This is a genomic window from Amphritea atlantica, from assembly GCF_900111095.1.
Taxonomy (GTDB): Bacteria; Pseudomonadota; Gammaproteobacteria; order Pseudomonadales; family Balneatricaceae; genus Amphritea; species Amphritea atlantica.
In genome coordinates this window covers 145,006-202,676 of sequence record NZ_FOGB01000007.1, presented here as the reverse complement: position 1 = coordinate 202,676, position 57,671 = coordinate 145,006, and the positions used below count along the sequence as shown (strand labels likewise).

At 50.1% G+C, this 57,671-nt stretch carries 46 protein-coding genes (1 of these 46 running past the window's edge); 26 read left to right on the top strand and 20 right to left on the bottom strand.

The window, feature by feature from the left end; translation table 11 throughout:
- Nucleotides 1-356: 356 nt before the first annotated feature.
- The 6 genes from panD (at nt 357) to BMY09_RS13315 (ending at nt 7,126) form a co-directional block, all read left to right on the top strand.
- Nucleotides 357-791: an aspartate 1-decarboxylase gene (gene panD, locus BMY09_RS13340; protein WP_091359212.1), complete on the top strand. Its 435-nt coding sequence runs from the start codon at nt 357-359 to the stop codon at nt 789-791.
- A gap of 337 nt (nt 792-1,128) precedes the next feature.
- The gene (locus BMY09_RS13335) at nt 1,129-3,018 is read left to right on the top strand and encodes a propionyl-CoA synthetase (protein WP_091359074.1); all 1,890 of its coding nucleotides are present in this window, start codon (nt 1,129-1,131) and stop codon (nt 3,016-3,018) included.
- A 158-nt stretch (nt 3,019-3,176) separates the two neighbouring features.
- On the top strand, nt 3,177-3,557 hold the full coding sequence (locus BMY09_RS13330) for a VOC family protein (RefSeq protein ID WP_091359211.1): 381 nt from the start codon (nt 3,177-3,179) through the stop codon (nt 3,555-3,557).
- Between the two features lie 175 nt (nt 3,558-3,732).
- Nucleotides 3,733-4,299, top strand: coding sequence for a hypothetical protein (locus BMY09_RS13325; protein ID WP_091359071.1), 567 nt, complete (start codon nt 3,733-3,735; stop codon nt 4,297-4,299).
- A 239-nt stretch (nt 4,300-4,538) separates the two neighbouring features.
- Nucleotides 4,539-4,772: a hypothetical protein gene (locus tag BMY09_RS13320; RefSeq protein ID WP_091359068.1), complete on the top strand. Its 234-nt coding sequence runs from the start codon at nt 4,539-4,541 to the stop codon at nt 4,770-4,772.
- 176 nt (nt 4,773-4,948) lie between these two features.
- Complete coding sequence (locus tag BMY09_RS13315; RefSeq protein WP_091359066.1) at nt 4,949-7,126, top strand: alkaline phosphatase family protein; 2,178 nt, start codon at nt 4,949-4,951, stop codon at nt 7,124-7,126.
- Between the two features lie 50 nt (nt 7,127-7,176).
- Here BMY09_RS13315 and BMY09_RS13310 read toward each other — a convergent pair whose 3' ends face one another.
- Nucleotides 7,177-8,211, bottom strand: a complete 1,035-nt coding sequence (locus tag BMY09_RS13310) for a deoxyribonuclease II family protein (protein ID WP_091359063.1) — start codon at nt 8,209-8,211, stop codon at nt 7,177-7,179.
- 287 nt (nt 8,212-8,498) lie between these two features.
- On the opposite strand from BMY09_RS13310, the gene BMY09_RS13305 reads away from it, so the two are divergent.
- Nucleotides 8,499-10,253: a hypothetical protein gene (locus BMY09_RS13305; protein ID WP_091359060.1), complete on the top strand. Its 1,755-nt coding sequence runs from the start codon at nt 8,499-8,501 to the stop codon at nt 10,251-10,253.
- Between the two features lie 890 nt (nt 10,254-11,143).
- On the opposite strand, the gene BMY09_RS13300 is transcribed toward BMY09_RS13305, so the two are convergent.
- Together BMY09_RS13300 and BMY09_RS13295 are read right to left on the bottom strand one after the other, a co-directional pair.
- Nucleotides 11,144-11,986 (bottom strand): SDR family oxidoreductase, encoded by an 843-nt coding sequence (locus tag BMY09_RS13300; protein ID WP_091359056.1) that lies wholly within the window; start codon nt 11,984-11,986, stop codon nt 11,144-11,146.
- A 74-nt stretch (nt 11,987-12,060) separates the two neighbouring features.
- Nucleotides 12,061-15,315, bottom strand: a complete 3,255-nt coding sequence (locus BMY09_RS13295) for an EAL domain-containing protein (protein WP_091359055.1) — start codon at nt 15,313-15,315, stop codon at nt 12,061-12,063.
- Between the two features lie 374 nt (nt 15,316-15,689).
- Between BMY09_RS13295 and fahA the strand changes: the two genes are divergently transcribed.
- A complete protein-coding gene (fahA, locus tag BMY09_RS13290) occupies nt 15,690-17,000 on the top strand; it encodes a fumarylacetoacetase (protein ID WP_091359052.1) in 1,311 nt (436 codons plus the stop codon).
- Nucleotides 17,001-17,058: 58 nt separating this feature from the next.
- Here fahA and BMY09_RS22200 read toward each other — a convergent pair whose 3' ends face one another.
- Together BMY09_RS22200 and BMY09_RS13285 are read right to left on the bottom strand one after the other, a co-directional pair.
- Nucleotides 17,059-17,229, bottom strand: coding sequence for a hypothetical protein (locus tag BMY09_RS22200; protein WP_175483538.1), 171 nt, complete (start codon nt 17,227-17,229; stop codon nt 17,059-17,061).
- Nucleotides 17,230-17,300: 71 nt separating this feature from the next.
- Nucleotides 17,301-18,395 carry a site-2 protease family protein gene (locus BMY09_RS13285; RefSeq protein ID WP_245756584.1) on the bottom strand — a complete coding sequence of 365 codons (1,095 nt, stop codon included), beginning with the start codon at nt 18,393-18,395 and terminating at the stop codon, nt 17,301-17,303.
- Nucleotides 18,396-18,510: 115 nt separating this feature from the next.
- On the opposite strand from BMY09_RS13285, the gene BMY09_RS13280 reads away from it, so the two are divergent.
- Nucleotides 18,511-19,194, top strand: coding sequence for a glutathione S-transferase (locus BMY09_RS13280; RefSeq protein WP_091359049.1), 684 nt, complete (start codon nt 18,511-18,513; stop codon nt 19,192-19,194).
- Here the strand turns inward: BMY09_RS13280 and BMY09_RS13275 are convergent, their stop codons facing one another.
- The 3 genes from BMY09_RS13275 to BMY09_RS13265 all read right to left on the bottom strand — a co-directional run bounded on the left by BMY09_RS13275 (nt 19,195) and on the right by BMY09_RS13265 (nt 20,828).
- Nucleotides 19,195-19,611 carry an EVE domain-containing protein gene (locus BMY09_RS13275; protein WP_091359047.1) on the bottom strand — a complete coding sequence of 139 codons (417 nt, stop codon included), beginning with the start codon at nt 19,609-19,611 and terminating at the stop codon, nt 19,195-19,197.
- Nucleotides 19,608-19,979 (bottom strand): VOC family protein, encoded by a 372-nt coding sequence (locus tag BMY09_RS13270; RefSeq protein WP_091359044.1) that lies wholly within the window; start codon nt 19,977-19,979, stop codon nt 19,608-19,610. The genes BMY09_RS13275 and BMY09_RS13270 overlap by 4 nt, the downstream gene beginning before the upstream one ends.
- 162 nt (nt 19,980-20,141) lie before the next feature.
- Nucleotides 20,142-20,828, bottom strand: a complete 687-nt coding sequence (locus tag BMY09_RS13265; protein ID WP_091359042.1) for a helix-turn-helix transcriptional regulator — start codon at nt 20,826-20,828, stop codon at nt 20,142-20,144.
- A gap of 601 nt (nt 20,829-21,429) precedes the next feature.
- Here BMY09_RS13265 and BMY09_RS13260 point away from each other — a divergent pair.
- Together BMY09_RS13260 and BMY09_RS13255 are read left to right on the top strand one after the other, a co-directional pair.
- Complete coding sequence (locus tag BMY09_RS13260; protein ID WP_091359039.1) at nt 21,430-21,843, top strand: universal stress protein; 414 nt, start codon at nt 21,430-21,432, stop codon at nt 21,841-21,843.
- Nucleotides 21,844-21,910: 67 nt separating this feature from the next.
- On the top strand, nt 21,911-23,536 hold the full coding sequence (locus BMY09_RS13255) for a BCCT family transporter (RefSeq protein WP_091359037.1): 1,626 nt from the start codon (nt 21,911-21,913) through the stop codon (nt 23,534-23,536).
- Between the two features lie 184 nt (nt 23,537-23,720).
- On the opposite strand, the gene umuC is transcribed toward BMY09_RS13255, so the two are convergent.
- The 6 genes from umuC to BMY09_RS13225 form a co-directional block, all read right to left on the bottom strand.
- Nucleotides 23,721-24,983, bottom strand: a complete 1,263-nt coding sequence (gene umuC, locus BMY09_RS13250) for a translesion error-prone DNA polymerase V subunit UmuC (protein ID WP_091359034.1) — start codon at nt 24,981-24,983, stop codon at nt 23,721-23,723.
- A gap of 7 nt (nt 24,984-24,990) precedes the next feature.
- On the bottom strand, nt 24,991-25,428 hold the full coding sequence (gene umuD / locus BMY09_RS13245) for a translesion error-prone DNA polymerase V autoproteolytic subunit (protein WP_091359032.1): 438 nt from the start codon (nt 25,426-25,428) through the stop codon (nt 24,991-24,993).
- A gap of 647 nt (nt 25,429-26,075) precedes the next feature.
- Nucleotides 26,076-26,300 (bottom strand): hypothetical protein, encoded by a 225-nt coding sequence (locus BMY09_RS13240; RefSeq protein ID WP_091359030.1) that lies wholly within the window; start codon nt 26,298-26,300, stop codon nt 26,076-26,078.
- Between the two features lie 93 nt (nt 26,301-26,393).
- A complete protein-coding gene (locus BMY09_RS13235) occupies nt 26,394-27,110 on the bottom strand; it encodes a response regulator (RefSeq protein WP_376787864.1) in 717 nt (238 codons plus the stop codon).
- Nucleotides 27,085-28,587 carry a sensor histidine kinase gene (locus BMY09_RS13230; RefSeq protein WP_091359025.1) on the bottom strand — a complete coding sequence of 501 codons (1,503 nt, stop codon included), beginning with the start codon at nt 28,585-28,587 and terminating at the stop codon, nt 27,085-27,087. Before BMY09_RS13230 ends, BMY09_RS13235 begins: the two co-directional genes overlap by 26 nt.
- 7 nt (nt 28,588-28,594) lie before the next feature.
- Complete coding sequence (locus BMY09_RS13225; protein ID WP_245756583.1) at nt 28,595-29,980, bottom strand: TrkH family potassium uptake protein; 1,386 nt, start codon at nt 29,978-29,980, stop codon at nt 28,595-28,597.
- A 366-nt stretch (nt 29,981-30,346) separates the two neighbouring features.
- Here BMY09_RS13225 and BMY09_RS13220 point away from each other — a divergent pair, with 366 nt between their 5' ends.
- The 3 genes from BMY09_RS13220 (at nt 30,347) to BMY09_RS13210 (ending at nt 33,759) form a co-directional block, all read left to right on the top strand.
- Entirely contained in the window at nt 30,347-31,261 is a 915-nt protein-coding gene (locus BMY09_RS13220) for a DMT family transporter (protein ID WP_091359021.1), read from the top strand.
- 157 nt (nt 31,262-31,418) lie between these two features.
- Complete coding sequence (locus tag BMY09_RS13215; protein ID WP_091359018.1) at nt 31,419-32,330, top strand: dienelactone hydrolase family protein; 912 nt, start codon at nt 31,419-31,421, stop codon at nt 32,328-32,330.
- A 187-nt stretch (nt 32,331-32,517) separates the two neighbouring features.
- Entirely contained in the window at nt 32,518-33,759 is a 1,242-nt protein-coding gene (locus tag BMY09_RS13210; protein ID WP_091359016.1) for an MFS transporter, read from the top strand.
- 93 nt (nt 33,760-33,852) lie between these two features.
- Here BMY09_RS13210 and BMY09_RS13205 read toward each other — a convergent pair whose 3' ends face one another.
- The 3 genes from BMY09_RS13205 to BMY09_RS13195 form a co-directional block, all read right to left on the bottom strand.
- On the bottom strand, nt 33,853-34,515 hold the full coding sequence (locus tag BMY09_RS13205) for a carbonic anhydrase (RefSeq protein WP_091359013.1): 663 nt from the start codon (nt 34,513-34,515) through the stop codon (nt 33,853-33,855).
- A 102-nt stretch (nt 34,516-34,617) separates the two neighbouring features.
- Entirely contained in the window at nt 34,618-36,423 is a 1,806-nt protein-coding gene (gene oadA / locus BMY09_RS13200) for a sodium-extruding oxaloacetate decarboxylase subunit alpha (protein WP_091359010.1), read from the bottom strand.
- A 100-nt stretch (nt 36,424-36,523) separates the two neighbouring features.
- Entirely contained in the window at nt 36,524-37,939 is a 1,416-nt protein-coding gene (locus tag BMY09_RS13195; protein ID WP_091359006.1) for an acetyl-CoA carboxylase biotin carboxylase subunit, read from the bottom strand.
- Nucleotides 37,940-38,076: 137 nt separating this feature from the next.
- Here BMY09_RS13195 and BMY09_RS13190 point away from each other — a divergent pair, with 137 nt between their 5' ends.
- The 3 genes from BMY09_RS13190 (at nt 38,077) to BMY09_RS13180 (ending at nt 41,261) form a co-directional block, all read left to right on the top strand.
- On the top strand, nt 38,077-39,018 hold the full coding sequence (locus BMY09_RS13190) for a LysR family transcriptional regulator (protein ID WP_091359003.1): 942 nt from the start codon (nt 38,077-38,079) through the stop codon (nt 39,016-39,018).
- Nucleotides 39,019-39,230: 212 nt separating this feature from the next.
- Nucleotides 39,231-40,688 (top strand): two-component system sensor histidine kinase NtrB, encoded by a 1,458-nt coding sequence (locus tag BMY09_RS13185; protein WP_091359000.1) that lies wholly within the window; start codon nt 39,231-39,233, stop codon nt 40,686-40,688.
- Between the two features lie 18 nt (nt 40,689-40,706).
- Nucleotides 40,707-41,261, top strand: coding sequence for a DUF3465 domain-containing protein (locus BMY09_RS13180; RefSeq protein ID WP_245756582.1), 555 nt, complete (start codon nt 40,707-40,709; stop codon nt 41,259-41,261).
- A 266-nt stretch (nt 41,262-41,527) separates the two neighbouring features.
- Here the strand turns inward: BMY09_RS13180 and BMY09_RS13175 are convergent, their stop codons facing one another.
- The gene (locus tag BMY09_RS13175; protein WP_091358998.1) at nt 41,528-42,568 is read right to left on the bottom strand and encodes a hypothetical protein; all 1,041 of its coding nucleotides are present in this window, start codon (nt 42,566-42,568) and stop codon (nt 41,528-41,530) included.
- Between the two features lie 387 nt (nt 42,569-42,955).
- Here BMY09_RS13175 and BMY09_RS13170 point away from each other — a divergent pair, with 387 nt between their 5' ends.
- From BMY09_RS13170 to BMY09_RS13160, 3 genes are all read left to right on the top strand, one after another.
- Entirely contained in the window at nt 42,956-44,599 is a 1,644-nt protein-coding gene (locus BMY09_RS13170; RefSeq protein ID WP_091358996.1) for a fatty acid--CoA ligase, read from the top strand.
- 165 nt (nt 44,600-44,764) lie between these two features.
- Nucleotides 44,765-46,075, top strand: a complete 1,311-nt coding sequence (locus BMY09_RS13165; protein WP_217647439.1) for a sulfite oxidase — start codon at nt 44,765-44,767, stop codon at nt 46,073-46,075.
- Nucleotides 46,076-46,086: 11 nt separating this feature from the next.
- Nucleotides 46,087-46,725, top strand: coding sequence for a c-type cytochrome (locus BMY09_RS13160; RefSeq protein ID WP_091358991.1), 639 nt, complete (start codon nt 46,087-46,089; stop codon nt 46,723-46,725).
- A gap of 16 nt (nt 46,726-46,741) precedes the next feature.
- On the opposite strand, the gene BMY09_RS13155 is transcribed toward BMY09_RS13160, so the two are convergent.
- Nucleotides 46,742-47,224 (bottom strand): DUF1294 domain-containing protein, encoded by a 483-nt coding sequence (locus BMY09_RS13155; RefSeq protein WP_091358988.1) that lies wholly within the window; start codon nt 47,222-47,224, stop codon nt 46,742-46,744.
- A 159-nt stretch (nt 47,225-47,383) separates the two neighbouring features.
- Here BMY09_RS13155 and BMY09_RS13150 point away from each other — a divergent pair, with 159 nt between their 5' ends.
- Both BMY09_RS13150 and BMY09_RS13145 read left to right on the top strand, forming a co-directional pair.
- On the top strand, nt 47,384-47,809 hold the full coding sequence (locus BMY09_RS13150; protein ID WP_091358985.1) for a TA system antitoxin ParD family protein: 426 nt from the start codon (nt 47,384-47,386) through the stop codon (nt 47,807-47,809).
- A complete protein-coding gene (locus tag BMY09_RS13145) occupies nt 47,799-48,380 on the top strand; it encodes an ATPase (protein ID WP_245756581.1) in 582 nt (193 codons plus the stop codon). The genes BMY09_RS13150 and BMY09_RS13145 overlap by 11 nt, the downstream gene beginning before the upstream one ends.
- A gap of 36 nt (nt 48,381-48,416) precedes the next feature.
- On the opposite strand, the gene BMY09_RS13140 is transcribed toward BMY09_RS13145, so the two are convergent.
- On the bottom strand, nt 48,417-49,223 hold the full coding sequence (locus BMY09_RS13140; RefSeq protein WP_175483537.1) for an ion transporter: 807 nt from the start codon (nt 49,221-49,223) through the stop codon (nt 48,417-48,419).
- Nucleotides 49,224-49,697: 474 nt separating this feature from the next.
- On the opposite strand from BMY09_RS13140, the gene BMY09_RS13135 reads away from it, so the two are divergent.
- The 4 genes from BMY09_RS13135 to BMY09_RS13120 all read left to right on the top strand — a co-directional run.
- The gene (locus BMY09_RS13135; RefSeq protein WP_091358982.1) at nt 49,698-52,013 is read left to right on the top strand and encodes a diguanylate cyclase; all 2,316 of its coding nucleotides are present in this window, start codon (nt 49,698-49,700) and stop codon (nt 52,011-52,013) included.
- Nucleotides 52,014-52,388: 375 nt separating this feature from the next.
- Entirely contained in the window at nt 52,389-54,488 is a 2,100-nt protein-coding gene (locus tag BMY09_RS13130; protein ID WP_175483536.1) for a bifunctional diguanylate cyclase/phosphodiesterase, read from the top strand.
- A gap of 320 nt (nt 54,489-54,808) precedes the next feature.
- A complete protein-coding gene (locus BMY09_RS13125) occupies nt 54,809-57,220 on the top strand; it encodes a type I restriction-modification system subunit M (RefSeq protein WP_091358976.1) in 2,412 nt (803 codons plus the stop codon).
- Nucleotides 57,217-57,671, top strand: the start of a protein-coding gene (locus BMY09_RS13120) for a restriction endonuclease subunit S (RefSeq protein ID WP_091358973.1). It continues 943 nt past the right edge of the window; the window shows 455 of its 1,398 coding nt (coding positions 1-455); its start codon is at nt 57,217-57,219; its stop codon lies off the right edge, out of view. Before BMY09_RS13125 ends, BMY09_RS13120 begins: the two co-directional genes overlap by 4 nt.

Here is a 57,671-nt window from a genome sequence, read left to right as displayed (position 1 = left end):
TGCTTTTTATGGGTAAACAACATTGGACCTCTGTGTCGCTGTGATCTGATAGATGTAAAGCGTGTATCCCTGCTGATAAATTGCTTAAAATTTTAAAATTAGCTGGTACAATTGCCCCGCGAAAAAGGTAAGCAAACTTATAACATCACTTATAGTTTGCTTTACCTTATATCGTTCGCTTTGTTTCAGGGCTGTAAACAGATCTGAAAAAGTGTCCATGGCTGCGGCTGTGATGGGGCCGATGAATCGGCCTGGTGCTGGTGATTGCAATATAACGCGACACTGGCAGAGGTATGCTGAATATTTCAGCAAGGTTTAAGTCGGTTACCCGGCTGTTTGAGACTCAGGTCATTAATATGCTGCAAACATTCTTAAAAGCAAAACTTCATCGGGTTACGGTAACCCATGCTGAGCTTCACTATGAAGGCTCCTGTGCAATTGACGGTGTGTTACTCGAACGCTCCGGCATTAAGGAGTACGAACAGATACATATCTACAACATTAATAACGGTGAGCGCTTCACTACCTACGCAATTCGTGGTGAAGACAACAGCGGTATTATCTCTGTTAACGGGGCTGCGGCACACCGCGCTTCAAAAGGTGATCTGCTCATCATCTGTTCCTATGTGCAACTGGATGAGCAGGAGGCTGAGAGTTTTCAGCCAACCCTATGCTATTTTGAAAACGCTAAAAATGAGAACGATGCTCACCGGGTCAGTGATGAGGAGCTGCATCAGCGTAATATCATGACTGGCATTAAAAACAGCATCGCAGTTCAGGAAAATAACTGACAACCCCCTGGCAAATCTGTTTCCTCAAGCTGCCTTCTGGCAGCTTTTTTTATGCCTTTTTGAACGGCATGTCCAAAATTACAAAGTCAGGATTGTCGACAATTGATCTATGTCACTATTTTGTAGTCGCATATTTAGTCATAAAAAAGCAATTTATCTGAAAATTATCGGCATATCGTAGACAATTTAGCCTTTTGTATTAGTTTATTTTGCCTGCTTCTCGGTTAGAGTGTGACACATGAGGCGGCACCTGCAGACAACAATGATAAGCCTATAACAAAAGTAGGTGATGCCGGTCTGAAACATATAATAATGGTTACAGCGAAGGGCCAGTGCTATGTCATATAAAGAAGAATACAGAAGATCGATCGAAACTCCTGAGGCTTTCTGGGCGGAGAAAGCTGAAGCGATCAAGTGGTTTAAAGCCCCTGAGACGATCCTGAGCAAAGATGAAAATGGTATTGATCGCTGGTTTGCTGATGGCGAGATGAATACCGCTTATCTGGCACTGGACTACCATGTTGAAAGTGGCCGTGGTGATCAGGATGCACTGATCTATGATTCGCCTGTCACAGAGACTAAACAGCGCTACACCTATTCTGAATTGCGCGATGCTGTGGCAACCTTTGCTGGCGTTCTGAAGTCTCAGGGCGTTGAGAAGGGCGATCGGGTTGTTATCTATATGCCGATGATCGCTGAAGCGGTTATCGCCATGCTTGCCGTAGCCCGGCTTGGAGCGATCCACTCCGTTGTTTTTGGCGGTTTCGCGGCACATGAACTGGCCGTCAGGATCGACGATGCAGAGCCAAAGGTAGTAGTGACTGCCTCATGCGGCATTGAGATTGCTAAAGTGATTGAATATAAGCCGCTGCTGGATGAAGCGATTGAGAAGTCTGCTCATAAGCCTGATAGCTGTATCATTTTCCAGCGTCCACAAGTGGCCGCATCGATGATCGAAGGTCGCGATATTGATTGGGCGCAGGCGGTTGCCACTGCAGAACCAGCGGATTGCACCCCCGTAAATGCGACAGACCCTCTGTATATTCTTTACACCTCCGGCACAACGGGTAAGCCAAAAGGTGTGGTACGCGATAACGGTGGTCACGCGGTGGCGCTTAAATACAGTATGAAAGCGATCTACAACATGGAACCGGGTGAAGTGTTCTGGGCGGCCTCCGATGTCGGCTGGGTAGTAGGGCACTCCTATATTGTGTACGGTCCACTGTTGGCAGGTTGTACCACCATCGTTTACGAAGGCAAGCCGATCAAAACTCCGGATGCCGGTGCATTCTGGCGTGTGTGTGCCGAGTATGGCGCTAAAGCGCTGTTTGCTGCCCCGACAGCATTCCGGGCGATCAAGAAAGAGGATCCCAACTCTGAATTTCTGAAGCAGTATGATCTGAGCAAGCTGGAAACGGTCTTTATGGCGGGCGAGCGGCTTGATCCGCCCACCTACCACTGGACCAAAGAGACTCTGGGTAAGCCGGTTATCGATCACTGGTGGCAGACGGAAACTGGCTGGGCGATCTGCGGTAACCTGACCGGTGTAGAGATGCTTGAACCCAAGCCGGGTTCAGCGACGGTGCCAGTCAGTGGCTTTAATATCCAGATTCTGGACCATGAGGGTAACGAGCTGCCTAATGGGGAGCAGGGCAATATTGCCATTAAACTCCCTTTGCCGCCAAGCTGCCTGCCAACCGTATGGGGTGATTTTGAGCGTTTCCGTACCGGTTATCTGTCAGAGTTTCCAGGTTATTACTGCTCAGGAGATGGCGGTTATAAAGATGAAGATGGCTATGTGTTCATCATGGGGCGCACCGATGATGTGATCAATGTCGCGGGCCATCGACTCTCGACCGGCGAGATGGAAGAGATCGTAGCTGACCATCCGGCCGTTGCCGAGTGTGCCGTTATCGGCATCAATGATCCGCTGAAAGGACAGCAACCCATCGGTCTGGTGCTGCTTAAGAACGGTGTTGAGATCGATGCAGCGCAGCTCGAATCAGAGCTGGTTGCGATGGTGCGTAAAGAGATCGGTGCGGTGGCCTGCTTCCGTCGTGCGATTGTGGTTCAGCGTCTGCCGAAGACCCGTTCCGGTAAGATCCTGCGTAAACTGCTGCGTCAGATTGCCGATGGTCAGGATTACACTGTCCCGTCTACCATCGATGATCCGGCATCACTGCCAGAAATTCAGGAGATCATGGGGCGAAATGGCCTGGTAAGCTGATCTTGACGGATTAAAGTGTTTTACTACCTTTCAGGCAGCCATATGGCTGCCTTTTTTATTTTGAACTACAGTGTATGTCAGCACCGCTGACATACACTTTCCTACCCATAGAGGGGCTACTAATCGTCAGGCGGGAAGATAACATTGAGGTACTGGCTATGTCTGATAACCCTGTTGTGTGGTTTGAAATTTATGTAGACCAGATGGCCAGAGCACGAAAGTTTTATGAAGCTGTGCTCGGCGTTCATCTGGAATTATTGAGTGATCCTAATGATTCCGGTGTAGAGATGCTGTCTTTTCCAGCAGATATGGACAAATATGGCGCGACCGGTGCTTTGGTCAGAATGGAAGGGTTTCCCGCAGGAGGAAACAGTACGCTGATCTACTTCTCCTGCGAAGATTGTGCTGTTCAGGAGTCAAGAGTTAATGCTGCTGGTGGCAGAGTTCAGAGAGCAAAAATGTCAATTGGTGAGCATGGATTCATCTCGTTAGCGATGGACACCGAAGGGAATATGTTTGGTCTGCATTCGATGAATTAAATAGTGCATTAACACCTGGCGCACATATTCATAAATTCTGTTTAATCGACGAACACTGGCTCCTTGTATCAACTATTCGGCGATTACTTTTATCCGTCATTCTGTCGGGTTGCCACACAACACTATGATATTTATTGCCTCATATAAACGTCTTCTGAGAGGTGACGCTGCACTAATGAGTATTAAGCTGCCAGCAAGCTTCGCTCTATACAGTATGGTGATCCATATAACCTTCCTGGCGGTAACCGAGTATATGCAACGAAGTAAAGTGATAGCACTGTTTGCATGCGTTATATCTATCTCAACTGCGGTTGGAGGCAATGACTCCAGGCCGTTCGATGCACAACAACTGGTTGGAACCTGGAACTGTACCCATACCATGGAAGAGGCCGATACAGGGATGAAAGTAGACTATGTTATCAACTACAAATCTGATGGTCAGGCCAGCGGATCAGGAACATTAAAGCTGAAATTAGCCAATTTTCCCGAGATCCAGTACGGCGTATCAAATCGCTCCAACTGGGAAGTTAAAGGTAACTCGCTTATTCTTTCGGCAACTCTGTTAAATGTAGTCAACCAGAGCCATCCTGAATTGGATAGTTTTCTCAATATAAAAAGTTTGATCCCGCACCGTCTGCGGGAGTCATCCACAATACTTGAGTTAACCGCATCAAACCTGGTAGCCAGATCTGACTCCTACGGCGGTGTTTATTCCTGCTCAAAACGCGTATCAGATATCTGATACTCAGGCTCTCGATAACCGGGAGCCTATAAATCGCTTCACTCTCTTCATGCCGTTGTATCATTGACACAGCAACTTCCGGTTTTATCCTGAAATACCATGACGCCAGTTTGTGGCGGCTGCTATTCATCCTGCTTTATAGACAAATCCTGTATAACCTATTGAAGCATAAAGATCTTATACCTAAGATTGGGGAAATCTGACTTTTTAGACGGCTATAACAATAACCGGAAAGCCCTATGTTAAATACTATAACCAACAGTCCTTACCTGATCCTGCTAAGCGCGCTCATCCTTTTTATCACGTCTGGATATGAAACGATTCACACGCTGAATGACTTCACACTGAGCACCCACCACGGTATTTTAGTTTTTAGCATTATCCAGATTATCAAAGTGATTCCTGAAATTATGCATGGCCTGCAAGAGATAGAAGACGCAGATGAGATTATGGAGAAAAGACTATCCAACTAGCCGCAAAGCTTGTTCAGTCGCACAAATTATGCGAATACTCACTTAAATGTGCTTCGAAAACCATCATCGGCAGCTGATGCGATAGGGTGAATTGCTCCAATAAAAATTGAGCACTCAGCGTAAGCAGATCGCTTTTCAATAGCCCGTTATATAACACTATAAAAAAGAGTAACACTATGAGCCAGCCCTCTCAAAGACGACCCTCTTTCGACTTTTTAATTTGTCGAAATCAGAAAAGCGATGCCTATACACTGTACCGGGTTGATCCCCATGCAGAGGCGTTTTTCACCCCGGTTACACTCGCCGCAGATACTTCTTTTGACTGTAACTGGCGTATGGCTCAGATAGGGGGGTATCTTTTGCAGTGGAGCCCTCTGTGTAAACAGCACGGGGATGAGGGCTATCAGTTCAACCTGATCGAGTTCAACCCCGAAGCTGCCGACCCGCTAAATGGCACCTCAATCGAGAGCGGTTTCTGGAGCAAGACTAAATTCTGGGGCAAATACCGTCACACCTATAGCAGCAACCCGGATGAGGGCCAGAATCTGGACCTTATTCCCATGACCAGTTTTGTCCTGAATTTGATTCCCGCCAGGGGGCGTGGAACATTTGAACTATGGAATTTCGATCCCCAGGGCGTGTCAGGCTTCAAATCCGATCCACTGCCAGTATCATACAGCCCGCAGAACGGTTTTCCATTAATAAAGTCGGGCCACACACTGATTCCGATTGGCAATTATGTACTGGACCGCCTGCCTGATCGTAAAGCGTTTCGTTTATGGAGTTTTGACCCGCAACTGGCAACTCCGCTTTCATTACCTGCGGTGCAACAGGGTCAATGGGATAAAGTGGATGAGAGCAGTGAGCTCACTGCGATCGGCTATCATGTACTGGAATGGAATCCTGCCAAAGGTAACTATCGTCTGTGGCAGTTTGACCCTGAACAGCCGGACGTGCTCACGGGGCCGGTACATGAGGGTAAACTGCCATCAGCTATTGATGGCAACAGCCTGCTGACCAGTTTTCAGCCCCGTATCCCGGTGCAAACAGAGCGGGCCGCTACACCAGGCACTCTCGATTTCATGCGCTCCAAAATTAAACATGTGGTCTATTACATGCTGGAGAGCCGCTCCTTCGATAACGTTTGCGGCTGGCTTTATGAGAAGGGCGACCAGGGTTGCCATTACATCGGTTCACAGGAACCATTTGATGGCACCAGTCGCGAATATTTTAATAACGATGGAGACAATCGGGTTTTCGTCAGCAAGTTTCAGGCCGGGGAGCTGAGCACCCAGTATAACCTCGTCGCACTTGATCAGGATCCATTTCACGACACCACCGATAATCTGCAACAGATGTTTGCTGAAGAACCGGGGTACTGGGGGCGCGCCACCCCCGATATGGGGGGATTTATCCTCAATAACGCCAACCCACAGGTAATGGAGACCTTCAGTCCGCAGCAGTTGCCGGTACTCAATGGCCTGGCTCGTCATTTCGCCATTTCTGATCGTTGGTTCTGTTCAATGCCTGGAGGAACGGACGTCAATCGCGCTTTCTCCATTACCGGTTCTGCCTTTAACAGACTAGGCACCTGGGAGGGGGGGAGTATTTACGCTAACTGGCCGGAATCTTCCCACCGCCAATCCATCTGGAAAACGCTCTGGAGTCAGGGGATTAGCGATTGGAAAATATATAACTCAGTACTGTGGGAAAACGTGGTCTTTACCTACCAGTTGTATCTCCAGGGGCAGGTTCCTTCAGTTGATGCAAATCCAACACAGTTTCTTTCCAGTATTCAACAGTTCAAGCAGGATGCCCGACATGGAAATCTGCCGGCATTCAGTTATCTTGAGCCAGGTTGGATCGCCCCTAAGGGGGCGACCTCTTACCACCCGGGAGGGGATCTGGTCCCCGGAGAGAGGGAACTCAACGAGATCTACGAAGCGATCAAAAGTGGACCTGGCTGGAAAAACACCCTGCTGGTTGTTACGTTCGATAAGAACGGCGGCATCTATGACCATGTTGCTCCACCTTACGCAAAGAAACCCTGGCCAAACGACCTTAACAATGGCTTTGCCTACGACCTGATGGGACCACGGGTCCCTACCATTATGGTTTCTCCCTGGATCAGGGAGCAATCTGTGATCAGAGCAGAGGGAGAGACTCCCTTCGATTCAACCTCTTTTGCCGCGACTCTGCTGGACTGGTTTGGTGTTCCCAAACCATTGTGGGGACTGGGTGATCGAATTAATGTTGCGCCCACCTTTGAGGCAGTCTTTGAGGCGGATCAGGCGAGAACCGATGCACCGACATTAACACCGCCTTATGATAAATCCTTCCCGCCTGAACGTTAGATGAGAGCGGATGGTGCTAAAGCAGCATCATCCGCGTTCAGGGGGTGGCATTAGGTCTGAGCCGAATCCGGTTGAGCTGGCTGGTGTAACTTTTCTTCGGCGTTTTTCAAGGCTTGCCACAACTGACTGTCCTGGAAGCATAAACTTCCACCACCGCGTTTCTCCTGGGATACCATGCGATTGAGGTCGGCAATACAGACCCAGGGTAACGAAGAGGTGTTGTTTTTCAGGGCCACCGCCCATTTGGCGTGGTCCTTGGTATAGTGCCACTCATAGTTCAGTGACGGGGGGATTTTGAAGTCCAGGGTAAGAGTATCGTCATCATACTCGGTAGACAAACTGTCCTGCATGGGTGTCACCGCGCCCCTTCGCCAGGTCTCAACCACCAGATCGCATTTCAGTTGCGGTGAAACCAGATCGAGCCAGAAGTCTTTACCCCATTTTCTACTTTTGGCTGTCAGCAGAAACGGTTTACCTCCCCGCGAACTGAAGGACAGCGTCGAGGGAATCTCCGATTCGTTGATCCCGCGTCCATGAAACAGCTGCGAAAGAGGTTCATCATCCTGCAGAGAGGAGGGAATACGTGAACATTCTGTCAGCACCTGCGGGTTTTGCTGACTCAGCATCTGTTGCGCGATACGATTGGCCGTCTGGTAGTCGGGTAGTGTGATACAGATAAAGGTCTGCCCATAGATCATCTCGTCGTCCGGCAGTGTCGCCTCTTTGTTGACGGGAAATCTGGGGGTTGAATGCAGGAGATAGAGCGCTGAATCACTCGCCTTGTCAAAGGCGAGCACCCCTTTACAATGGCCTTTTTCCGACTTGTTTTTTTCCGCGTCAATGTGCTCGTCGTTATAGGCAATATAACCGGTGCTCTGCGGGGCGCTAAAAATTTCGGCCAGGGTGTATCCCAGGGCCTGATTATCCTGGTTCAGCCCGGTGGGTGACAAATCCAGGGCTGCGCTTTGTGAATCAAAATAGAAGAACTCGTACCCCTGATTCTCGGAGGTTCCTGTATGCTCAGGAGTTTTATAGATAAACCACCAGTCCACCGGCGTTCCCTGTTGATTCTTTGCCCCCAGCATCGGCGACTATCTCCACGTAATTTCAATTGAAAAAACAATTGTATACCATGAAAACCAGATAGCACTATGGCTATTCATTGCAGTCAGGTTTCGGTACTGTTGTTGCTGTCTTCGGTATTCCGATGCTGGTTGATTAAGAGTATGCAGCGACAACGGGCACCGTGGGACTTCAGGCTGCAATGGCCAGCCCGTGAGTACAAACAGAACTTCACTATCGATAATAACGGGAATACCCAATGATTTTATGGCCCGAATGGGTGTCCCTCCTAATAACAACGGAGTAATCAATGTCTCAATCTGAATGGAATCCTCAACCCGCGTCGGGAGAATGGAACTCCGCCGCCAACTGGAGTCCAGCGGAACTGCCAGTCAGTAAAGCCGTTTTTAACAGTTCATCTCAAACTGCAATCACTTTCTCAGCAGACCACAGCGCAAGTGTTGAGAGTATCGAATTCAGTGAAAGCGCCACAGCCTATACCTTCAACTTCGGTCCCGGCAAAGTACCTGGCCTTATTATTACCGGCCAGGGGGTCAGTAACTCTTCGCGTTGCCAGCAGAGCTTTATTGTGGCCGCGACCAGCAGCGGGCATGATAATCCGCAACTTCTGTTTACCAATAATGCGACAGCAGGTACTGATGATATCTATTACTGCGCAGGCCCGATCAGGGAACAGGGCTACGGTGGTGGCGTAATCAGCTTTTGCGATCATGCCAGAGCCGGTTCCGCCCGGTTTAAAGTGTGGACCGGCGCCGAACCACCGCCTCAGTACAGAAAAGAAAACATCCCCAGTACCGTCGGTGGCGAGATAAGCTTCAGCGACGCCTCTTCGGCTGATCGTGCCACATTTACTATTTACGGTAGCCTGGGTATTGATGGTGATACCTTCGCTAATGTGGTCTTTCACGATACCGCCACCGCAGGTAAGGCCACTTTCACCAATGTGGGCGGCACGGTCGCCGGTGGTGATGGCGGTAATACGCAGTTCTACGGCAGTTCCAGTGCCGATCACGGTGTATACAACAATTGGGGAGCAACTCACGAAAAAGCAAATGGTGGCGATGTAGCCTTTGACAGCACCTCCACGGGTGGTGAGGGATATTTCTACAACTATGCGGCAGAGATGGCTGGAGCCTACGGTGGGGTAACCAGTTTTAATAACAACCCTCCATACATGGATGCCTCACAGGGCGCCTCTGCGGGTTACGGCTGCTATTTTAACTACGGTGCACGTCAGGGTGAGCAGGGCGGTGGTGGCCATCTTGAGTTCAGTGCGAAGTACGGCTCTCCGACCGGTGCGGAGGCGACAATCGTCAACTACGGCAGCGCCATTGCAAACAAATCCAGCGCAGGTCACACCATTTTCTCCATCAACCTGCCAAGCAAATATTCTCCTACGGCGGGTAACGCAACGATCTGGAATCACCCGGGTTCAGGCGAGCAGGGCGCTGCCGGTTATACTGAGTTTTCGGTTTACAGCAATCAGAATGACAGTGACAGTACCTGCGAAAATTTTCCGACCGCAGGAAGCGCTACAATATTCAATCTGGGTGGTTGCACATCCGGTGCTGCCGGTGGCTACACCGTCTTTTCCGGACAGTCCACTGCAGGCAGTGCCTCCCTGATCGCCTATGGTGGCACGAACGGTGGTTATGGTGGCCGGATCGTATTCTATGATCAATCGGTGGGGGGGAGTGCTAAGGTTTGTCTGTTCGATGATGCTGAGCTGAATATCGCCTACCATACCGGCGACCTCACTATAGGAAGCCTGGAAATGACTGGTGGCGTGATTGTCACTCAACTGGGCTCGCAGATGCCCGCGCTCTCAATAGCAGGGGCGCTGTATGTTAACTCGACACAGGTGAGTTTTCATCTCGACAAGCTGAAAAATGGAGGCTTTGCCTTCAATACACCCTATACACTGCTGACATGCTCTGAACTTTGTCATATGACTGCGGAACGGTTTCGCGCGAATAGCATAGACGGGGTTGAACCCAGCTTTGCTATTGTCGGAAATACGCTGCAGGTGACCTTTGTGCAGTAATGAGGAAAGTGACTAAGTCAAAAAGCACGGGGACAAACCCTTTAGCGGAGTTTGTCCCTGTTGCCTCAGGCAGGTCTGACAGGTCTCAGGGAGAGCGAAATCCACACTCTTTGAAGCCACCGGTGCAGCTTGACCATTGATAGTTGCCAGTACCATGGCAAGCATAAAACCCGGTATTTGTTCTGCCCGGTTTTAGTATTGAGTCAGAGCCACAGTTCCATTGCCCATCTTTTCGCTCCAGACACATTTTTACATAAACGTTTTCACTACATTTGTTGGTGACTTTAATCTGCAGTGAATCTCTGGACGCACAGTTATTCCCTTGTTCCCGTGTGAGCACTACACAGTCAGTCGTATCTGCAGCGAAGGCACTGGCTGTCATGAAAAGAGAGATGCAAGGGATTAATCCAGCGAACTTGAACATAAGAGATCCTCTTACCGCCCGATTGACGTGTATATGACTGGTGCCGGGCGCGTGAAGCACCTGATAGTCTGATGACGTATAAAATTAGCAAGGCCAGCTTGAAGCAGTGAAAAACACTCACGGAATATTCAGAAACTGGCGTGAGTTGTGAGAATACTCCTGGCCGTACTCTCAACAGAGCCGACTGAAGCATATAAGCATAAGGGTGTTAAACGATACCGGAGAGAATAACCACATACTGATAAAGAGATAGAATTGCTCCTGTTGCTTCTTCAATGAAACTATAGGCAATAAAACGCTCAATTTCTACACCTGACCGGCGGGATTAAGCACTGAGGGTTTCCGCAGTTAAAAAGTCCTCTAGGAATCAGACAGAGCCTGTAGAGTTTGGAGGGAGGGGATAGGACCGAGCCGTGTTCGGCCGCTTGGCCGTATTTCAGGCAGTACAGCGTTGATATGCCCGGCCCTATTTATTCTCCGATGCCGATGCCCGTAATAAAATCCAGTCGAGCATCCGGGTCGACAAAATACGGCGTAGAATACCAAACAGATGGGTTGGCAGGGTGACATAATAGCGGGGCCTTGGGCGTTTACTCTCCAACGCGTGAATCACTTTATCCAATACCGCATCAGGCCCCAGTGTAAACGGATCGTCCCCGCCATCGTGACTGCTTAAACGTTTCAGAACTTTTTGATAAATAGTGCGAAACGGGCTGCTTTCTATATCAATATTGTCACGAAAGGCTTTGAATGCGTTTTCTCTGAATTTGCTTCTGACCGGGCCGGGTTCGATCAGTGAAACATGAATACGGGTATCTGCAAGTTCCTGTCGCAAGGTATCGCTGTAGCCTTCCAGCGCAAACTTACTGGTGTTGTAAGCCCCGCGAAAGCGCATCGTGATCAGCCCCAGAACCGAACTGTTCTGAATGATGCGGCCAAAACCCTGTTTACGCATCAGCGGCAGAACCCGACAGGTAAGCTCATGCCAGCCCAGCAGGTTGATCTCCAGCTGCTTACGCAGCAGGTCCCGGCTGAGATCCTCAATCGCACCGGGCTGGCCATAGGCGCCATTATTGAACAGGGCATACAGCGCTCCGCCAGTTTCTGCCTCAACCCAGTCCATAGCCTGTTGAATCGATTCAGAATACTCCAGGTCCAGTTGAATGGACTCTAATCCCAGCTGTTGGAGCCGTTCAACATCCTTTTGTTGTCGCGCGGTGGCGATAACCCGGTAGCCCCGTTGTTGCAGGCCGATTGCTACGTGGTAGCCAATGCCGCTGGAGCAGCCGGTAATCAGTACTGTTTTCATGGATCTCCCTGATCTGTGTACTCGAAGATGCTGATGTATAAGGTGCAGAGCTTAAGGGGTTAGGACTGGGCTGGCTAGACCTTTTTCAGCAACGCCAGAAAGCTGTGCTCCGGAACAGCCTTACTAAACAAAAATCCCTGAGCATGGAAGCAGCCCTCCTCAATCAGGAACTGGCGCTGCTGCTCTGTTTCCATACCTTCAGCAATCACCTCCAGGCCAAGACTGTTCGCCAATGCAATAATGGCCCTGGAGATCGCCTGATCATTTTTATCTCCGGGAATATCACTGATAAAGGACTGATCGATTTTTAATCGATCCAGCGGCAGGGTTTTCAGATAGCTCAGAGAGGAGTAGCCGGTGCCAAAATCGTCGATTGCCAGACGGATCCCCATATCCCGCAGCTGCTTAAGCTCTTTACCCGCACGGCTCGGGTTGTTCATGATTACACCTTCGGTGATCTCAAGCTCAATCAGCTCACTGCTACAGTGATGATGATCAAGTATTGCCGCCACCTCATCCGCAAGAATGTTAGAACCAAAATGGCGGGCTGAAATGTTGATCGATACTCGTGGCACCCGATATCCCTGTTGTTGCCATTGGTGAATATTGTGGCATACGGTATTAAGTACCCAGCGATCTATGTTCTGGATCATTCCGGTTTTCTCCGCCACCGGGATAAATCGGGAGGGGGGAATTGTGCCCATTTGCGGGTCGTTCCAGCGAATCAGGGCCTCTGCACCTATTATGCTGTTATCCCGCAGGTCTATCTGTGGCTGATAGTGCAGCACGAACTGCTGATTCTCGATTGCATTACGCAGTGCCCCGACCATCAGAAACCGTTCAAAGGCCTGATCGGTCATCTCCTGAGTATAAAACTCATAGCGGTTTTTACCGGCAGTTTTGGCCCGGTACATCGCGGTATCGGCGTTACGGATCAGTGCTTCTGGCTGTTCGGCGTCATCTGGGTAGAGGCTGATACCGATACTGAGGCTGATATGTAGCTGCTCATCCAGGTCGATAGGTTCATTAAATGCGGCCAGCAGGTTCTGAGCGATGGTAGCCGCATCATCAGCGTTCATCAGATCTTCGATAATGATCGTAAACTCATCACCGCCGAGACGAGAGATCGTGTCATTTTCTCGAGCATGGTGTTTGAGTCGTTCTGACACTTTTTTGAGTAACTGATCGCCCAGATTATGGCCAAAGCTGTCGTTGATCTCTTTAAACTCATCCAGATCGATAAACAGCAGGGCGACGCCGGTTTTATTACGCTTCGCATGGCGTACAGCCTGTTTAAGCCGGTCGCCGAACAGTAATCGGTTGGGTAACTTGGTCAGGGGGTCGTGATGTGCCAGAAAATCAAGGCTCTTCTCTTTATCAAGCAGGGCTTTGCGGATAGTCTCATGGTCAGAAATATCCCGGCTTGATTCTACCAGCCCGGCCAGCTTGCCATCGGCATCGTAAAGTGGGCTGGCCATCAGCTCAAATGTCCGGACTTCGCCGGTCTTACTGGTATGCTCATGAATGCGGGTGGTGGGCTTCCTGCTGCTCATCACATCTGTCAGCGGACAGTGCTCGCAGGGAACCCCCTGTTTATGAACCATGTGATAGCATGAGCTATCGCTACTGGAGAGGCAGTTAAAGTAGTAATCGTTTGCCGCCCGGTTTGACTTGATTACTTTGTAATCCGTATCGATAACCATCACCGGATCGCCGATACAATCAATCACCGCCTGCAGGAAGTTGCTCTCATTGCGCGCTCGCAGCTCAGCCTGTTTACGTTCGGTAATATCACGTACGGTAGACAGGACCACCTGATTACCATTGATCATCTGTAAGGTGGTGCTGATCTCAACAGGGACTTTGCTCCCGTCAGAGGTGGTATGAATTGCCTCAAACAGTCCTCCCCGGGCATCAATACTAGCCAGACGTTTCCGCCAACGGGAAAGATCAGACGATAGATCACTGATATCCGTGATTGACATTTTAAGCAGCTGTTCACGCTTATAACCCAGATAATCACAAGTGGCCTGATTAATATCGAGAATGCGGGAACTTTCTGCATCGATCACAAACAGGGCATCATGGCTTTGATCAATCAGTTGGCGAAACAGATGAAGCTGCGAGTCCATCTTATGTTTCTCAGTCAGATTGGTCAGCAGGCAATGAGTCTGGATAAAATTACCACTTTCATCCCGCATTATCTGACCATCTAACTGAATATCCAGTATCTCTCCAGCCCGGGTTCGTAGCTGATAATGGACATTTTCAACGAATCCATGATTTGAGAATGAGGCAAAGCAGTGCCTGAATTTCTCCTCCTGACCGGCGACCAGCAGCTGTTTGAATGCTGTACCAATGATCTCTCGCTTTTCATACCCCATCAGTTTACGCCAGCAAGCGTTGACCTCAAGAATAAAGCCTTCGGCGTCGAGTGACTGGTAGGCGAGGGGAGAGTTCTCAAAAAAGCCCTGGTAGTGATTGACCTTATTGCGGCTGCTTTCGAGTTTTTGATTCAGGTGGCTGATCGCATCCCTCATCATTTTGATAAAGTGGGTTTGTAACCGATCAATCAGGTGTTGCCGGGTCAGGAGTCCTATTACCTGCCCATCCGTATCGCAGACCAGTAGACGGCGTATCTGTTTTGTCTGCATCGTTTGCCGGGCTTGCAGCAAAGAGGTGCCCACGCCAATAAACTCAACCGGTCTGCTCATATAATCGCAGACTCTGGCGGTATTCAGATCTATCTGGTCATCCAGCAAGCGGACAACGTCCCGCTCAGTGAGAATACCTGCGGCATTATTGCTGTCGCCTACCACAACACTGCTGATCTTCTTATCACTCATTACTGAGAATGCGTAGCGCAGGGTACTATCCTGGGGGACAAACATAATCACCCGTTCCATGACGGCTTCGACATGCTTGATTTCGGCCAGATATTCAAATCCGAGATGTTGAACAAAATCGGTTTCAGTCGCTATTCCTCTGAGACTGCCATCCCGATTGATGACAACAATATGGCGCAGGTTTTCCCGCTGCATCTGCTCATAGGCATGCTGAAAATCACAATCCCCGTAAAGGGTTTTCACCGGCGATGTCATGATATCGCTGGCTTTCAGTTCACTCAGCTCAGTTTCAGCAGAGCTGACCAGGCGGAGGATATCTTTCTCGGTGATAATACCTATCGGTTCACGCTGATCAATAATGACGATCGAGCTTACATGAGATTTGCGCATGCGATGCAGGACCGTTAAAGCGGCATCGGTCGGGTGGGCGTGCAAGACGTCCAGGCTGCAAATGGTATTCAGAGTAACTACTGATTCCGACATCAATCTTATGTCCTTACGTCCCTAACCTTCGAAAAACGTTTCCAACCCTGTTGGATTTAAAAACTATACCTGCAGATACCTTTGATATCTCCCCTTGATAAGCAGAACTACCGGGTAAAACTAGTGCCAAAGCTATCACAGGAGCAGAGATGATGTATTGATCAGGCTCGTTAATGTAACCATTTCGCGCTATTGATAGTTATTCTTTACTCTTTGGAATTAGTCAATTTATATCCGGGCATTGAAGCCTGCCTGTCTTCTGGTAACGTACAAGCAGATAATAAAAATTAACATCAGACCTTCGTGGTGAAGCCCTTGATGCTAAAAAAATCTAAAAGGGCGCGCTGCTTAACAATGACACCAGAGAGTGAGTGATGCCTGTACTGAATGAAACCCATAATCCTGATTTGCGCAGCTGGGTGAGCTGTGCAAATTTGCCTGATACCGATTTCCCGATTCAGAACCTGCCTTTTGCGGAATTTCGTCGTAAAGGTTCTGATGAGTCATTCCGTGGCGGAGTAGCGATTGGCGATCAGGTGCTTGATCTTGCCGCCGCCCAGCATCTGTTCACTGGTGCTGCGGCGGAGGGCGCAGCAGCATGTGCCGAGCCAACACTGAACCATTTTATGTCACTGGGCAGATCAGTTTGGTCTGCTTTGCGTATGGCGCTATCGAGGGGCCTGCGTGAAGGCGCCGAAGAGCAGGGGGCCCTGGAAAACTGTCTGATTCCGCAGAGTGAGGTAGAGTACAGTCTGCCCTGTACTATTGGTGATTACACAGATTTCTATACATCAGTGTTCCATGCCACCCGTGTTGGCAGCCTGTTTCGCCCCGATAACCCGTTGCTGCCAAACTATAAGTGGATACCTATAGGTTACCATGGTCGCAGCTCTTCTATTGATGTTTCGGGACAAACATTCAAACGGCCACAGGGGCAGATCAAAGCCCCGGATGCTGCTGAACCCTCCCTGGGCCCCTGTAAGCGGTTGGATTATGAGCTGGAGGTCGGCATCTATATCGGCCAGGGCAATGCCCTGGGTGAACCGGTCGTTCTGGATGACAGTGATCAGCATGTGTTTGGTTACTGCCTCTTTAATGACTGGTCGGCCCGGGATATTCAGGCTTGGGAATATCAGCCTCTGGGGCCGTTTCTGGCGAAAAACTTTGCCTCGACCGTGTCGCCCTGGATTGTCACCAATGAAGCCCTGTTACCTTACCGGACAGCGTTTAAGCGCGATGCTGCTGACCCTCAGCCGTTGCCCTATCTGTCATCCAGAATGAATAGCGAGGAGGGGGCACTTGATATCAGGCTGGAGGTGCTGCTGCAGACTCAGCAGATGCGCCACCATAATCAGGAGCCTGCTAAACTCTCTGAATCTAATTTTGTTTACTCCTACTGGACTGTTGCCCAGATGGTGGCTCACCACACGGTGAATGGCTGCAATCTGCGGCCCGGCGATTTTTTTGGTTCTGGCACGCAATCCGGGCCGGAGCATGAGCAGGGCGGTTCATTACTGGAACTGAGCCGTGGTGGTAAAGAGTCTGTTACGCTGCCCAATGGCGAGCAACGAACTTTCCTGGAGGATGGCGATACCGTGGTGATGCGTGGATACTGTGAAAAAGAGGGCGCGGCACGCATCGGTTTTGGCGAGGTTGCCAGTACCGTGCTGCCGGCAAGCAACTGATGTCATAGCCCATAAGTAAAACGGCAGCCGTTAAAGGCTGCCGTTTCTGATAAGTGATCTATTGTTTCGGCTTCTTTTTAAACAGGCTCAGCAACTTCTGTTTCGGATCCTGCTCTTCGGTAGGAAGCGCTTTCTCAAACTTACTTTTCAGCTCGTTGAGTTGCTTCTCTTTACGCTTGTGGCGCAGATCGTCCCGCTTACTATTGATATCGACAACGTTATCGCTCATATCTACCACTCATGGCTGCTCTTGATAACTGCTTCTGAAGCCTGCTTGTTTTGGCCTCAACAAATAACAGTTTAGCTCTGCAACACCTTTAACGGAAGTCCTAACAGCGCATCGCCCATACCATGAAAATACCAGATAATGGCGATCAGCCCACCGATGGTAAATAGATACCAGAGTGCGGAAACGATCTGACCATAACGATCCAGAGGCAACAGTAGGCTATGGTGCCGGCTGCGCCACTCGAAAAGCACCTCGACAGTGCCGATAATCAGAAGAAAGCCCAGTAACGCCAGACCAAAAGTGTAACTTAGCCAGATACCGCCCGCTGCCGCAGCACCACAGAGTACGATTCCCGCCAGCGAGTTCATCGAGAAGGCGATGCTTTTCAATACATGTCCACCGTCCAGCGGCAGAATCGGCAGCAGATTAAACAGGTTCAGCAGGGCATTGAATGCACTCAATCCGGCAAAAAACATCGACCCGGTTACCCAGTAGGCGACCAGGCTCAGTAGTGACAGCGCAAAACCGAAAAATGGCCCCATCAGCGAGATACAGACATCCTGCCAGCGGGTATTGATACGTGCATCGCTCAGGGCCAGGCCCCCAACAAAGGGGATCAGATAGATCCCTTTGGTTTTCATGCCGAAATGTTTCATCGCCCGGATATGGCCATACTCATGCACCACCAGGCAGAAGATCAGTGCCAGGGCAAAGGGCAGAGAGAAAAACCAGGAGTAGGCCGCCAGACTGGCGCCAGCCATCACCACCTTGATCACCTTGGCGCTTTTCAGTAACTTCAGACTCAGGGCACCAAGACCGACAATGCTGAATGAGGCTTTTTCCTGACGTATCGGCGCCTGAGGCACTTTTTGCTCCATCGCTTCGCGGCCATGCTCTCCGTTGGCAACCAACTGCTCGCCCATAAAGAAACGGTAGCCGATCCTGACCGGGTCCCACTCAACCTCCGTTTCCAGACGACAGATCAGCGTTTCCCCCTGTTCGTTCTGCAACTCAAAGCGGTGTTCACTGATACCGTCAAAACCGCTGTCTGCATCCCGCCGGGAAACCGGGGTATTGTTCCAGTACAGCAGTTGCCAGCCCGCCATCGAGCCTTCCAGGCGCAGGTTGTGCCCCTGATAATCCAGATTAAGTAGTTCCACTTCCATTTCCTGCCAAAAGGTATCGGCCGGAATGGTTGCATAAGTTGATGGCAGTTTAAAGTGACTTCTTCTGTCAGGCAGGTAGACTGCGTTTTTTGTAATCAGCTAATCAATTATTGCTATGACACCAGACCTTCCTATTCTTTACTCTTTTCGCCGTTGTCCCTATGCCATGCGTGCCCGGCTGGCGGTTGTCCATAGCGGCATAGCGGTTGAACTACGCGAAGTGGTATTGAAAAACAAGCCCGCCGAACTGTTGCAGGCCTCGCCAAAAGGTACCGTACCAGTTTTAGTATTGCCCGCTTCGTCTGAAAAAGAGGGGCGAGTGATCGATGAGAGCAGAGATATTATGCGCTGGGCGTTAAGATTGAATGATCCGGATAACTGGCTCTGCGCTGAGGATCCGGATCGCCTATGGCAAAGTGAGGCTCTGATTCAGGAGAATGACGCTGTCTTCAAGCAGCATCTGGATCGCTATAAATACTTTGAGCGTTATCCGGAGCATCCGCAATACTATTACCGTGAGCAGTGTGAAACGACTCTGGTTAAACTTGAACGCCTGCTGGAACAGCACCGTTACCTTGTGGGTGAGTCGTGCAGTATTGCAGACATTGCTATCTTTCCCTTCATCCGTCAGTTTGCCCATGTGGATCGTGAGTGGTTTTACAATGCACCGTACCCATTGCTGCAACACTGGCTGGATTATCACCTGCAATCGTCACTCTTTATCGAAGTCATGAGAAAATACCAGCAATGGCAAGAAGGGGCGGAGCCACAGCTATTTCCCGCCCCTGATACGCATTGATCAGAGCCCCATTGCTACGCATATCTGGTGCATATCCTGTTCGCTAACCTCAAACAGTCCAAAGCGGAACGGATAGCCCCAGTTTTCCTTACCCGCAGAGAACTCCAGCCGATCCAGCAGGGGCTGAATCGACACCTCCCGGGTATCAAACCAGCAAAGATCCCGTCGGAATGGCTTAAACCCATTGCCCATATCAACCTGATAAGGCTCCCTCGGTTTTACACGACCACAGCCGGTGAATGCCTGCAGCCTGGCTTTATCACCCAGTGTCTCCACTGGGGAGTAATAGGCAACGAGGTCCCCCGGACTGATCCGCTTCAGCGGAGCCGCTTTGCCATGACAAACCTGCATAAACCCACCTGAGCGGCCCGTTCTGACATGGTCTGCTGAAGCAACAGCAATCCAGTTACGGCTCATGATTCAGCTGGAGAGAAGACTCTGAGGCGGTTGCCATCCGGGTCCAGGGCAACAAAGGTATAGCCGAACTCCATTGCGGTGGGCTCCTGTATCATTGTCAGCCCGCGATCTTGCCAGCGGTGGTAAATACGGCTGACCTCTGCCTTGTCAGGCAGTGGAAAGGCGATCTCTCCGCTGACGCCCAGTGATTCTATGGCGGGTTGTACGTCCTGTTGCTGCCACAAGCCGAACTTCATGCCGCTATCTAAAACAAACAGGGCAAAATTTGGCGAGTTCTCTATCGGGGATCTCTCCAGTAATGTGCTGTAAAACTCAACACTGTGGGATGGGTTTTCTACGTAAAGAATAATAAAGTTGCTATCTGGCATGACGGTATCCTTGTGTAATTCAGTTGAGGGAGCATCTTCTGATGCCCGACATCTGCAGAGTACAGAAAGGTACTGTCAGTTTTTGTCAGTAGTGTTTTGTTTCTTCTTAAAGCAGAGGGTAGAGGGGTTACTGTACAGAACTGTGTGACTCAATGCCTGTTATCAAGTGATACCTTCCGCTTTTCGCCACTCACTCAACAGTTGTCGCCGGCGGCGGGGGTAATGCTCTGCGCACATTTCAAACTGTAAAATTCTATCGGTACGAAAGTGACGAAAGGCCTGACGCAGCTCGCACCATCCCACTAACACCCGAAGACTATCGAAATAGCCCAGAGCAAATGGCCAGATCGTCCGGATTGATTCCTGCTCTTTCAGATCGAGGTAGCGAATGGTGATTTTCTGTTCTGTGCGGATCGCCTGGCGAATCTGTGAAAATTCCGCTGGTTCTGCTGTTGCAGGCTGTTTTGATGGGCCGATAAGCAGAGTATTTTCATCCAGTGAATTTTTCAAATCCTTTGGCAGAACGGAGGCGATTTTCACCAGCGCGCTCCGGGCACTTTCACTCAGCTCTGAATCAGTGCGACTTGCCACCCAGCGGGAGCCCAATACCAGCGCTTCTAACTCCTCCTCGGTGAACATCAGGGGAGGGAGCATAAAACCAGGCTTGAGCACATAACCCAGCCCCGGTTCTCCCTCTATACTGGCACCCTGTTGCTGCAAGCTGGCGATATCACGATAGAGTGTTCGCAGGCTGATGCCCAGCGTTTCCGCCAATTGATAACCAGGGGCGGGATAGCGATAACTACGCAACAGATGGATCAGTTTAAGTAGGCGTTCAGAGCGGGACACGGATTAATTCCATTCTAAAATAAAGCTGCAGTATAGCCTACATGCTGACAAAAACTGACAGTATTGGTTTTATTACATACGTTTCAAAATACTCAAGAAACGCGTTATCAGAGCCGCTATTATGGTACATACGTCCTCCAAAAAGCATTAATATAATCTTTTATCATATTGTTTTATTTATATATTAATCTTTTTATCATTGTATCCAACTTATTTTTGCGGTGGTATAGGCAGGCGAGCTGATTATCAGACAGCACGCATAATATCCCTCGGGCCGGGCTGATAAAAGTGACAGCTCTATCCCGTTGACAGTTGATCAACCTGTTGCACAGGGAAAAGCGGCCAGCCCACATGATTGCGTCAAAACTTCAGAGCCTTAGCCCCACAATTCAGTAATTTTATCCTGCTGCAACCACTCGTATAGCGGCCTGATTGCGCTAGAGGGGTCGTTTGACAAAGGCAAGACATGCCTACTAAGGTAATACGTTAAGGGTATTCAACCAAAAGAGGTATCGATTTATTACGCCTCGCTGTTGCTGCTGAAGCGCGATAACAGCACGAATACAGGAACCATCCTTACAAAGAAAATCAGGAGGCGATCATGTATTCAAATATTATGGTTCCGGTTAGCCTGGCCCATATCGATCAGATCGATAAGGCGTTAAAGGTTGCCGCGGACCTCGCCAGACACTACGGAGCTAAAGTGCACTATGTGGGTGTAACATCGGCTCTGCCGAGCGAAATTGCACATAACGCCGAAGAGTATGCTGAGAAACTAAAGGCATTCGCGAAAGAACAGGCATCCGCTAATAACATCAATGCTGAGCCCCATACTCTCATTTCTCATGATCCGGCTGTCGAACTCGATCTTGTACTGGAACACGCAGAAGAAACCATCTGTGCTGATCTGGTGGTGGTGGCGTCACACCTGCCCAGTTTTGCTGACCATCTGACGGGCTCACACGGAGGCCATCTGGCGTCTCATTCACAAATATCTGTCTTCGTCGTCAGGTAATTCGGGAACAAGGAGCAAATTCGGGCCAATGGGCCGAATATAAGTGCTATACAATCCGGGAGAATAAATGACTATGTCATCTGAACCTCAAACTCCTGCAGCACCGTCTGCGGAAATAGATACCGACTATCTCATCGGCCAGGACAACATCCAACCCAGCATCGGCCCCCTCAAGGTCGACATTCACAACCCCGTATTCGCACTCACAGCAGGCTCGGTTATCGCCCTGGTATTGTTCTGTCTGATATTCGATAAAATAGCGGCTGATATATTCGGCGCGCTGCGCCCCTGGCTAACGACTCAGTTTGACTGGGTGTTCGCGATCAGCATGAACATCTTCGTGATCTTCTGCCTGTACCTTATTGTTTCGCCGCTGGGCAGGATCAAGATTGGCGGAAAAAGTGCTACCCCTGAATATTCCTATCCGGCCTGGTTCTCGATGCTGTTTGCCGCTGGCATGGGGATCGGTCTGGTGTTCTATGGCGTACTTGAACCACTGAATCATTCGCTGACCCCCTCCTTTAACCAGCCCGGCATCCTGGATGCCAACGGTAATGTCGCCGACGCAGCTACAGTTGATGCCGCCATCAAACTGGGTATGGCTTCAACTATCTTTCACTGGGGGCTACACCCCTGGGCATGCTACAGCGTTGTCGCGCTCGCTCTGGGTATCTTTGCCTACAACAAGGGGCTGCCACTGACGATCCGTTCCGCTTTCTACCCGATTCTGGGGGAGCGGGTCTGGGGCTGGCCGGGCCACTTGCTGGATTCCCTGGCCGCACTGGCGACACTGGCGGGTCTGGCAACATCGCTCGGTTATGGTTCGTCACAGGCGGCTGCCGGTTTGCACTACGTGTTTGGCATTGAGGCCACCATCGAGCTTCAGGTATCGATTATTATCGTCGTAACCGGGTTGGCGATCACTTCCGTTGTCCGCGGTCTTGATGGCGGCGTAAAAATACTGTCTGAGGCCAATATGCTGTTGGCACTTGCACTGTTCCTGTTTGTGCTCATCTTTGGTGCTACTTCCGGCATCCTTGGGATCTTTGTCGAAGGACTGGTCGCCTATGGTGTTAACCTGCCAGCGCTCTCCAATTGGGTGGGCCGTGATGATGGGTACTACTTCCACGGCTGGACCACCTTTTACTGGGCCTGGTGGATTGCCTGGTCACCTTTTGTAGGCATGTTTATCGCACGGGTATCACTGGGGCGCTCTGTTCGTGAGTTTATTATCTGCGTATTACTAATACCGACGCTTGCCTGTGTTATGTGGATGGCCGTGTTCGGTGGCACTGCGATAAGCCAACTGGTTAATGACGGTTACACCGGCGTGCAGCAAACTATCGCCAACTGGACGCCGGAACTATCGTTGTTCCATATGCTTGAGCTACTGCCGTTGCCTATGTTTACTTCAGTCGTTGGCATTGTGCTGGTGCTGGTATTCTTTGTAACGTCCTCTGATTCAGGTTCACTGGTTGTCGACACTATATGTGCCGGTGGTAAGGTCGATGCTCCGATGCCGCAACGTGTTTTCTGGGCCAGCTTTGAGGGCCTGATCGCTATCGCATTGCTGCTGGGGGGTGGACTGGGCTCTCTGCAGGCACTGGCGATCGCTACGGGCTTCCCGTTCGCCATCGTGACCGTTTCGATGTGTTACTGTATCTGGCACGGGCTGCGTACAGAACCTGCTTGATGATTCTTCGACGAGTTCATTGAATCGAACCGGCTGACACCCGTCAGCCGGTTTTTTTTATATCCTTAGCCTTAACCGGTATAGCACCTGGTTTCTCAGTCGTCTATATAGTTGCTGACAGCTTTTTATATATTCAGGCGCATGAGTAAGTGACCAGGTATATTGATACAAAACCATATCGTATTCATGCCCGGACCACTGGTAACTGATCCCAGCGGGTCGTGTAGGCGGGAGAAAGATGGTTGCGCTGCATCTGCCAGCCGCTGCTGAGCAGTTCTCCGGCAAAGCGGACCTGTCCCGGACTGCATTGATTGATATTGTCGACGACCTGCATCAGCCGCATCACTGCAGGTGATTCCGGCGCATCAAACAGAGAGGGCTGGAAGTGCCCCGGCAGGTAGAGATCAGACAGCATAATACCCGCTTTCATATAGCGATGGCCCGGCCGCCAGATCGACTTCAGTAATCTGAGCGCAGTGGCTGTCAATCGCCGGGAATCAGCACTGGGGACGCTCAGAATCCGACTGGCACTGTTGCTGTAGAACCCTTCATACTGACTATGAGGATTAGTGCGGATAAACACCGTTACCACTCTGGCAAGACTCTTTTGTTGCCGCAGTTTCTCTGCGGCCCGTGCTGCATACTGGGCGATAGCCGAGCGCATATCGTTAAACTCTGTTATGCGGTGGGCAAATGAGCGACTGCAGAGTATCTGCTGGCGGGGTGGCGGACACGCTTCCAGCTCCATACAGGGCTGACCATTGAGCTCTCGTACGGTTCGTTCCAGAGTGACAGAGTAGTGGCTGTGAATCCAGGCGGTATTGCTGTCTGCCAGAGCCAGCGCAGTGCTGATCCCTTGCTGCTCAAGGCGGCTTGATAAGCGCCTTCCTACTCCCCAGACCTCCTGTACCGGCAACAAACCAAGCAAGCGCCGCTGTCGCAGAGGGTCGCTCAGATCCACCACTCCCTGTGTGGCCGGATACTGTTTGGCGGCATGATTAGCCAGCTTTGCCAGGGTTTTGGTCGGTGCGATACCCACTGAAACATGGATGCCGGTATATTGATAGACCCGCTGTTTTAACTGCAATCCATATTCCACCAGCGAAAAGTGGGTTTCCAGTCCGGTCAGATCAAGGAATGCTTCGTCAATTGAATAGATCTCTACTGCGGGCGCTTCTTGTTCCAGAACGGTCATTACCCGGGCTGAGATATCGCCATAAAGTGCATAGTTGGAGGAGAATACCGCTACATTTTCCCGATCAATCTGTTCCTGCACCTGAAACAGCGGCACCGCCATTTTAATGCCCAGTCGTTTCGCTTCAGCACTTCGGGCCACCACGCAACCATCATTATTGGAAAGCACAACGATGGGGCGCCCCTGCAGATCAGGCCGGAACAGCCGTTCACAGCTGGCGTAGAAGTTATTGCAATCGACCAGGGCAAACACCGGATAACTAGCCTCGCTGCCGCACAGAGTGGATTACGGTCGTTACTACACCAAACAGCTCCAGCGTACTGTCTGGGCCAAAATGGATCGGAGCGTAAGCTGGATTGTGCGCCACCAGCTGCAGTGCAGGGCGGGTGCGTAGCTCTTTCACTGTAAACTCGCCATTGACACAGGCGATCACAATATCGCCATCCACCGCTTTCAGTGAGCGATCCACCACCAGAATATCGCCGGAAAATATGCCAGCTCCCTGCATCGAGTCGCCCTCGGCACGCACAAAGTAAGTTGCCGCCGGATGGCGAATGCAAAGCTCATTCAGATCCAGGGTTCTTTCAATGTAATCCTGCGCTGGCGAAGGGAATCCCGCCGTCACTGAGTGCATAAACAACGGTAACGCAACAGATGAAGCGGGGCGCAGATAGCGCCCCAGTAATGTAATAGCCATAGCAAAACGAACACTTTACTGTATATTTAAACAGTATATTATTATTCTGTTACTAGTGAGTAAAGTCGTTAATGCGCAAAGTCGTTAATAAAAAGACACCAGAGCCCGTATTATTAATACATAATACATATTTTGTTTTTTTGTGTGTGGCGCGTTTTGCTCGTAAAGCCGAAGGGGGTTGTCAGTGCATAGCGAGTGTTCTGATGCATTAAGCAGAAAAGAGGCGTAACGCGTCCCTGCACCTACTGGCTGAAACTCATAAGCCTGAAGCGCTTTGGCAGATCTCGATATCACTCTTTATTCCTGAAGGATATTGCAGTTTATGGGGGGGGCAGAGCAGAGGATTTCAGGGGGGATTTTGTTTCTCTGATGGGGTCTATCTGGCTGATGACTGCACTTTTCTGCAAACTGAAAGAGGGGTAGCAGGAGGAGGTGCAGAAGAGAGGTAGACTCGGAATATACCTCTGGAATCCCAATAAACAAAAGCTATTAAAAGTTAATTTAGAATATAGGATTATTCTGTAATGTTTTGTTTTTAAATTGAATATTTATTTTATTTTGTTAATCGGTTAAGCATCGCAGGAGATCTCAAAAGGATTCTCTAAGGTTTGAATGGGGGAGCCCGGTACCTGGCGTGTTTATAATTTTTAACACTTTTTCTGCTGTAGAAGCCGTTCGCCGAGTGAGGTAAGACGAAACCGATAACGGCTGGGCATAATGGGCATCATGATCGATCTGACCGGTTCAATCAGGCCTTTGGAGATGAGCGGTTGCAACACTACCGGGACCAGAGGTGCACTATCAAAATCCCCGTGGTGAACCCTTTTCAGCAACTGCCGTTCATCTGCAGTCAGGGTGGCGTTATGCTTCATCGGTCTCTCCCAGTGATTTTGGATTTTGATTGACCCGTCTTAATTTCTATCTGCCTTATATCTCCGTATCCTTCAGAGCCTATTTTTCTGCGCTTATTTTTCAGGACCTGATCTCTCTCCCTGCTTTTCAATACCGATGAAGCGATAACCAACACCCGCTTCGGTTTCTATATAATGTGGGTTGGTGGGATCATCCTCGAGCTTGCTCCGCAGCCGCCCGATAAAAATACGCAGGTAGTGGGTGTCCTTGGTATGGTGAGCCCCCCAGATCTCCCGCAACAGATGTTGCTGGGTGAGAATACGCCCCGGATAGCTGATCAGCATCTGTAACAGCTCAAACTCCTTTTTCGAGAGATGCACATCGTCCCCGTTCAGGGCAACCCGGCGATTGAGCAGATCCACCACCAGACGGCCATCATCATAGCCCGTGGGCGGCACCTCAATACCGGAAAATGTACGCAACACCGCACGAATGCGAGCCAGCAGTTCATTGACGCCAAAAGGTTTTTCGACATAATCGTTGCAGCCGCTGTCGAGAGCCATCACTTTCTCCCGTTCACTGTCGCGCACCGAGAGCACGATCACCGGGCCTTTAAAGAAGTCCCGCAGGCTTTTTAATACCTCCTGGCCATCCATGTCGGGCAGCCCAAGATCGAGAATAATCATATCCGGCGCGTCAAGTGCTGCGGCCTTGAGGCCTTTGGCACCATCCTCCGCTTCCAGAATAGAGTAGCCCTGGGAGCTGAGGCTTATATTGAGAAAACGCCGGATTTGGGGTTCGTCATCAATCACCAGTATACGTGTCATCATCGTCGCTCTTTGAGGATAATTGAGTTTCAGGAAGGGGCAGGGACAGTCGCAGCGTGGTGCCCGAAGTGGAATCGCTTTCAAACACCGAAGCACTGCCTCCGTGAGCGCCCAGAATGCCCTGACATATCGCCAGCCCCAGCCCTGTGCCAGCGGGATACTGGTCGCCGTGAGCCATGGTAAAAAACATATCAAAGATACTGTCCCAGGATTCAGGTGGTATTCCGGGCCCCTCATCGTGAATATCGATATGCAGCTGAGTCTCCGCAGTGAATGCACTGACAGTGATCGCCGTACCCGGAGGCGCAAAACGGATCGCATTTTCCAGCACATTGAACAGTGCCTGCTCAATCAGCGCCGGATGCACATAGAGAAGTGGCATCTCGGGGGGCAGGCTAATATCCACCGTGACGTCCTGCAACAGAGGCTTACTGCGTTTGATAACCACGCTGAGAATATCATCAAGCCCCACCCAGTCGCGATCCAGAGTCAGTTCGCCATGCCCCAGCCGGGTCATATCCAGCAATTTCTGGATATAGCGATTTAGTCGCTGAGCCTCACTGAGAGTATTCTGTAGCAGTTCATCCTGCTGTGCCTGATCCAACGCGTCCCGCAGCTCTATCAGACTGGAGACAGAACCGATCATCGTTGCCAGCGGAGTCCGAAGATCATGGGATATAGAAGAGAGCAGTGCGGAGCGGAGCTGTTCCCGCTCTTTGACAGTGATCTCCTGCTGCAGGGTTTCACTCAGCACGACGCGGCTCCAGGCCAGCCGTGCAAGTCCGATAAAACCATCCAGACCAGAGCGCTGCAAGGAGGTCAGCGGCGCATCTGATTCAATTTTCAATAACCCCATACAGCCACGATGACTATTAAAAGCCACCAGCACCCGGGCTTTATCCTCTTTGAAAATAACCTCGGTGGCCGCGCTGGTGATATGCGGAGAGCTCAGCCCATATTTAGCGGTCAGCGACGCCAGCTCATCACTGCCCGGATAGTACGTCTGGGTTGTGAAACTGAAGCACTGAGTCAGATGTTGGGCCAGGGTTTTCATTACTGAAGGCCCGTTAACGCAGCCAGCCAGCTCCTGTGCCAGCAGCATCTGCTGCTGATTCCAGCGACTGCTGTCTTCCAGAGCGATCACTTTTTCCCGCAACCGTGCCGCGAGGTGTCCGGTCACCACTGCCACAAATATCAGCAGGGTCACCGTGAGAATATCCTCCTGATGCACCATAAAAAAGGTGAAATGGGGCTCCGTATGAAAGAAGTTGTAGGTGAGAAAACTCAATACGGCGCAAACCAGAGCCGGTTTTACCCGGGTTGTCACCGCCGTTAACAATACTCCGGCCAGGTAGATCATGGCGTAGTTTGCTTTCGGCAATACAGGGGATAATACCCAGGAGATCAGGGTCGCGATCAGCGGCGCTAACCAGGGCATGGTCCAGACTAGGCAGCGTTCTCGAATATTGGGTAATCCCATGATTTAGTTATCCTTTCCAGAAAACCGGTGAGAATAACACTATAACAGTCAGCAACTCCAAACGCCCCAGAATCATCGCAAAAGAGAGTATCCATTTACCCAGATCGGGAAGGGGCTCAAAGCTGCCCGCCGGGCCGATAATATCTCCCAGACCCGGGCCAACATTGGTCAGAGCGGTGGCCGCTCCGGTAAAGCTGGTAACAAAATCGATGCCGATAGCGGTCAGTAGCAGGGTGGTAATGGCCAACGCCAGAAAGAACATAAAGGAGAACGCCACCGCCGAAAAGATAATATCGTCATGCACCAGCTTGCCATTGTAATGGATGGCAAATACGCCGCGGGGGTGAACCAGCTTGCGGAACTGATCCCCCAGAAATGAAAACGACAGCTGAAAGCGGAAGATTTTCATCCCCCCTGCAGTGGAACCCGAACAGCCGCCGATAAAGGTCACGATAAAAAACAGAGCGATACTAAACTCCCCCCAGAGAGTGTAATCAGATGATGCATAACCGGTGGTGGTGATCACCGATGTGACATTGAATGCCGTGTGTGTCAGCGCTTCAAAAAACGGCATCGTGTCGGTAATCATCAGTTGCGCCGTCAGAATTGCAACCAGCCCGGCGACAATCATTAAAAACCCCTTTACCTGCTGATCCGACAAGCTTTTGAAGGAGGGGTTAACCAGAAAACGGATAAACAGCGTGAATGGCAGGCCACCCAGTAGCATAAAGAAGACTGAAACCCAGAGAATCATCGGGCCAAATCGTCCCATGGAACGATCATCGGTGGCATAGCCGCCGGTCGACACAGTGGTGAACGCGTGGTTGATCGCATCAAAGGAGTTCATCCCGGCAATCCAGTAACTCACCGCACAGAGGGTGGTAATCAGCAGATAACTGAACAGCAGCGTTCTGGCCAGCTCATGAAAGCGGGGCAGGGACTTTTCCGCCCAGTCCGATGACTCAGTCTGGAACAGACGCATACCACCGATACGCAGAAAGGGGAGAATGGTCACCGCCATGCCGATCACCCCCAGACCACCCACCCATTGCAGCAGCGAGCGCCACAACAGCAGGCTGGGTGGGAGGTCTTGCAAGCCACTCAACACCGTAGAGCCGGTAGTGGTAATACCGGAGACCGACTCAAACACCGCATCAGAGAGTGAAAGCGGGTGATGGCAGAGCATCAGGGGCAGCGCGCCAAGAAACGACAGCAGCATCCAGCTAGAGCTGGTCAGCAGGTAGAGTTGGCGTGATGTCAGGGTAAAGGATGAAGACCTGAACAGCAGAATCAGAACAATGCCGAGCATAATACTGAGCCCGGCAGAGAGAAGAAAAGGGATCATTTCCGGATCATGGCTGATGAAAAAGGCATAGCCTGCCGGTATCAGCATCAGCGCTGCCATTATCAATGATAATACCCCGCAAACATACAGAACAGGGCGAAAGAGCTTAATCATTGCAGTGCTACCTCAAGAATCCATACCTTAATTATCCGCTGAACTGCTGTAAATATTCGATTGTGAAAACAGCATCGGGACGTAAAATTTGCGTAAATATGCGGCTAAACACTGCAACTAAACTCGGCAGCAACAGCGCTCTGTCTCTATCGTACTTTATTTATTTACCCCTATATCATGACGCGCCATTAATTTAATCTTTGATGATAAAATATCAGTGGCGACAGGTCTCCCCATGCAGGCTTTTTCCTCTCCGATACTCTCATAGATAACAATCGCAATGCCAGGTAATCACACTTGATGAAAAACAGTTCGCAGGCCACTGACAACATGAAAGGGTGCTTCTTTATGCTTCTGGCGATGGCAGCATTTTCCCTGGAAGATATGTTTATTAAAAGCGCCGTTGCCGTTGTGCCACTCGGGTATGCGGTGCTTGCGTTTGGTGTTGGTGGCGCTTTGACATTCCTCTGTCTGATGAAGTCCAGAGGCGAGTCAACCGTACCGCCGGATATCCTCAGCAAGGCGATGCTGGTTCGGGTGATCTGCGAGATTATCGGTCGCTCATTTTTTGCTCTGGCGATTATCTTAATGCCGCTTTCCAGTGCTTCGGCAATACTTCAGGCAACCCCCCTGGTGGTAGTGCTGGGGGCGGCGGTTTACATGAATGAAAAGATCTCTGCATCGCACTGGCTGGCGATCTTTGCCGGCTTTATCGGAGTGCTGATGATTGTCCGGCCCGGTCCGGGGGACTTTAATCCCGCTTCTCTGTTTGCCGTGGCCAGCACACTGGGCTTCGCCGGTCGCGACCTGGCCACCCGGGCTGCATCCCCCAAACTATCCAATTATCAATTGGGTTTCTATGGATTTCTGGTGCTGATAGCGTCAGGCGGCTGCCTGTCATTTATCGAAAATAAAACCTTTGCTATCGATTCCTCCTCGGCGGTACAGATAGCCGCAGCGATCCTGTTTGGCGTTATCGCCTACAATGCACTGACCATCGCCATGCGTTCCGGCTCAATCTCCGTCGTTGCACCCTTTCGCTATTCGCGGGTCATCTTTGCTCTGATTCTGGGGATAGTGATATTTGACGAACAACCCGACCTGATGACGCTGTCAGGCACCTTAGTGATTGTTATCAGCGGTATCTACATTCTCTATAGCCGTCGAATAAAGCGGGATACCGCTGAGTGCATTGAAAACGTTAATAAACCCTGAAGGTACTACCTGTAAGCTCTGTTTATAGGTTCTGTTTGTAAGTTCTGCTTGTAAGTTCTGTTTCTGTCTGCATAGGCTATATTGTCTAGACACATCTGGATTCGTTAAGAAAGACCCAATACCAGAAGAGCAGGTCGCAACACTATCAGGAGGCCACATGAATAACCGCAACGGTGAAGACGCTCGCGCCAATATTACAATTCCTCAGGAAGCCTTTGACTGGTACGACGAATATGCCCATGGTGATATTGATCGACGCACCTTCATGGCACGTCTCGCTACACTGGGAATTGCCGGACTTACTCTGAGCACGATTTCCGGAGTATTAATCCCCGACTACGCGCTGGCTGAACAGGTTTCCTTCAACGACCCGGATATTAACGCCCGCTATCTTGAATTTGATGCGCCTGAAGGCCATGGAAAAGGGCGGGGATATCTGGTCGTACCAACGGGCGTCAGCAGTGATAAACCTGCCGCCGCTGTGTTGGTAGCCCATGAAAACCGAGGCCTGAATCCGTACATTGAAGATGTCGCCCGACGGCTGGCAAAAGCAGGTTTCGTCGCGTTTGCGCCCGACGCACTGTATCCCCTGGGAGGATATCCCGGTAACGATGATGAAGGCCGGGCGATGCAGAAAACCCTGGTGCGTAACAAAATAGAGGGAGACTTTGCGGGCGCCGCACGGATGTTAACCGCACACGAGCTGACAACCGATAAACTGGGAGTCGTCGGTTTCTGTTTTGGCGGCTATCTGACCAACCAACTGGCAGCGATGTTGCCGGAGAGTGTCGATGCTGCTGTACCATATTATGGCACGCCACCGCAAAGCCCGGTGGCTGATATAAAAGCGGTAATGCAGCTACATTTTGCCGGGCTGGATACCCGTGTGAATGGTTACTGGCCCGAGTACGAGGCGGCATTGAAAGCGGCAAAGATAGACTATACCGCCTACATCTACCCAAATGTAAACCACGGTTTCCATAATGATTCGACAGCCCGTTATGATGAAAATAGTGCCGAGCTTGCCTGGAGCCGGACACTGGAGTTTTTCAAGCAGTATCTGAGTTAAAAACATAATCCCCTTATTTGAGTCGGTGAGGGGATTTTTACTGCATCGGGTTTACAGCAGATAACTGGCCATCAGTTTTACACTGTTTTGAACGCAATCTGTATCTGTCACTGATGATTCTCTGTTTATATAATCGTCCTAACTCACCGCCTCCCGGCCTCCCTAAACCCAAGCCGAAATATATCTTATGCCTACTGCTACCAATGCCGGCCATGTAAAGCTTCTCAGCCTGTTTGTCGTTGCGTCCTGCCTGATCCTGGCGATCAATTTTGGTCTGCGCTCCTCTATGGGTTTTTTTATGGCACCCATTTCCGCCGAGTTTGGTTATGGCCGGGAAGTATTTGCTTTCTCGCTGGCGCTGCAAAATCTCTGCTGGGGCTTGTTTCAGCCGTTTACCGGAGCATTTGCCGACCGTTTTGGAACCTTCAGGACACTGGTTATCGGAGCCTTGCTCTATGCCCTGGGTATCTATATCACCGCAACCACTGACAGCGTCTGGAGTCTGCACACCGGTGCCGGTATTCTGATCGGAATGGGTATTGCGGGAACCGGATTCGGCGTTATTCTGCCGGCGCTGGCAAGGATGGTCGCACCGGAAAAATGTGCTTTCGCTCTGGGCCTGGGAACCGCTGCCGGTTCTGCAGGACAGTTGATGGTGATTCCGGTGGCTCAGGCGTTTATTAGTCTCTATGGCTGGCAGACTGCACTTTTACTGATGAGTGGCGGGGCGCTGATGATGATCATTCTGGCCACAACCTTTCGCCATGTAAATGAAGCAGAAACAACGGCTGAAGAAATTTCACCTCAACCGCTGAAAGAGGCGCTGCAGGAAGCCGGAAGCCATCTGCATTACTGGCTACTGATCGCTGGCTTTTTTGTCTGTGGTTTTCAACTGGCCTTTATCACCGTGCATATGCCCTCATTTCTTTCCGATCAGGGGTTTGATTCTACGGTCGCTGTTACCAGCCTTTCGCTGATCGGTCTGTTTAACATATTTGGCTGTCTGCTGTTTGGTTCCTGGTCCGGACGCTACTCAAAGAAAAAGCTGCTTGGAATAATCTACGGGCTGCGTGCGGTGGTCATCGCTCTGTTTATGCTGCTGCCAATCAGCACGACAACGGTATACCTGTTTTCCATTGCCACCGGGTTTCTCTGGCTGGCTACCGTGCCAGCCACCTCTGGCCTGGTGGCGCAGATGTTTGGTCTGCGTCATATGGGGACGCTCTATGGCATTGTTTTTCTTAATCACCAGCTAGGTTCATTCGTTGGGGTCTGGGTTGGTGGCTATATGTTTGATCAGACAGGTAGTTACAGCAGTGTCTGGTGGGCGGCTGCCGCGATCGCCTTGCTAACGGCGGTGATTCATATCTTTATCGATGAGCGTCCGGTAAAACGACTGAGGGCAGGGCAGGCTGCTGCAATGGGTTAAATCAATCATGCCCATAACAGTCAATTCCGGCGAAAAAAAGGCGCTTTCTGAAACCAGCAAAGCGCAAACATAGGAAGGAACAACAGGGAAAACTTAAGCCTCGATCTGTGCAATCAGATCGGCATAGTGCTTATCAAAACTTCTGAACACCATATCATTATGGCTGCAGCAGCGAATGGAGCCGGTTTTGATGTTGTACACCCAGCCATGGACTTCGACTTTACCGGTCGCCAGTTTCGCGGCTACGACCGGATGGGTGCGGATATGCTGCACCTGCTGAAGCACGTTTTCTTCAATCGCTTCGTTCAGGTGCTCTGATCCCACCGGATGATCATGGGGGATATCGTGCCGCTCCCGCACAATCTCCATCGCCGAACGGCAGTGTCCCAGCCACTCTTTAACATGGGGCAGACCATTCAGGGCGTTAAGATCCAGAGCCCCTTTGATTGCACCACAGTCGGTGTGACCACAGATAATAATATGACGCACTCCCAGCACCGCCACCGCATACTCAATTGAGGCGGTCATGCCGCCGGTTTCGTTGCTGTGGGGCGGAATAATATTACCTGCGTTACGGCAGATAAACAGATCGCCGGGCGACGTACCGGTCAGCAGGTTAGGATCGATACGTGAGTCGGAGCAGGTTGCAAACAATACATCAGGGCTCTGCCCATCAGCCAGAGTGCCAAACAGGTCTTTATGTTCCGGGTATACATTCTGCCGGAAGTTAATCACGCCTTTTACTATTTTATCCACGCACAGATTCTCTCAGCTTTGTAGTGTATTACTATACGGTTATGGGGGTTGCCTCCCATAACCGCTACATAACGCAGAGCTCAAGACTCTCAGCTTATTGCGTTATTCGATTTCAGCAAGGACTTCGCCGGGGGTGACGCGGTCACCTTTGGCCACGTGAATCGCTTTAACCGTACCGGCGATATTGGCGTGAATCTCCATCTCCATCTTCATCGCTTCAGCCACCAGAATGGCCTGGCCCGCTTCGACCACATCGCCCTCCTTAACCAATACTTCGAAGATGTTGCCTGGCATCGCAGTGGTGACATGACCAGGCTGGCTGGCGTGTTTACGACCACTGCTACCTTCGGAAACAAACTCGTTCTGAGGTTCAAAGATTACCTCTTCCGGCACACCGTCCATCGACATGTAGATCTTACGCTTACCACTACCAAACTCACCTACGCCGGTAACCGCGATATCATAGACCTCACCATGCACCTCAATCTTAAACTCAGAGGCACCGGCCTGACCCAGTTTTGCGCCTTTAGCGGCATCAGGGGGTAATAGCTCCTCGGGTTTCAGAGTCCCCTCTGCACGCTGCTGCAGGAACTCACGTCCCAGATCGGGGAACATCGCGAAGGTGAGAACATCCTCTTCGGTCAACGCCAGATCACCGATATCCTCACGCAGTTTGTTCAGCTCAGGCTTGAGCAGATCCGCCGGACGACCAACATCAACACTTTCATTTCCGATCGCTTTCTTCTGCAGTTGCGCATCCACTTCAGCAGGTGCCGCTCCGTAACCACCCTGCAGGTAACGCTTAACCTCATTAGTGATGGTTTTGTAGCGCTCGCCCGCCAGCACGTTATACACCGCCTGTGTACCCACAATCTGTGAAGTGGGTGTAACCAGAGGAGGGTAGCCCAGATCTTTACGCACCCGGGGAATCTCAGCGAACACCTCCCGGATCTTATCCAGTGCATTCTGCTCTTTCAGCTGGTTAGCCAGGTTGGACATCATGCCACCCGGCACCTGATTGATCTGCACCGAGACATCTTCGCGGGTGAACTCGCTTTCAAACTGATGATATTTCTTACGGACTTCACGGAAGTAGTCAGCAATCTCAGCCAGCAACTCAAGATCCAGTCCGGTATCATAAGCGGTCCCCCGCAGAGCGGCTACCTGACCTTCAGTGGCCGGATGACTGGTGCCATTGGCAAATGAGGAGATCGCTGTATCGATGCGATCAGCGCCTGCTTCAATGGCTTTCAACTGACACAGCGGAGCAAGTCCAGCAGTGGAATGGCTGTGAACCACAACCGGCAGGTCCAGCTCTGCTTTCAGTGCGGCAACCAGATCATAGGTTGCATAAGGTGTAAGCAATCCCGCCATATCTTTAATAGCGATGGAGTCAGCCCCCATATCGCGCATAGCAATCGCCTGCTTTACAAACAGTTCAGGAGTGTGCACCGGACTGGTGGTGTAGCAGATCGTCCCCTGAGCGTGCTTACCCGCTTTTTTCACCGCTTTCATGGCGGTTTCCAGGTTGCGGATATCATTCAGCGCGTCGAAAACACGGAACACATCGATACCGTTTTTAGCCGCTTTCGCAACAAACGCTTCAACGACATCGTCTGCATAATGACGGTAACCGAGCAGGTTCTGACCCCGCAGCAGCATCTGCAGACGGGTGTTTGGCAGGGCAGCACGTAGTTGGCGCAGACGCTCCCATGGGTCTTCCTTCAGGAAGCGCACACAGGCATCAAAGGTAGCGCCGCCCCAAACCTCCAGAGACCAGTAGCCTACCTGATCCAGTTTTTCACAGATCGGCAACATATCTTCGGTACGCATACGGGTCGCGATCAGGGACTGGTGGGCATCCCGCAAAATCACATCGGTGACTTCAATTTTCTTTGCTTGATTCATGTTTACAGTACTCACTGTAGTTTCTCCTGCAACCGCTCCGGCGGTCAGCTGAAATTAGTTTCTTTGCTATCAGATGCGGATGAAAGCGCTTAAATACGCGTTACCAGCCCGCATGGGCCGCAATCGCAGCGGCAACCGCCAGAGCCATCTCACTGGGATGACGCTTGTCGGAATAGCCCAGCAGCTCTGGATGCTCCGGAACAAAGCTGGTGTTAAAATTCGCGTCCTGAAATTCAGGATGCTTGAGAATCTGTTGGTAATAGTTCGCTGTGGTTTTAATACCGTGCAGGCGCATATCATCCAGCGCTCGCTGGCCACGGGCGATTACTTCCTCCCAGGTCAGCGCCCAGACCACCAGCTTCAGACACATGGAGTCGTAGTAGGGCGGTATCTCGTAACCGGTATAGATCGCGGTATCAACACGCACACCGGGGCCACCCGGCGCATAGTAGTGAGAGATACGGCCAAAGCTTGGCAGAAAGTCATTTTTCGGGTCTTCAGCGTTGATCCGGAACTGCAGGGCATAACCTCGATAGGAGATATCTTCCTGGCGGTAGCTCAGTGGCAGACCCGATGCGATGCGCAGCTGTTCGCGGACTATATCAACCCCGGTAATCTGCTCAGTGATGGTATGCTCAACCTGAACCCGGGTATTCATCTCCATAAAGTAGACCTGATTCCCGGTCAGCAAAAACTCTACAGTCCCGGCATTTTCATAACCAACAGCCTCCGCCGCTTTAACAGCAAGACCACCAATATACTGACGCTGTTCCGGGGTTAACTGCGGGCTGGGCGCGATCTCGATAAGCTTCTGGTTACGCCGCTGTATTGAACAGTCCCGTTCATACAGGTGGACCACATTACCCTGACTATCAGCCAGCACCTGCACCTCAATGTGGCGCGGGTCAACTATGCACTTCTCCATAAACACTTCAGCAGACCCAAACGCTTTGGTCGCTTCGGAGATAACCCGGGGGTATTGCAGTTTAAGTTCTTGCGGTGTATCGCAACGACGGATACCGCGGCCACCACCACCGGAGGTCGCTTTGATCATGATCGGATAGCCGATCTCATCCGCCAGCTTTAATGCCTCATCGACATCAGCAAGGTTACCCTCTGAACCGGGGGTGATGGGAACACCGGCGGCACGCATCGAGTCACGCGCCTGGGTCTTGTCACCCATCTTGTGGATGACATCAGATTTAGGCCCGATAAAGGCGACGCCATGCTGTTCACACAGTCGGGCAAATTCAGCATTTTCTGACAGGAAACCGTAGCCCGGATGGATGGCGTCACAGCCGGTTTCCAATGCCATATTGACGATCCGGCGTGGGTCAAGATACCCGGCCAGGGGATCATCACCCAAAGAATAGGACTCATCAGCACGTTTGACATGCAGTGCATAACGGTCAGGCTCGGTATAAATCGCCACAGAGCGGATGCCCATCTCGGCACAAGCGCGGACGATACGCACCGCAATCTCACCCCGGTTGGCGATCAGTACTTTTTTGATCATGAAACTCTCCTCTGCCTCCGGCTCGTTGCCGTAAGTGTGTAAATAAATCCTAGTCGCAATCTTTGATAAGTAGAAATTGATATTTTTTTGTTTATCTATAAGGTATTACTTATAGATAAACCTATGAGATCGATTTTGTGCCACTGTCTATTCAAAAAATGACCAGTCGCCTGAGTTTTCGTCAGCTTCAGGTGTTTAAAGCGGTCTATGAGCTGCAAAGCTACAGTAAGGCGGGCGAACTTCTGGGGCTGACGCAGCCTGCCGTTAGCAGCCAGATCCGCCAGTTGGAGCAGGGCGTGGATCAGCCCCTGTTTGAGTATGTTGGCAGACGCCTTTTCTGTACCGCAGCGGGCGAACGTTTGTACGAGAGTATCAATGCGATTTTTATCGAACTGTCAGACCTGCAGACCGATCTGGGGGCGCTGAAAGGCAACATCGCTGGCGAGTTAAAACTGGTGGCCGTGAATACAGCGCAATATATGGTGCCTTACCTGTTGCGGGCATTTCTCGACCTGCACCCGCTGATCAGTGTACGGATCAGAGTGGTCAACAGGGCGACAGCCCTGCAGGGGCTGAATGAAAATAACGATGATCTGGTGATTATGGGGATGGTGCCGACCGATAAACCCCTCGCATCGTTGCCATTTCTGGATAATGAGCTGGTTCCGGTCGTCCCTCAGGGACACCCGCTGCTGGAGCAGTCTCAGATCAGCCCACAGCAGTTTCTCAGTAGTGGACTGCTGGTACGTGAGCAGGGGTCAGGCAGTCGGCTGGCACTTGAACAACACTGTCAGCAACAGCGGTTACGCTTTCCTCCCAGTATGGAGATAGGCTCTAACGATGCATTAAAGCATTCGGTTATCGCCGGCCTGGGAGTCGCGGTATTGCCCAAGCTGAGCATTCTCTCTGAACTTGAACTGGGACGACTTATTATTCCTCAGATAGACGGATTTCCTTTGCGCCGCAGCTTCTGTGTGGTACACCCTCAGGCTAAACATCCAACCCCGGCGATGCAGGCGTTTCTGGATTATATTCAGCAAAATATTAAACAGTTTGAGCGAATGTTTTTGGGGGATTAAACAGATGAATGGACGGTTCAGAGAATTTTTCATAAAAACTATCGATGTTAATGACGAAATGTGCGGCAGATCCTATAGAATAGGTCGCAATTAAAGTCAGGTTAAGCTGGCATAGATGAAGCTAAGCTCGTTCGTATCTGCGTTACTTTATCCAACCGCCCTGACAGAATCATTCAGGTTTCCTTATTCAGCAGGATTAGTTAATTACACATATGATTAAACAAACATTATTTATTCTTGCTCTGTGCCTGCAGAGCTCCTTGGCGGTTGCCGCTATCGACTGGTTTAAAGATGAGAATGGTAAAACCAAGTGGCAACATCTGGCCAATTTCAGCAGCGGCACCCTGATCATAATTCTGTCGATTACCGCTATCTATCTGTTCATCTACAGTCGTCGTGCGCACCGCGCCAATCGTGAACTGACTCTGATTAAAAATGAGCTGGAACAACGGGTTGAGGAGCGTACGGCAGCGCTTAAGGAGTCCAACAGCAAACTGATCGAGAGCAACCATCTGCTGGAATCAGAAGTTGCACAGCACGTGATTACCGCCAATCAACTGCGTTCATCCGAGTCATATATCAAAGATATCCTGACCTCAATGCCCCTGATGCTGGTGGGGCTGGATAAAGAGGGGCGGGTCACCCAGTGGAACCGTCGGGTTGAGGAACTCTCCGGCGTCCCGGCACAGAAAGCACTGGGTAAAACCCTGTGGGAAGCCTATCCCACTATGACCGTGGTGCCCGAGCATATTCAGCAAGCGATTGAACAGAACAAAACCATCCACCTGAAGCAGAGTCTGCGTAGCCTGTCCCATTTTGATATCACCATCTACCCCCTGAACGGTCCGGAACCCGGTGTTGTTATTCTGGTGGACGATGTATCTAAAGAGACCACCGCCGAAAACCTGCTGATCCACAATGATAAAATGTCATTTATGGGTGAGCTGGCATCCTCTATGGCTCATGATATCAATATCCCGTTGCAGGCGATTCTGATGGACCTGAAACGGTTTAAAAATATTATGGCGGAGAACCATCTGGCGCTGGAGCAGGGCGGTAACGACAAAACAGCGCTGCTGGAATCGATCTACAATGATATGTCGGATAAGGGCGATCAGGTTTCCAAAATTATTCATAACCTGCTGACCTTTGCCCGCAATCGTCATTCAGAAAAACAGATGGCAGATATCGTTGATGTGATGGAACATACCGTCAATCTGGGAAAAGAGGTTATCTCGGTCTCTGATGGTTTCCGGTTTAACCAGGTGAAGCTGGAATGGCAGGTTGAAAAAGGACTGCCTCAGGTTCCCTGTTATATTACCGAACTGCAGCAGGTGTTTCTCAGCCTGTTCCGACACGCCTGTATCGCACTTCAGAAAAAGAGCGTCAGTGAGAGTTTTGAGCCAATCATAAAGATAATTCTTTCAGAGAGTTACGACAATATGTGGATCAAGATTCAGCACAACGGGACAGGCCTGACCAACGAACAGCAGATGAGTCTGTTTGAACCCTTTTTCAGCACCACCCAACAAGCTGACAGTTTTGATACCGGTGAGCATCTCTCATTTTCTTACTACATCATTACCGAGCAGCATCAGGGACATATGGCGGTCACCTCTGACGTGGATGTAGGTTCAACCTTCCATATGCAGATTCCGATTACGCGATAACAGGCTCTATGGACACGGATGTTGATATTGCGCCAGCCGACCAAAGCCCTGAAGGAGAATAAAACCTTTTTGAACCATCTGTCCTTGCGACACAACGGCAGTGCTATGCCGAAGTTGCTGGCTGTTTCCGCCCTCATCGTTGCCATTGCCGGGGGCACAGCTTACAGCGTTTTCCCCGGCAGTGCGCTCCCGGGCCGCAATAGCACTGTTGAGCTTCAGCCATCATCCGCCCCAAGCGGTAACAGCACGTCTATCCTGCAAGCCTATCAGCATCACCAGAGCAATCTGCAGGTCAGCGGCACGGGTGTGGTGGTTAAGGTATTAGCAGACGACCTGAAGGGCAGTCGTCATCAACGTTTTATTCTCAGGCTACCGTCAGGCATCACTATTCTCATCGCTCACAATATCGATCTGGCACCCCGCCTTGATTCATTGAGACCAGGAGACCACGTTCGCTTTAATGGTGAGTATGAATGGAATCCGAAAGGGGGAGTGGTCCACTGGACCCACCGCGACCCACAAGGCAGGCATGTTGACGGCTGGCTGGAGCACAACACCAGGCGGTATCAATAAGCGGTTATGTAGTTAAAAACGAAGGGGGGAGTAAAAGAGAGGGTTGAGCGTTGTCTGAAGAAAAGGCAAGGGAGTTGTAGCATCCATACTACGCCCCCTTAAGTCAGCCATCCATTTCCATGTAGCCGTTGCTTCCTGCAATCCTTCTGGCCACGTTGCTGAGTTCCGTAATCAAATCCCTGATTACCCTGAACACGTTAAGCATACTAAGGTCTATGCCGTTATTTGTAACTAAGACAAATTCCTATTTATGCAAATATTTTCAATCAGTTAAGCATTACCGGTGAAAAAGTAAATACCGTCTCACTGGCAGGGTTAACGGTCATCTCAATCCAGCTGTTATCCTCCTCACCAAACACCTGTACGCGGGTGAAGTTCGCTGTCAGTTGCCCATTAGGGTTGTACATCGGCTTATCCATTTTAAAGAAGTGAGAATCGCCGTTAATCAGTACAACCTGGCCGTCATAGCTCTGAGTTTCGCTGATCAGCGTTTTGAAGAAATCAGTGAAACCGTTTTTATCATCCAGGCTTGTCATAAAGTCATCTTCATATCCACCATCAGAGAGCTCAAACGGGAAGAAGATGTCAGCCTGAATAATGATCGCTATACCAGCAAGCTGATCTTGCTTCGCTTTCGCAAACGACTCCTTAAGCCACTCAATGTTTTTAGCATTTCGCGCTTTATACTCTTCGCTGGCCGCCGCACAGTCTTCAGCACTGCGTTTAGATTTCTTGGTGCACTGTTTTTCAGTCACCACCAGGTTGTTGTTACTACCGGTGACCGCGAGGGCAACAAACTCAACGTTGCTGGCAACGAAACGGCTGTTTTCACTGTAGGCTTCACCCAGCTCACCCTGACGCTCAACCGCAATGGGGCTCTTACCCTGGGTAGTCGCCTTATTGAAAAAGGTTTTACGCAAAAATGACAGACGCTCAAGTGGGTCGTAAGCACCATTACTGGTGCGGTGGCAATCGGTCCACTCATTATCACCCAGCGTATACAGTGTCGGCATATCAAGCCTGTTATAAACACTGATAATATCGTCACCAATCGCTTTGTCGCTACATTCACTGCTGCCGTTTTTAGTATCACCGGCATACATGGTGAAGTTCAGCTTATGGGCATTCATCGACTCGATGGTCTGACTTGTCCGCTGTGCTTTTTCTGCAGCGTCTTTGCTGTAAAACTGATCTCCCCAGAGGCCTACTTTCAGGGTTTCAGCACGCTCTTGTGCCATCACGAGTGGAGCATTGGCCGCCAGCAACAGGCAGGAGCCGGATGCAGCTAGCAATAGTTTTTTCAGCATAATCGATTTAATCCCATAGTTCAGTTTACCGGCACTGTGCCCCGTCAGAATCTACCGATACACAGACCATATATTCAGCACAGGCATGCTAAATAGTGTCGGTGACAGAGCGATGACGTATAGATGACAGATTTATGAGGCCTATGATTACAGGGCAACCTGCAAATTGCCCGAAAGCGATGAATTCATGACTATACTCTATTTTCATAACGGCTTATCTTCATAACGGCTCTGCACAAAGAAGATAATTATCCATCTATCAGGCACTTAAAAGACGTGATAGGGTCGAATTATCAGATTTAACCTTGTGGGCGAGGTCCATAAAATCGTAACGACTACGATGACGCGATGCGTCAGAGGGAAATAACCATTCACCGAGGGAAAGCGATGAAAACAAAAATAATAGAACCTGCTGAGAATGCCTACCATTACCCGCTGCTGATTAAAAATCTGCTGCTATCGGGTAAGCGATATCAGCCCGACCAGGAGATTGTCTATAGCGATCTGTTCCGCTATGACTACCGCACTCTCTATCAACGTATCTGCAAGCTGGCGCATGTCTTAACTGATGCTGGCGTAGAGCCGGGTGACACCGTGGCACTGATGGACTGGGATAGCCATCGTTACCTGGAGGCCTACTTTGCTGTACCGATGATTGGCGCCATTTTACACCATGTTAATGTGCGTCTAAGCCCTGATCAGATCCAATACACGATGGACCATGCAGAGGACAAGCTGGTGCTGGTTCATGATGATTTTGTCGCTATTGCTGAGCAGCTGTCGACAGAGTTACCCCATGTGACTGGCTTCATCCAGCTAACTGACGAAGACCAGCCAGTAGCGACCTCTCTGAACATATTTGGCGAATATGAAACGCTGCTAAAAGGCGCCAGCGACCAGTATGAGTTTCCAGATTTCGATGAAAACTCGGTGGCAACCCTGTTTTACACCACCGGTACCACCGGTAACCCCAAAGGGGTGTACTTCTCCCATCGCCAGTTGGTGTTGCATACCCTGAATGGTGCGGCAACCCTGGGACTTTATGATGGGCAGCCAATGCTGCGTTCGGATGATGTCTATATGCCGATGACGCCGATGTTTCATGTACATGCCTGGGGCGTGCCTTATATCGCCACGCTGTTGGGGGTTAAGCAGGTTTATCCGGGCCGTTATGAACCCAATAAGCTGGTGAAGCTTTATCGTGATGAGAAGGTGACCTTCTCCCATGGCGTGCCGACGGTACTACAGATGATTCTCAACTGTGAAGAGGCTAAAACCACGGATATGACTGGCTGGAAAATGGTCACCGGGGGCAGCGCCCCGACACTGGCCCTGGCACAGCAGATGGCCGAAAAAGGGATTCTCTTCCATACCGCCTATGGTATGTCCGAAACCTGCCCACTGTTAACCACAACCTACATGCAGCCGGAAGCCCGTGAGCTTGATATGATCGATCAGATGCCGTTGCGCATCAAAACAGGTGTGCCTAATGCCATGGTTGATCTGCGGATTGTAGACCCTGCTGGCAACGAAGTCCCCCATGATGGCGAAGCGGTAGGGGAGGTTGTGGTACGGGCTCCCTGGCTGACTCAGGGGTACTATAAAGAGCCAGAAAAGGGCGCTGAGCTCTGGCAAAACGGCTGGTTGCATACCGGTGATGTGGCATCGATGGATGAAGCCAATGTACTGGAAATTAAAGACCGCATTAAGGATGTCATCAAAACCGGGGGAGAGTGGATCTCTTCGATTGAACTGGAGAGCCTGATCAGCCAGCACCCTCTGATTTCAGAAGTCGCAGTGGTGGGTGTTCCTGATGAAAAATGGGGTGAACGGGCCTTTGCTATGATTGTTCCTGTCGCGGGCAATACCGTTGACGCTGACGCAATCCAGGCACATCTTCAGCAGTTTGTTGACAGTGGCAGAATTAACAAATGGGCTATCCCAGAAAAGATCAGTGTGGTGTCAGATATACCAAAAACCAGTGTTGGTAAGCTCAATAAAAAGGTGATTCGTCAGCAGTACAGCGGCTAAGTTAGCGCCCCTCATCTGGGGCCAGCTTTCAGCCTTCATCCGTGCTCCGGTTTATATTTCAGCTGAGTTAGGTAATTGTCGATTTTTTAACTAAGCTATATTAGCTGTTATTAATATTCGAAAAAAAACGCTCTCCTGACAATAAAAAAACCGGAGCTAATGACGATGAACACCAAGAATAAAAAATCGGTAGGCTTACACGCGTTATATGAAGAAGACCCTGCCACCGCAGACCTGAAGGTTTTCGGACGTGTCGCTAATCAGGACCGGCGTGGCTTTCTACGCGGGGCAGGTCTCACCAGTATGGCAGCGCTGTTGGGCGTGTCATTTATTCCCTACCACCGCAACATGCCTCAGGGTCTTATTCCCGCAGCGATGGCCGATGATACCACCCCGTTCTCTATCGAAGGGAAAGAGGGACTAACCATTCTTAATGACCGTCCGGTCAATGCGGAAACACCCGCACACCTGCTGGACGATGCGGTCACACCCACCAGCCGTCACTTCATTCGTAATAATGGCGTCCCTCCCGTTGAGGTTGATGCGGACAGCTGGCAGCTGACGATCGATGGGCTGGTTGAAAAGCCGCTCACGTTGTCCATTAAAGATCTGCAGGATAAGTTTGAGGTGGTTACCCGACCGGTTGTCGTCGAGTGCGGTGGTAATGGCCGTGCGGCCTTTGACCCACCTGCCAGTGGTAATCAGTGGACCTATGGTGCGGTTGCCTGCGCTGAATGGACCGGTGTCCGCTTAGCCGATGTACTCAAGGCTGCCGGAGTTAAACCCGGCGCGGTGTATACCGCTCACCACAGCGCCGATAAACACCTGTCCGGCAAAGAGGGCAAAGAAGCGATCTCCCGCGGTGTGCCTATCGAGAAAGCGATGGACCCCAATAACCTGATCGCGTTTGCCATGAATGGTAAACCGATCCATCCAATGAACGGCGCACCATTGCGACTGATCGTTCCCGGCTGGCCCGGCTCCTGTTCACAGAAATGGCTACAGCGCATCAATATCCGTGATCAGGTACATGACGGTGCCAAAATGACCGGTACCGCCTATCGCGTACCCAAACACCCGGTTGCAGCAGGGGAAAAGGTCCCTAAAGAAGACTTTGTTATCATCGAGCGGATGCCGGTCAAGTCCCTGATCACACATCCGGCCACCGGAACCATGCTCAACGAAAAAGCCCTGGAAGTGCGCGGCAACGCCTGGTCCGGCGAGCGTAAAATCACCCAGGTGGAGATCTCCATCGATTTCGGTGCCACCTGGATCACAGCCGAGCTGGGTGAACAGCCTAACTTTGGCGCCTGGCAACGCTTCAAAGCCCAGGTGACGTTCCCTGAGTCCGGCTATTATGAAGTATGGGCCAAAGCCACCGATGACAAGGGTGTCAGTCAGCCATTCGGGATCGCCTGGAACCCCAAAGGCTATCTCAACAACAGTATGCACCGGGTGGCAGTCAGAGTCAGTTGACAGGGTTCGATATGATCAGACAACTCACCACCGCACTGCTATTCAGCGTGCTTGCCGGGTCGGTTGGCTCTCAGTCAGCTTTTGCCGATCAGGCAAACCTTGCAGCCAGAGGCCAACAGCTGGTCCTGGTCTGCAAGGGCTGTCATACCTTAGCAAAGGGAGAACCACACAATATTGGCCCTAACCTCTGGAATGTTGTTGGCCGAAAGGTGGGGGCAGCTGCAGGTTTTGAATACTCTGAAGCGTTTAAACAGTTTGAAGGGAGCTGGACAGAGGACAACCTGAAACATTATCTGGCGTCTCCTGCTACCTTCATCCCCAATAACCACATGGCCTTTTCGGGTATCAGTTCAGAAACCGATCGCTCTGCGGTGGTCGCTTATTTGAAGACACTGACTGATGATGGGCCAGTGGTAGGGGCCTCCAGCAGTTTCGACTATGGCGGGCTAAAAGAGGGGGTTGGACGGGAAGATGTTTACACGGTCTGTTCTCGCTGCCACTCCATTATGCTGGTGAAACAGCAGGGCATGAGTCGCTCCCGCTGGACGGACACTCTGGTGTGGATGGTAGAAGAGCAGGGCATGGATGAACTACCAGCCGATCAGCATGAACGTATTCTCGATTATCTGGCAAAATATTACGGAGGGTAGTCGTTGCAAGCCTGCCTCAGGGGATATAAAAGAGGATTGCATAGAACAACACCAGGTTAACGGTAAAAGCCACCCATGTTTTTGCCCGAAAACCGGGCTTCACCGTCTTGTGATGGAAATACTTCTGCGATACCAGCGCACCGCCTGCACCACCCAAAAAGGACAGGCTGTGCAGCACAACTTCCGGAGCACGCGAAGTGTGCACAAGGAATGATCTGCGTTTATCCAGCCAGTAATAAAATGGCATAACGACAAAATTCATACCGATCATCTGGCCGGTCAATAGCCCCCGTAAACTCAGCGCGTCATCAACATTCAGTTGCGCTCCCAGGTTAACTATAAGCAGGGCGGCGACAGATGACATAAACAAGCCATTGGTTAGCCAGGTGGCAATCACCGTAGAGGAGAAAAAACGAAGAATCAGCCAGAGGCTGAGCCAGAATAAGACTATCTGAAGCGGGATAACCAGCATAGATATGTCAGATAGAATAGTGTCCATGAACACTCCTTGCCGCGTGATCACTGCTGATTTGATGTCAGCCCCGTCGTCTGGCCGCAATATTAATCCTAAAGCGGCGACGAGGAAACGGGGAATGACTGGTATTCGCGTAGCGATCTGCTACAATTTTTTAAGTTAACCCATAGGGAGAAAGTCATCATGGCAAAAGCACACTCTCCGCTGCGTTTAGAAGCGCAGTTAGTTGAAAAGGCCACCCTGGCAGGCAAGCAGTTACATCGTTCAACCGCAGAGCAGATTGAATATTGGGCGGATATAGGCCGAAGCGTTGCCAATGTCATCAGCCCCGATACGCTGATGCAGGTGTGTGCAGGCCTTGCCCGGGTGCGTATCGAGCCCGTTGTTGGCCCGGCAGTTGACCCTGATGTATTGTTCGAGGCTCTTGAAAATGATCGCACAAGCGGCCGCCTGAGCGATGACATTACCGCTGCATCGTTACGTTATCAGGCATCCGCCAGCCATCCGGGGTTGTTGGAGCAGATAGACAGCGATGGACACGTTTCTCTGGGGCAGTTCCGTAACGGCCAGTTTCAGGTAGAAAAAGGACTCGATACCGGTGCAGCCTAAACAGCTGTGGATGCTGACAGGGGGGAATGGTGCCGGTAAAAGCACCTTTTACCGAAAGTTTCTGCAACCGTTGGGGATGCCTTTCGTCAATGCCGACATCCTGGCAAAGCAACTGTTTCCGGATGACCCCGAAGGCAACAGCTATACCGCAGCACAACTGGCCGCAAATATGCGTCAACAGTTACTACTGGACGGTGCCAACTTCTGTTTTGAAACCGTTTTCTCTCACCCGTCAAAGATTGATTTCATCGCAAAAGCCAAAGCGCTCGGCTATCAGATTATTCTGGTACTGATTCATGTTCAGTCCAGCGCGCTTAACCATGCACGCATCAGTCAGCGAGTAGAAGAGGGCGGGCACTTTGTGCCTGAAGAAAAAGTGGAAGGCCGCATCCCCAGAACGTTAATCAATGTTCGTGCGGCTCTGCCGTTGTGTGATCAGGTGAGGATTCTGGATAACTCCAGCTCTACCGACCCTTTCCGCCAGATTGCCACTATCCGCCAGCAGGTGCTGACCTCACACATTGATCCGCTGCCCGACTGGGCGGCGGAACTGCTGACCGACCTCGTCTAATCAGCCAGGAGGCATCAGCGATTCAGTAAAAAACCGCTACTTTGTCTGCTGTTTCAGCAGCAACTTAATCTCTTCGAGTTGCTGTTGCAGATCAGCAATGGTGGGCTCATGGGCGTCGATCGCCGCCTGTTTTCTGACCTTAGCGTGCTCCTCATCCAGAACATTCACCACGATGCCGATTACCATATTCAGAAACGCAAACGCCGTGAAAAAGATAAAGGTCAGGTAGTAGATCCAACTGAGCTTATAGACCGTCATCGTTTCATACATGACATCGGTCCAGTCCTCAAATGTCATCACCCGGAACAGGGTCAGCAACGAGATAGTGATGTCGCCCCAGAGCTCAGGATTGATATCTTCAAACAGCGTACTACCGATGGCAGCGTAGATATAAAAGATGATAAACATCAACAGGATAACATAACCAAGCTGAGGCATCGCTTTAATCAGGGAGTTGAGCAGCAGGCGCAGTTCAGGGATAACAGAAACCATCCGCAACACCCGGAAAACCCGAACCAGACGAGCCACCAGTGCCATATCAGTGTTATCAATCGGAATCAGGCTGATGGTGACAATCAGTGTGTCAAAAATATTCCAGGGATTTTTGAAAAAGTCCTTTTTATTCTCTTCCCCCAGGAAGCGAATACTGATCTCAATCAGAAAGAAAACCGTAATCAGACGGTCAAGCCAGACAACCAGCGTGATTGCTAAAGGGGAGAGTTCATAGGTTTTGGCACCCACTAACAAAGCTGAACTGATAATCACAATCACAACAAATAGCTCAAACGCTTTGTTGCTTCTCAGGGTAGTAAATTTAGACTGAAGCCGGGCAAAATCAATCATGCTAAAAAGTTCCAGAATCACTAAGAGCTTATAATAAGTGCTTATAAATGGGTTTGCGGGATGAAAGATAACCGAAGCTATTTTTGAAAGCGACATTTAATGAAGAAATGAAACCGCCTGAGTACATGCCAAGCGAAGCCAGTAAACGGAACAAAACGAGAAACAGAGCGTGCCAGCATCCACAACGCCATCGTCCTGAAACGGTAAATAGTTCTGACACACCTCAAGAGCCTTTCACAAAAGCGCTAAAATGATGGATTTTAGCACCGTCTTTAGACTAGCCTTAACGCAGGAGAAACAGACAATAAACCGGATTTTTAACGACAAAAGAATAAAAGAATAGCCTCAATTCGTTGACCGCTGCGTCATACACCAATAAAGTGGATTGGTTTTATGGAAGCCAGACGACGAACGTATAAGTAGCACTACCACCCAGAAAAGTGATTGCCAGGAAGGCTTTTTGAGATGTAACAGATGAACAAAATTCCGGTTAACGGCTCCGATGATGATTACCGTATCGAGAAGCTACTTGATATAACCTGCTTTGCAGAGCTGCTGGAAGGTTATTATCAGGCGACCGGAATACCGAATGGCCTGGTCGGGCCTGGGGGTGAACTGATCACCCAAGCCGGCTGGATCGATGCCTGTACACGTTTTCATCGCGGTCACGAAGAGACAAACCGCCGTTGCGTCGAAAGCAATTGCACCCTCCTCGAACAGGCCCAGACTCAAAAAGTTTGTAACTCTCTTTGTAAAAATGGCCTCTATGACTACGCCACCCCCATCAATATCGACGGTAAGCATGTTGCCACCCTGTTCATGGGACAACTACTGCATCAGCCGCCCGATCTTAGCTATTATGAGCAACAGGCAGAACGCTTTAATTACGACAAAGCAGCCTATATAGAGGCCATTAAACAGGCTCCGGTCATCCCTAAAGCGCAACTGGAAAAGCAGCTGAATCATATGGTCCAGGTGACCACTGTGCTGGCCCAAAGCGCACTGAGCGCTATCAGAGAGCACCACCTTCAGGAAGCCCTCAGCCACAGTAAAAAGCAACGTATTGAGATAAAAGACCTGCTTGATAATTCACCCACAGGTATCAGTTGGTGCGACGAAGCATGCAATATCGAATATATTAATCACACATTTACCCGGATACTGGGCTACACCCTGGAAGATCTTCCAGATGTAGATAGCTGGTATAAGGCAGCGTATCCAGACCCTGAAGTCCGTCATCCGATAGAGAAAATATTTAAGAGATGGCTCTACAGTCAGAAAAAAAGTAACGGCGCCTTTATGCCCCCCCTTACTACGGAAAGTACTGTCCGCTGTAAGGATGGCACCAGCAAAAGAATCTCAAGTCAGGTATCGGCCGTTAATCAGAAAATACTCTACAACTGCATCGATATCACAGAGAAGTGGCGAATCGAACAACGCAACCTGACCCGCAACAGAATGATGGAGCGGGTTGCGCAGGGGGAACAACTACGCAGTATCATGCATCAGTTGATAACCGATATTGAGTCAGACGATCCCTCAATTCGCTGCAGCATTCTGTTATTGGATGCCGAAGGCAGGCATCTGTTAAATTGTGCGGCACCCAGCCTCCCTGATTTTTATAACGAAGCGATTCATGGCGTTGAGATAGGCGAGGGGGTTGGCTCCTGCGGTACAGCGGCCTTTCTCGGTAAACGGGTTATCGTTGAGGATATTGACACCCATCCATACTGGGCTCCCTATCGTGAACTGGCAGCCCGGGCCGACTTGAGAGCGTGCTGGTCCGAACCCATTATCTCTTCCACGGGTCGCGTCCTGGGTAGTTTTGCAATCTATCACAATACGCCTAATAAGCCGGACGATCACGATATTCAAATGATATCCTTTGCAGCTAATCTGGCATCTATCGCAATAGAAACCCTCAAAAATCGGGAAGAACTGGTACGCAGCGAACAAGCCTACCGCAGTCTGGCAGAGAACGCTCCGGATGCGATCGCACGCTATGATGGAGTTGGCGATCTGATCTACACCAACCCAAACTTCGCTGCGCTGTTCGCAAGCGATATATCAGAAAATGACAGCTATCTTGAACATTACCGTTCAGTCATCAAAAAAGTGATCAAAACCGGCACCCCTCAGCAGGTTGAGATCTGCATCCACACAGGATCAAGCCAGCGATATCTGATGTTTAATATCGTTAGCGAAGAGAATGAAGGAGGAGGGGGAGCACTGGCCATCGGGCGGGATATAACATTGCACCGGGAGATGGAGCATAAGCTGGAGAAGCAAGCCCGATCCGATTTCCTGACCCAGCTTATCAACCGGCGTCATTTCTTTGAACTGGCAAACCGGGAGATGCTGGTTGCCAGCCGTTATAACAATGCACTGTCTCTCATCATGTTTGATCTTGACCATTTTAAGCAGGTCAACGATACCTACGGACACGCCATTGGCGATCTGGTGCTACAAAGAATAGCGGATGTCAGCCTGACGACTGTTCGCGCTGCGGATATTCTTGCCCGGTTAGGCGGCGAGGAGTTCGTTGTGCTGATGGTGCAGACCAGCCATGATGAGGCCCTGCAAAGCGCTGAAAGACTCCGGCAGGCAATAGCCAGCACAAACATCGCGCTGGGCAGCGGTGAAGCGATCTCGGTAACCGCCTCGTTTGGAGTTACGACCATACATTTTGATAGTGGTGACAGCCATACCATCAACCATATGATTTCCGATGCCGACAAAGCGATGTATCGCGCCAAACAGGAAGGACGAAATCGGGTAGTCTACGCCTGATCTGCATTGCGTAGAAAGAGACTGTCTCTGGTTGAATACCAATCGGGTATTGTTCAACGTCAATCATTGTTGATCACAGCAGTTTCCGGGTGAAACAATCACCATATTAGGCATTAAGGGTTCGCGGAATCCAGAAATACGACACATACTGCCTAGGACTTGTAACCATCTTACCCATGGTGATTTCATATGTGGTTGTTCAAAAAGAACATCTGGTCGATCTTCTATATTCTTACGATTTTCTTTTTGATCTGCCTGATTGCTGTTTCATACATTGGCTGGAATAACATATATAACCGGTACGAAAGATCGCAGGAGAATACGCTTAAACTGATAGCCAGTTCAACACACTCGCTGTACCAGACCCATGAGGTAATGCTGGATATTTTAGGGCAACGGTTTATTGAAGACACCCGTTATAAAAACAACATCAGCTCGATGAGAATGCTCGACGCAGCACTTCTCGAAAGCCCAGCCATCACATCAATTGCTATCGTTAACCCACAGGGAAAAATGTTATTTGCCACTCACGGTCTTGATGTGTCCAGGTTCCCCAATCTGATAGAGCAAGAGGAAAGCCGTGAATCATTTCTGGCGGTGATGCAAAGCCAGAACATGATGTTTGGCAGAACCTATTTTTTCAAGCCGTTCAATGACTGGATTGTCCCCATCAGAAAAGCGATAAGAGATAGTGAAGGCAATGTAAAGCTCGTTATTACTGCCGCGCTCAGACTGCAGGATTCATTTGGGTTTATCGTGAGGAATGCTGATAAAAACGACCGATACAACACCCTCATTATCAGAGACAATGACCAATACATACAGTATGCAAGTAACGGCACTGCTGATAATTACGAAGTGTACCGATCATCTTTTTCTGCTGAAAGACTTCAGAGCATTGAGAAGAGCTTAAGCCAGCATTATGCGCATTCAAAAGATGAACTGAAGCGCACCGGGCATATAGTATCATTCCCTTACACCGGCGATGAGAGCGTTGAATATCTGGCTTCACTGAAGTATGACGACACATACAAACTGTGGTTTCTCTCCACCACTAAAATGGATATTGTCTCCACCGCTTTTGCCAATTTGGTAAAAATCTATCTCTCTATATTTGTGGCTGTTGAGGTCATGCTTTATGCCCTGGTCCGGGTTATCTTCAACGCAGATAAGAAAAGAAACGAAGATTTACTCTATCAGGCAACCCATGATCAACTCACGGGGATGCCAAACCGGAGCTATCTACAGACCAATATCTATAACTGGATTCATGACGTTACTCAGCCATTCAGTCTTCTGTATATAGATTTAGATCGCTTCAAAAGTATCAATGACAGCTTTGGCCATCAGTGTGGTGACCAGCTACTGCTGGACCTTGCCAGAAGACTTCAGTCAGTCCAGCCGAAAGACTCAATCATCATCCGTCATGGGGGAGATGAATTTGTGGTGTTAACCCCGTCAGTCGACACAGATGAGGTGATGGCGCTCTCCCGAAAAGTAATTGAAACCATCTGTAAACCCTACAGGGTCAACAATTTGAAGTTGCATATCGGGGCCAGTATCGGTATTGCACAATATCCAATCCATGGTGAAAGTTTTGATATCCTGCTGCGATCTGCTGATATAGCGATGTATGAATCGAAAAAAATTAAAAACAGTATCCACCTGTTTGAAGACAAGATGGAAGAGGGCTATCTGCAAAACGTCAAAATCGAGCAAGCTCTGCGTAGTGCGATCTCCGATGATGAACTCTTTATGGTTTATCAGCCCCAGGTCACCCCGGAAGGGGATTTCTATGGCGTTGAAGCGCTGCTGCGCTGGCAAAGCGCTACCTTAGGGTTTGTCCCGCCTGATCGTTTTATATCTGTCGCCGAGACCTCTGGTCAGATGCCCGCCATCGGCAACTTTATCACGCAGCAAACCCTCAAAGATGTGAAAGAGGTTCAGAGCACACTGAACCGGTCTTTTCATACCTCAATAAACATCTCAGTGCGTCAGCTGATGGAGGTGGGCTTTGCCGAACGATTTATTCAGAGTATACAAACGAATAACCTCGATAACGCCTCGATTACCCTGGAGATTACCGAAAGCCTGTTCATCGAGGATATTGATCACATCGTGCCTTTACTGCAGGAGTTTAAGGACCATGGCCTCGAGATCTCCATGGATGATTTTGGCACCGGCTATTCATCACTGAGCGTCCTCCGCCGCCTGCCCATCGACGAACTGAAGATCGACAAGAGCTTTATCGACGTTATGTTCGTCGATGAATCCTCCCAGAAGATGGTGCAAAATATCATCATGATCGGCAAAAATCTGGAAATGGACATCGTCGCTGAGGGGGTAGAGACTCAGGAACAGGTGAATATTCTCAAAGCGTTTGGCTGCGACCGGATACAGGGCTATCACTTTGCCAAACCGATGAGAAAAGAGGCGTTAGTTCAGTATATTGAGGAACATGATATTGTTTCCTGACCAGCACAGCAGGTGATAGCGTCCCCCGTTTAAAGCAACATAGGCTGCGTCGAGAACTGAGAATAACGAGATCATGGATTGGTTCCTTTTTACTCTGATGCAAAACCTGACTCGCAGGTCTCTAATACATTTGCGAGACATAGTATCTACGCTGGAAAACTCCAGCTTGAGACAGAACAAGGGCAGAGTTTTGGAGGTCAGCAGTACCCTGAGCACTGTCGCTGTAGTACACTGATTTCCATTCAAAAAAGAGGCAGCGGACGCTTCATCTCTTTCCCCGCTGGCTCTGCTAATACGTTGTAATAAGGCAAAGCGATTTCATGACTAATTTCTCTCAAACGGCTGCATTTATCTGGTCAGTGGCCGATCTTCTGCGTGGTGATTTCAAACAGAGTCAGTATGGGCGGGTGATTCTGCCTTTTACGCTGCTGCGGCGTCTTGAATGTGTGCTGGAGGCAGATAAACAGGCGGTGTTGGATGCCTGCGATAAAGTAAAGATGATGAACCTGCCTGAAGATAATTTTGAGAAACAGGTCATTCATTTAGTAAAAAAACAGACTGGTGTTGATGGATTCAACTTCTTTAACTCCTCCCCCATGTCTCTCGATAAGCTGGGTGAAACAGGGATTAAAGATAACCTGGACAACTATGTTCAGTGTTTTTCTAAAGATGCCCGTGAGATCTTTGAATACTTTAAGTTTGATGAGTTTGTTGGCCTGCTGAGTGATGCCAACCTGCTGTATAAAGTGGTGCAGAAGTTTGCTAATACCGATCTGAGTCCTCATGCCATTTCCAATCACGAGATGGGCCTGGTATTTGAAGAGCTGATCCGCCGTTTTGCCGAGAGTTCTAATGAGACAGCAGGGGAGCACTTTACCCCACGGGATATTGTCCGTCTGACTACCTCATTGGTGTTTATGGAAGACGACGAAGCACTGACCAAAGAGGGCATTATCCGCACTATCTATGACCCTACGGCGGGTACGGGGGGTTTTCTCTCCAGTGGTATGGAGTATGTGCATGAACTGAATGCCAATGCGGTTATGCGGGCGTTTGGACAAGAACTGAACCCTGAGTCTTACGCTATCTGTAAAGCGGATATGCTGATCAAAGGTCAGGATGTCAGCCGCATTAAGCTGGGCAACACCCTGTCCAATGATCAGCTCTACGCCGATAAGTTTGACTATATGCTCTCAAATCCGCCGTTTGGGGTGGATTGGAAAAAGGTCGAGGGTGAGATTAAGGACGAGCATACCCTGAAAGGCTTTGCCGGTCGTTTCGGGCCTGGTCTGCCCCGGGTGTCTGATGGTTCACTGCTGTTTCTGATGCACCTGATCAGCAAACTGCGCGACACCTCTGTTAACGCTTCAGGCAGTCTTGAGGGAAAGGTTGAGGGCGGCGGCCGTATCGGTATTATCCTTAATGGCTCACCTCTGTTTACCGGCGGGGCAGGCAGCGGGGAGAGTGAGATCCGCCGCTACGTGCTTGAAGCCGATCTGCTGGAAGCGATTATCGCGTTGCCGAATGATATGTTTTACAACACCGGCATCGCCACCTATGTCTGGGTGCTGTCGAATAAAAAATCAGCCGAGCGCAAGGGTAAAGTGCAGCTGATTAACGCAGTTAATCTCTGCGGCAAGATGCGTAAATCGTTAGGCTCAAAACGCAATGAGATGAGTGCGGATGATATTCGTATCATCACCCGCTGTTTTGGCGAATTCGAAACCGTTGATCATCAGCTATTGGATAAACCTGCTGATCAGAAGAGCAGCCGTGGCCGCCAGGCAGGCTCTTCTTCAGGGCTTAGTCCTAAGCTTGAATCAGCGAAAACCTTCTCCAGTAAAATATTTGCTTCAACCGACTTCGGTTATCGTCGTATTACCATCGAGCGCCCACTGCGTCTGTCGGTACAGATCAGCGATGAACGGTTGGAAGAGCTGCGTTTTGCGCCAAAGCCTTTTAACGCGCCGATGCGCTGGATCTGGCTGGCGTATGGTCGGGATTGGGATGATGCAAGTTACGGACAACTGTCTGACTATGCTACAGAGATAAGGGCAGAGCTGAAAGCCAGTTACCCCGAACTGAAAGAGAAACAGATTAAAGAGCTGCTCGACAGCAAACTCTGGCTCAGCCAGCAAAGCCTGCTGCATAAAGGCTATGAGTTGCAGGGCGGGCTCGGTTCATCAATGGGTACTAACGCCGTTATCGATAACCCTTGTGATGACTTCAACCGGTTTGAAGACGAGCTGAAACTCGCCATGAAACAGACAGGCGTGAAGCTGGATGCCAAAGAGAAGAAGCAACTACTGGACGCCATAAGCTGGAAAAACCCAGAGGCACAGCCTGTTATCAAAAAAGTGCTGAAAGAAAGATCGCAACCCAAATACGGAGCTTTTGATACAACCATCAATGGCAAACCCGCCGTGGTGGAATACCAGCCTGATGGTGATTTGCGAGACAATGAAAACGTACCGCTCGATCCTTCTCAGCCCACTCAAAGCCTGATCGAAAGCTACTTCGACCGTAAAGTAGCACCCCATGTGTCTGATGCCTGGATCGATGCGAATAAGCGTGATGATAAAGACGGTGAGATCGGCATTGTCGGTTATGAGATTCCGTTTAATCGACATTTTTATGTGTACCAGCCGCCACGTAGCCTGGAAGAGATTGATGCGGATCTGGATAAGGTGAGTGCGGAGATTATGAACCTGCTAAGGGAGGTTCACTCATGATGGATTTGAAATATCAAATTTATCCTGATTATCGCAATCCAAACATTGAATGGATAAAAGAAATCCCAGCAGATTGGGCTATAAGCTATTTGGGTTTTGAATGTTCGGTTAAAGCTAGACTTGGCTGGAAGGGGCTCAAGGCTGAAGAATATGTTGACGAGGGCTATATATTTCTTGCAACTCCAAATATTAAAAATAGTGAGATTGATTTCAACCATGTAAACAGAATTACAAAAAATCGTTACTATGAATCTCCAGAAATTATGTTAGAACTTGGGGATATTCTTGTAACTAAAGATGGATCGACCACTGGAACGACTAATATAGTAAAACATCTCCCAGAGCCTGCCACGGTAAATAGTTCAATTGCCGTATTACGAAGTGCCGGGGGGCTTCAAAGTAACTTTTTGTATTATTTCTTTGTCTCTGAATATACTCAAAATATTATTAA

Bases quoted from the DNA above. Each gene is read 5' to 3' on its own strand.
- panD (WP_091359212.1), top strand. From the start codon at position 357: ATGCTGCAAACATTCTTAAAAGCAAAACTTCATCGGGTTACGGTAACC.
- BMY09_RS13335 (WP_091359074.1), top strand. From the start codon at position 1,129: ATGTCATATAAAGAAGAATACAGAAGATCGATCGAAACTCCTGAGGCT.
- BMY09_RS13330 (WP_091359211.1), top strand. From the start codon at position 3,177: ATGTCTGATAACCCTGTTGTGTGGTTTGAAATTTATGTAGACCAGATG.
- BMY09_RS13325 (WP_091359071.1), top strand. From the start codon at position 3,733: ATGAGTATTAAGCTGCCAGCAAGCTTCGCTCTATACAGTATGGTGATC.
- BMY09_RS13320 (WP_091359068.1), top strand. From the start codon at position 4,539: ATGTTAAATACTATAACCAACAGTCCTTACCTGATCCTGCTAAGCGCG.
- BMY09_RS13315 (WP_091359066.1), top strand. From the start codon at position 4,949: ATGAGCCAGCCCTCTCAAAGACGACCCTCTTTCGACTTTTTAATTTGT.
- BMY09_RS13310 (WP_091359063.1), bottom strand. From the start codon at position 8,211: ATGCTGGGGGCAAAGAATCAACAGGGAACGCCGGTGGACTGGTGGTTT.
- BMY09_RS13305 (WP_091359060.1), top strand. From the start codon at position 8,499: ATGTCTCAATCTGAATGGAATCCTCAACCCGCGTCGGGAGAATGGAAC.
- BMY09_RS13300 (WP_091359056.1), bottom strand. From the start codon at position 11,986: ATGAAAACAGTACTGATTACCGGCTGCTCCAGCGGCATTGGCTACCAC.
- BMY09_RS13295 (WP_091359055.1), bottom strand. From the start codon at position 15,315: ATGTCGGAATCAGTAGTTACTCTGAATACCATTTGCAGCCTGGACGTC.
- fahA (WP_091359052.1), top strand. From the start codon at position 15,690: ATGCCTGTACTGAATGAAACCCATAATCCTGATTTGCGCAGCTGGGTG.
- BMY09_RS22200 (WP_175483538.1), bottom strand. From the start codon at position 17,229: ATGAGCGATAACGTTGTCGATATCAATAGTAAGCGGGACGATCTGCGC.
- BMY09_RS13285 (WP_245756584.1), bottom strand. From the start codon at position 18,395: ATGGAAGTGGAACTACTTAATCTGGATTATCAGGGGCACAACCTGCGC.
- BMY09_RS13280 (WP_091359049.1), top strand. From the start codon at position 18,511: ATGACACCAGACCTTCCTATTCTTTACTCTTTTCGCCGTTGTCCCTAT.
- BMY09_RS13275 (WP_091359047.1), bottom strand. From the start codon at position 19,611: ATGAGCCGTAACTGGATTGCTGTTGCTTCAGCAGACCATGTCAGAACG.
- BMY09_RS13270 (WP_091359044.1), bottom strand. From the start codon at position 19,979: ATGCCAGATAGCAACTTTATTATTCTTTACGTAGAAAACCCATCCCAC.
- BMY09_RS13260 (WP_091359039.1), top strand. From the start codon at position 21,430: ATGTATTCAAATATTATGGTTCCGGTTAGCCTGGCCCATATCGATCAG.
- BMY09_RS13255 (WP_091359037.1), top strand. From the start codon at position 21,911: ATGACTATGTCATCTGAACCTCAAACTCCTGCAGCACCGTCTGCGGAA.
- umuD (WP_091359032.1), bottom strand. From the start codon at position 25,428: ATGGCTATTACATTACTGGGGCGCTATCTGCGCCCCGCTTCATCTGTT.
- BMY09_RS13240 (WP_091359030.1), bottom strand. From the start codon at position 26,300: ATGAAGCATAACGCCACCCTGACTGCAGATGAACGGCAGTTGCTGAAA.
- BMY09_RS13235 (WP_376787864.1), bottom strand. From the start codon at position 27,110: ATGATGACACGTATACTGGTGATTGATGACGAACCCCAAATCCGGCGT.
- BMY09_RS13230 (WP_091359025.1), bottom strand. From the start codon at position 28,587: ATGGGATTACCCAATATTCGAGAACGCTGCCTAGTCTGGACCATGCCC.
- BMY09_RS13225 (WP_245756583.1), bottom strand. From the start codon at position 29,980: ATGCTGATACCGGCAGGCTATGCCTTTTTCATCAGCCATGATCCGGAA.
- BMY09_RS13220 (WP_091359021.1), top strand. From the start codon at position 30,347: ATGAAAAACAGTTCGCAGGCCACTGACAACATGAAAGGGTGCTTCTTT.
- BMY09_RS13215 (WP_091359018.1), top strand. From the start codon at position 31,419: ATGAATAACCGCAACGGTGAAGACGCTCGCGCCAATATTACAATTCCT.
- BMY09_RS13210 (WP_091359016.1), top strand. From the start codon at position 32,518: ATGCCTACTGCTACCAATGCCGGCCATGTAAAGCTTCTCAGCCTGTTT.
- oadA (WP_091359010.1), bottom strand. From the start codon at position 36,423: ATGAATCAAGCAAAGAAAATTGAAGTCACCGATGTGATTTTGCGGGAT.
- BMY09_RS13195 (WP_091359006.1), bottom strand. From the start codon at position 37,939: ATGATCAAAAAAGTACTGATCGCCAACCGGGGTGAGATTGCGGTGCGT.
- BMY09_RS13185 (WP_091359000.1), top strand. From the start codon at position 39,231: ATGATTAAACAAACATTATTTATTCTTGCTCTGTGCCTGCAGAGCTCC.
- BMY09_RS13180 (WP_245756582.1), top strand. From the start codon at position 40,707: ATGTTGATATTGCGCCAGCCGACCAAAGCCCTGAAGGAGAATAAAACC.
- BMY09_RS13175 (WP_091358998.1), bottom strand. From the start codon at position 42,568: ATGCTGAAAAAACTATTGCTAGCTGCATCCGGCTCCTGCCTGTTGCTG.
- BMY09_RS13170 (WP_091358996.1), top strand. From the start codon at position 42,956: ATGAAAACAAAAATAATAGAACCTGCTGAGAATGCCTACCATTACCCG.
- BMY09_RS13165 (WP_217647439.1), top strand. From the start codon at position 44,765: ATGAACACCAAGAATAAAAAATCGGTAGGCTTACACGCGTTATATGAA.
- BMY09_RS13160 (WP_091358991.1), top strand. From the start codon at position 46,087: ATGATCAGACAACTCACCACCGCACTGCTATTCAGCGTGCTTGCCGGG.
- BMY09_RS13155 (WP_091358988.1), bottom strand. From the start codon at position 47,224: ATGGACACTATTCTATCTGACATATCTATGCTGGTTATCCCGCTTCAG.
- BMY09_RS13150 (WP_091358985.1), top strand. From the start codon at position 47,384: ATGGCAAAAGCACACTCTCCGCTGCGTTTAGAAGCGCAGTTAGTTGAA.
- BMY09_RS13140 (WP_175483537.1), bottom strand. From the start codon at position 49,223: ATGATTGATTTTGCCCGGCTTCAGTCTAAATTTACTACCCTGAGAAGC.
- BMY09_RS13135 (WP_091358982.1), top strand. From the start codon at position 49,698: ATGAACAAAATTCCGGTTAACGGCTCCGATGATGATTACCGTATCGAG.
- BMY09_RS13130 (WP_175483536.1), top strand. From the start codon at position 52,389: ATGCTGGATATTTTAGGGCAACGGTTTATTGAAGACACCCGTTATAAA.
- BMY09_RS13125 (WP_091358976.1), top strand. From the start codon at position 54,809: ATGACTAATTTCTCTCAAACGGCTGCATTTATCTGGTCAGTGGCCGAT.